The organism is Cyanobium usitatum str. Tous, assembly GCF_003011885.1.
GTDB classification, from domain to species: Bacteria; Cyanobacteriota; Cyanobacteriia; order PCC-6307; family Cyanobiaceae; genus Cyanobium_A; species Cyanobium_A usitatum.
In genome coordinates, this window is record NZ_PXXO01000018.1 from 1 (window position 1) to 41,050 (window position 41,050).

Consider the following 41,050-nt stretch of genomic DNA (forward strand, 5'->3'; position numbering starts at 1 on the left):
TCGACAGCATTCATTGATCTAAGTGATGGCCGTGGAAGCGGCTCTAATATCTATACTTTTAACTTCAATGATGATGGTCCAATAGCGATCACGCCAGCGCTAAGCGCTCTAAGCGACCAGGTTCTTGCTGGGCTGACGCTGCGTGTGGATGAAACGGCAGGAAACGATCCGGACCCGAAGGACACAGTTGCAGACCGAATTTCAAGTGTAGATCTGTCAGGATTGTTTGATTCAGATACGGTATTAGGAGGAGTACAGAGCAATTACGGAACAGACGGAGCTGGAACGAATGTGTTCAGTGTCAGTTTGTCGACAGCAGCTGGAGGGACGGCACCTGGAGGAGGGATTGGATCTGGATTGTATGCACTCAATACAGTTGATAGTGTATTTAGCCAGGGAGCGGAGATCCAGCTGTACCAGAATGGCAGCACGATCGAGGGAAGAGTCGGCGCGGTTGTATATTTTACGATTAGTACAACGAGTGTGGGTGTAGTTAATTTAACGCAAGCATCGGGCGTTAATATCTGGCATCCAAACACAGGAAGTGCTGATGAATCTGTAGCGTTGACCGGGCGTAATGGTGGCGGTGTTGATAGCTACCAGATTAAGTTTACGCAGACACTAACAGATCAAGATGGTGATACATCGACAGCATTCATTGATCTAAGTGATGGCCGTGGAAGCGGCTCTAATATCTATACTTTTAACTTCAATGATGATGGACCGAAAGCCGCCGAACCCACCAATACTGAGCTAAGCAACGACGCCTCCAGCTCAGTCACTCAGGTGCTTGATCTCAATATCTCTGATAACTTCGGTACTGATGGCGCTGGTCATGTCGCTTTTGCAGGTATTGCGTCTGGTGCTCTTGCGACAATCACAAGTAGCTCTTTGCCTGTATACTACTTCGTTTCAGCGGATGGATTGACCCTTACGGCAACGACCAGTTCGACTAATGCCCTTGTCAGTGATTATGTCTTTACGATTGTGATTGGTGGGGTGACGTCTGGCCAGGTCGACTACACAGTTACCAATTTTGCCCCAATAGATAATGGTTCGGGCATTACTTATACTTCGCTTGGCGGGATTAATGCTGGAAACCCTTCCTTCTATATTATCGGTGATAATTCGTCCGCAACCGCCCAGCCTGTCGAAATCCTGGCGACAAGTGTGTCTGCAAATGGCTCGCCAGGTACTGTAAATAATAATAGTACTGACTTGGCTGTTGATAATAACAATATCAATCCTGATGAGGTTCTGCGTCTTGACTTCGGTGAATTCTCTGTGGCAGCTGGTTCTTTTGCCGTTGATAAGCACATTGATGTTAATGCCGTGTCATTCAACTTGACGCAAGTGCCTGGTAATCCTGGTATTCCCGGCGCTTCTGGTAGCCAAAATGTGCAGATCAAGCTCACTGCTTACGATGCAGATTCTGATAATGTTCTTTCGGGTGATCCTGGCGACGTCAAGGATCCGGTTACTCTGGTTCAAGTTTACAACGGCTCAACTCTTGTCGCTTCGGCAGCTCGCGCCGGGGGCAGTGTGACAACTGGGGGGATCAGCTTCAACTTCAGTGATCCTAATTCTGTATCGATCGCTAATCTCCAAGAGACTTATTCAATACGTGTGTTCACTGATGACGGTTTTAGTCGCCTTGAGATTCAATCGTTGTCTTCTGGTGACGCATTCTCAGTTTCAACCCTTGCGATTGGTTCCTATAATGCTGGCAACCCTGTAACCCAGTCTTTTAACGTTAATGTTGTCGACGGTGATGGAGATACTGCATCCAGTGGCTTTGATGTTACCTGGAGTCCTCTTGTTGATCCGGTTTTTCTTGTTGGCTCTGCATCGGATGATCGTTCTGGATCCACAGATTCCTTCTTTACGTCTGGTGGGCCAGGCGTTATAGAAGGCACGATCAAGTCTGATGTTTTGATTGGCGACCCAGGTGGCTCAACACTAAAGGCTGGTTCAACCGCCAATGTGGTATTGGTTCTGGACGTTTCAGGAAGTATGGGTGATCAGATCAGTTTTGGTGGCAGTTTGATTTCTCGTTTGTCTGCTCTGAAGCAATCGGTGAATTCAACTTTGGACAGTCTCTACAATTCTGGTGCCAGCGATGTCCGTGTTCATATTGATATATTCAGCACTGGTGCGTCTCTCGTGGGCACATATGTTCTCACTGCGGGTGGGGTCGACAGCCCATCGCAACTTGCTGCTGCAAAAGCAGCGGTGAATGCTTTGAGTGCTGAAGGTTGGACTAATTACGAGGCTGGCCTGCAGAGCGCTCTCAATTGGATTAATTCCACTGGAACTAGTGCTCCATTGGCTAATGCTGATGTGAATCGCGTCCTCTTTGTCTCTGATGGTGATCCTAATCGTGCGATGGCAGCCAACAGCACCGATCTTAATTCGGCTTCCTCATTTGATGAGCCAAATTCTATTGCTCATATCCTTGGTACCTACAATCCGTCCGGTACCAGTAATGATGATACAGTAAGCGAAGTTGCTCTCATTGAGGCGGCCGGTGGCGCCAATAAATTTACTATTGAAGCCGTTGGTATCAACGTCACTGCTGCTAACCTTGACCGTCTAAGTCAGGTTGAAGGTAGTGGTGGCAGTGCGACCAATGTGACTTCGGCCGAGCAGCTGAATACTGTGATTGGTCAACTGACCGGTTCTCAGACAGTTCAGACATCTGCTGGTGCCGATGATCTGAGCGGTGGAGCGGGTGCTGACCTCATCTTTGGTGATGCACCCTTTACAGATGCACTGGCGCTCGCCAATGGTCTGACGACACCGACAGGTTCTGGCTGGTTGGTTTTCCAGCTTCTGGAAGGAACCCTTGGTGCTACCGCTGGCCCCGGTGGTGGTCAGTGGAGTAGGGAGGATACCCTTAACTACATCCGTACTAACCCTTCGATTGTTGCTCAGGAAAGTGCACGCACCGGTGCTGCTGATCAGATCAATGGCGGTGACGGCGATGACCGCATTTACGGACAAGAGGGCAACGACATAATCACCGGCGGTAAGGGTGTCGATCAGCTGAGTGGCGGTACTGGAGCCGACCAGTTTGTGCTGGTGAGAGGGGACGGCAGTGCCTCGGCTGCAACGGTAGAGATTGATGTGATCACCGACTTCACTGTCAATACCGACACCATCATCATCGATGGTAACGGAACCACGATCAGCAGTGTTGCTGTTTCTGCGCCTTCGGCCAACGTCTATACAATCACTGTTACTTATTTAGGTGGATCAGCTGAATACTTCAAGGTCAATCTCACAAACGGTGCTGTCTTGAATGACGCCCCGGGTGGAGTTGCCTCCACTGTCGGCATCTCGGGCGTCTCGGCCACCATCGATGGCACCATCGTTGGTGCCACTCTGTTCTTGGACATCAATCACAACAACCAGGAAGATGTCGGCGAACGCCTCGGCATCACCGATGCCAAAGGTCATTTGGAGTGGGTTGTTGACCTCTCCATCCTTGATGTGAACGGTGACGGGCAGTTCACCTTCGGCGAAGCCCGGGCAGTCCAGAGCGGCGGCCTCGACACTGATACCGGCCTGACCTACGAGATCAACCTCTATGGCCAGGTGGGTGCATCTTTTGTCACTCCTTTGACCAGTCTTTTTCAGACCCTGCTCGAAGGCGGAGCCGACTACGCGTCAGCCAATGCAACCCTTGCTTCGAGGCTGGGGCTCCCCGCTAATAGCGATCTCACCTCGCTTAACCCCATTCAAGGTTCCAGTGAGATCCTTGGCCAGAACGCCGCCGTGATGACGGCGGCCGTTCAGTTCTCCGAGCTGGCTGCACGACATCTCGTCACTGACGAGGCGCATGCATCTTGGACTGTGTTCTCCGCCATCAGCCACGTCCTTTCAGAACTGCCAGATGGTCAGGTGGCGGATTTCACCTCGGACTCATTGCTTAGTGCGATCGCCGACCAGCTGAAACTTGATCATCTCGCCAGTAGTGACATCATCGAGTTCATGGCTGCCAGTCAGCTAGCCCTTCAGCGCAGTCTCGATACTCTCCCTGCTGATGCGGATGCTCTGGCTGCCATCAGTGCTGTGCAGCATTTGGTGCAGGGCACCTACGCTCAGGTGCTCGGGTCAGTTGCGAATGGTGATCTTGCTGTGCAAGCGCTCGATGACCTCACCCACACGCTCACGGCCTTTGGCCACGGCGACCTGAGCCTCGATCAACTTGATAGCTTCGATCAGCAGCTCACCCTGGCTGGCAATGATGGGCAGATCACAGAGTCTGAGTTCGCCCAAGCAGCTTCCCGCCTGCCCGATCTGGCGGAAGATGGTGCCTTCGCCGTGGCTCCTGTTGATGCCCTGGTTGCTGATACCCCAGTTCCAGCTGTCGACATCTTCATCCAGGATCTCGCCATTACCGATGAGCAGGTGGTCGAGTCCGAAGTGGCTAGCTTGGATGACTTAGTTGAGCAGTACGTGGGTGAGAACGCTCTCACCGATGAGGCGATGGCTGAGTACCAGCAGGAGCTTGCACTCACCGAGGTGTCGGTTACGGCCGATATGGCTGCTGACCCGGCAGCGATTGAGCCCACCGCCGATGCCTTGGCCGCGCTCGAAGAGGTTCATGCGCTCCTGTCCGACGATGCCAGCGATGGCATTGCTACGGTTGCCGATGTGGTCGATGACTTCTCCTACACCGTTTGAACCATGGCTGATGCGGATGACTCATTTGTAGCCGGTGACGTGATTGCCGGCTTAACCGAAAACTTCTTTGAAGCTGTGCGATCCTCACCAGATCTTGCGGCTCAAGAGGCTCGCCCTGCTGAGCTTGTTTATGAGCTTGACCAGGTGGTTAGTTCCTACCTCGAAGAGCAGCAGCTCTCCTCTGATGCTTACCAGCTCATTCAGCAGGATGTGCTCAACCACATTGCCCATGACCTTGCCGATCAGCACCATGACCTTGCCGATCTTGACGTCAGTTTTGATGCGGCTGGTAATGCTGATCCCGCTGCCGTGATGGCCGCTATGGACCATCACTTCGAGGCCCTGTTCAGTTCGGAGTCCTTTAGTGATGATGGGTACGCCGCCTTAGGCTGACCTCCCAACGCTTCCCTGTGCCCCCAACTGCCCGTCTGCTGCTCGTTGATCCGGATAGACGCTCGTCTGATCTGCTCACCAAGCACCTTCAGGTCCATGGCTTTGCCATTAGCGCCGTAGCCAGCACAGATGCAGCCCAGCAGCAGCTGCCGGCCGCCGCACCCCAAATGCTTCTGATCAGCGACGCCTTGCCTGATAGCGCGGCGCTCGTCTTCACTCGCCAACTGCGCGCCGCAGCTAATGCCATTCCGCTGGTGTTGCTCCTATCTTTCGATCACTACAGCTCCCGTGTAGCTGCTCTTGAGGCCGGCGCTGACGACGTATTGTCTCGGCCCTTTGCAATCGAGGAGCTGATTGCTCGGCTGCGTGCCTTATTACGCCGCAGCCGCATGGGACTCAACCATGTAGATGGCACCGAGTTGCACTATCGCGACCTTACGGTCAATACCGACAGCCGTCAGGTGTCCCGCGCCGCTACCCCGGTCAAGCTCACCGTCAAGGAATACGATCTACTCCTGCACCTGCTTCAGCATAGCGAGCAGGTGCTCTCCCGAAAGGACATCCTCTTGGCCGTTTGGGGGGACTCCTGGGTTGGCGACGACAACCTGCTCGATGTCTACATCCGGTACCTGCGCAAGAAACTGGAACGCCCCGATCTTGAGCCACTCATCCACACCGTCCGGGGTGTGGGCTTCATGTTGAACTGAAGCTCAGGGTTGGGTCACACCCTCGATCCGGTCTTCAATCTCCTGATAAATCTCCTGCAGCTGGGCAATGTTCTCGTCGCTGGTTTCCCAGTAGCCGCGGCCGTTTACTTCCAGCAGCGTGCCCACGATGCGGCGGAAGCTGTGTGGATTGAGCTCCATCAGCCGCTTACGCATTTCTGGATCGTTGATGAAGGTGTCGTTTGCCTCCTCATACACGAAGTTGTCTACCGAGCCGCTGGTTGCGCTCCAGCCCAGGGTGAAATTGAGCCGTTTGGCCACTTCCCGCACGCCCTCGTAGCCGGAATTAAGCATGCCCTCGTACCACTTGGGGTTGAGCAGCTTGGTGCGCGAATCGAGGCGAATGGTTTCGCTCAAGGAGCGCACCTGGGCGTTGGCCGTGGTGGTATCGGCGATATAACTCGCTGGTGCTTTGCCGTCGTCGCGCAGGCCGGCGATCAGCTTGGTGGGATCGCTGTCGAAGTAGTGGCTCACATCGGTGAGTGAAATCTCAGCTGAATCCAGATTTTGGAAGGTCACATCAGCTGTTTTCATGGCCGACTCGAACACTTCTCGGTTCTGGTTCATCTCACCTGGGTTGTCGGCATTGAATGCAAACGTCTTGCGGGATAGATACATCTCCTGCAGCTCATTCTCCTCCTCCCAGGTGCTGTTTTCCACCGCCAGGTTTATATTGGAGCTGTAGCTGCCGCTGGCATTGGAAAACACCCGCGTCGCTGCATCCCGCAGGGACACACCTTGGGCCGCCGCCTGCTCCTGGGCATGGCGGCGCACGAAGTTCATATCAAGGGGCTCATCAGCCTCAGCTGCCATCTTCACGCCCTGGTCGATCAAGCCCATCTGGTTGATAAACAGGTCGCGGAATACGCCGCTGCAATTCACCACGACGTCGATGCGGGGCCTGCCGAGTTCCTCAAGGGAGATCAGCTCCAGCTTGTTCACCCGGCCCAGGGAATCTGCCACGGGCCGCACGCCGATAAACCAGAGGATTTGGGCCAGCGACTCGCCGTAGGTCTTGATGTTGTCGGTGCCCCAGAGCACGCAGGCGATCGTTTCGGGCCAGGCTCCCTGCTCGGCCTTTTGGCGCTCGATTAGCCGGTCCACCACCACCTTGGCGGCAGCAATGGCTGCGCGGGTGGGGATCGACTGGGGGTCAAGCGCGTGGATGTTCTTGCCGCTGGGCAGCACGCCCGGGTTGCGGATTGGGTCGCCGCCGGGGCCCGGCAGCACGTATTCGCCATCGAGGGCCTTGAGCAGGCTCTGCATCTCCATATCGGCGCAGATCTGCTCAAGGCAGAAGCGCAGGTAGCCAAACAACTTGTCGAGCTCGGCTTGATCTACCCCTGGGAAGCCAGCAACTCGGCAGGCACTCAGCCAGGGGCTGGGCAGTTGGAAGCCGAATTTCTCCAGCAGGGCAAACAACCAAGCGAAGTTCTGGCGCAGGGTTACCCGGCCATCGGCGCCGGTCACGGCCTTCACCATCGAGCCCACGGCGTCGCGACACACCTCGGTGATCGTGCGGTTGAGCTCCACATCGGCGAGCACACCGTCGTCGTTGCCTTTGTAGATGTCAGCAATCGTGCGGCCCCGGCTCTCGGCTAGCAGGCCCGGCAGGGAGCGCAGGCCATCTTCCTCGCGTTCGAGCGCCGCGATATTCACCAGGGTGGCAATTGCCTCCTCGGCAGTTGGTGGCTTGCCGATCGTGTGCAGGCCACAGGGCAGCAACCGGCTTTCGATCTCCATCAGCTGGCGGTACACCGCACCCACCACGCCATCGCGGCCGTCGAGGCCGATCTCCGAGGCATCGGCTTCGGGTAGCACCACGTCTTTGTCGAGGTTGCACTGACGCGCCGTTTCCACGATCGCGTTGACGATCTGTACACCCCGGCTGCCTTCGCGCAGCTGCTGGTAGCTGCCCACCAGTTCGCCTAGCTCCTTGAGGCCCCGATACAGGCCGGCATTTTCAGCCGGTGGTGTGAGGTAGCTGATCGTGGAGGCGTAGCCGCGCCGCTTGGCGATGGTGGCTTCGCTTGGGTTGTTGGCGGCGTAGTAATAGAGGTTTGGCAGGGCGCCGATCAGGGAATCGGGGTAGCAGGTTTCGCTCATGCCCATCTGCTTGCCAGGCATGAATTCCAGCGAGCCGTGGGTGCCGAAGTGCAGCACCGCATCGGCCTGCCACACCTTCTCCAGATAGGTGTAGTAGGCGGCGAAGCCGTGGTGGGGGCTGGCGCTGCGGGAATAGAGCAGCCGCATCGGGTCGCCCTCGTAGCCAAAGGTTGGCTGCACTCCCACAAATACGTTGCCGAAGTGGCGGCCGTAGATCAGGAGGTTGGTGCCGTCGCTGTTCAGGTTGCCGGGGGGCTTGCCCCAGTTTTCTTCCAGGCGCTCGGAATAGGGAGTAAGCCGCTCGTATTCCTCCACGCTCATGCGGTGGGCGATCGAGAGCTCCGGTGCCCCCTGAAGAGCTTCAGGGTCGTTGATCACCGCCTCCATCAGCGCCTTGGGCGTGCGCGGCATGTTCTGCACGTCATAGCCCTTGGCCTGCATCTCCTCCAGCACCCGGAAGATCGAGCCGAATACATCCAGGTAGGCCGCCGTGCCGACGTTGCCCTTATCAGGGGGGAAGCTAAATACGGTGATCGCCAGCTTCTTTTCAGCCCGGGGCTTGATCCGCAAGGAGGCCCAGCGGATTGCGCGCTCGGCGATCGCCTCAACCCGGTCTTGCAGGGTGTGGGCTTTACCGGTGGCGTCGTCGCGGCCGCTGAGCACGATTGGCTCAATGGCGCCATCGAGTTCGGGGATGGCGATCTGCAGGGCTACCTGCACAGGGTGCAGACCTAGATCGCTCTCCTCCCACTCCTGGGTGGTTTGGAACACCAATGGCAACGCCACCATGTAGGGGCGATTCAGCTTTTTAAGCACCTCAATTGCCTTGGGGTGGTCCTGCCGGGCGGGACCCCCCACCAGGGCAAAGCCCGTCAGTGACACCACCCCATCCACCAATGGGAAGTCGGGGTTGAGCGGGTCGTAGAAGAAGGCATTCACCGGCTTGGTGAAATCGAGCCCCCCGCAGAACACCGGAATCACGGTGGCGCCGCGATATTCCAGCTCCTGAATGATCGCCACGTAGTGAGCTTCATCGCCGGTAACTATGTGGCTGCGCTGCAGCACTAGGCCGATCACCGGGCCATTGCGGGCCTGCTCGCTAAGATCGCCGCGGCTGGAATTCCAATTTAGATATTCCTTGAGATCTTCAAACATTCCCGGTGCTAGCGGGTGCCAGATACCCAGGTCTGGGAATACCTGGGGCTCAGCCACAACCACGGCGGCGCGGTCTGCCGCTTCTCCGGAGCCGCCCCGGGGGAAGACGTACTTATCGGCCAGCATCAACAGAAAATTCCTGAGATTGTCTGGCGTGCCGCCCAGCCAATACTGGAAACTCAGCATGAAAGAGCGCGCATCTTGCGCCTTCTCAACCGGCAGGTACTTGAGCACCGTCGGCAAAGTATTGAGCAGCTTCAACATCGCGTCCTGGAAACCGGCGCCGCCCGCTTCCTTGCGCTTTTTCATGAAGCTGGCAATGGCGCTCTTGCTCTGGCCCAGCTGGGCCATCGAGAAGGTGCCGAGCTTGTTGAGCCGCATCACCTCCGGCATGGAGGGAAACACCACTGCTGCCTTGAGCCGGTCGCGGTGCGGAGCCACCGCTTCCACCACCTTCTGGGCCAGATCTTCAATGAAGATCAGCGAAGCGATAAATACATCCGCCGCAGCCACGTCCGCCTGGAAATCGGCGTAGTTCTGGGGGTCGCGCAATTCCTCAATCAGGTAGCCGCTCAGCTCGATCGCCAGGGGGCCGTTCTGGGCATTGAGCGAGTTGGCTGCCTGGGTAAGGGCGTTTTGGTACTGGGGTTCGAGCACCACATAGACGGCCTTCATCACGGCCCGGCCGTTCACGTCGCCGGGCGTAACGCGGCGGTTGGTGGAGCGAACCTGCGTGAACATCAGCACGAATAAGGGGTCATTGGGGAATCTACGGATGTATCCGCTCTGATGCGAGGTCTTGCCCCGTATGCACCGCATAGGCTCGCTGCAAGCGCTTTTAGACCCTCATGGCTCCTGCACCCGATCCGGCCTCTGGGGCACCCATCCCCGTGGTGGTGGCCGGTGCCCTGGGCCGCATGGGCGCCGAGGTGGTGCGGGCCGTGCTTGCGGCCCCCGATTGCACCCTGGTGGCCGCCATCGACACCACCCCTGGTAAAGAAGGTGCTGATCTGGGCCTGGAGCTCGGCCTAGGCGAATTGGAGCTGGCGATCACCGGCGATTTCGAAGGGGCCCTGTGCCAAGCCAGCCAGGCGGCACGGCAGGGCGGAGCAGCCGTGCTGGTGGATTTCACCCACCCCTCGGTTGTCTACGAGCACACCCGCGCCGCGATCGCCTATGGCGTGCACCCGGTGATCGGCACCACGGGCCTCTCGCCAAGGCAGCTGGCTGATCTGGCCGGCTTCGCCGAGAAGGCGAGTGTGGGCGGGGCCGTGATCCCCAATTTTTCGGTTGGCATGGTGCTGCTGCAGCAGGCCGCCGCCGCCGCCGCCCGCTTCTACGACTTCGCCGAGCTCACCGAGCTGCACCACAACCGCAAGGCCGATGCCCCCAGCGGCACCTGCATCAAAACCGCCGAACTGATCGAGGAGCTGGGTAAATCCTTTAACCCCCAGCAGGTGGAGGAGCACGAAACCCTGGCGGGCTGCCGTGGCGGCCAGCGCGATAGCGGCCTGCGCCTGCACTCGATCCGCTTGCCGGGGCTGGTGGCCCACCAAGAGGTGATGTTTGGTGCTCCCGGCGAGACGTACACCCTGCGCCACGACACGATCGAGCGCTCCGCCTACATGCCCGGCGTGCTGCTCACCGTGCGCAAGGTGCGCCAGCTGGCTGGCCTGGTGTATGGCCTGGAGCGGCTGATCTGATGCTGCTTCCCTTGCGCCCGGGCGAGCTGCTGCGCCTGATCCCAGCGGTGGCCACCGGCCCCCAGTTCAACGCCTGCACCGGCAATCCCCGCAAGGTGCTGCAGCGGGTGCTGATCTCGGTGATCGGCGCGGTGATTGCCCTATTAATCAGCCAAACCCTGCTGTTCTCCAGCCAGTTCGGCCCGGTATTCCTGGTGGTGGGCTTTGTGTTTGCCCTCTACCTGCTCTGGGGACCGATCCTCGAGGCGGGCCAGAAAAATTCCACCCTGCGCCGCTATCCGGCTGCAGCCCTGTTTGAAGGCCAGATAGTCGATTTATATACCCGCGAAATCGTTGAGGAGCGCCGCGAACAGGCCAACAACGACGGCCGCCTGGAGCTGGTGGAAAACCGCCGCACCTGGCTCACCCTCGAGCTTGAGGACGAAGAGGGCTATCTCGGCAAGGTGCGCTTCCCCTTTGAAAAAAAACACCAGCAGATTCGTGCCGGCATGGTGGTGCGGGTGTTGGTGCTGAGCGAGCGCAAGGATTTTTCTCAAATAGGGGCGATCAGCGACGCCTGGCTGCCCCAGCTCAAGCTTTGGGTTGGCGAATACCCCTTCCTGCTGCGACCGGCCTTTGAGGAGCTCTGCCTGAAGCGATTCCGCTGATCCAGGCGCAGCATTTTCCCGGAGCCGCAGTTACAAGCTGCAATATTGCGTTACACTTGCGGAAAGCACGCGTCAGGTTTCCATGACTCAGATCACCCCCTCGATCGAAGCGGCCACCATCCGCGGCGCGACTGTTACTACCGAAGACGGCGGCCGTCTCAATGCTTTTGCCACCGAGCCCCGCATGGAAGTGGTTTCAACCGAAAGCGGCTGGGGCTTCCACGAGCGCGCCGAGAAGCTCAATGGTCGTATGGCCATGCTCGGCTTCATCGCCCTGCTTGCCACTGAATACGCCCTGGGTGGTGAGTCCTTCACCCGCGGCCTGCTTGGTATCGGCTGATCTACCCGCTCTCGCAACTGCTTGAGCCTTTGCTACACCATTTGCCGCAGCTCTTCTGCTGCGGCTTTTTTGTGCCCGATCCCCGGGCTGATCTGCCATCGCCATGGTCGAGTCCAAACCGGTTCTGAGGGCCCTGGTGAATGGGGCGGGCCCCACCGGTGCCCTCACGGCCTTTGCCCTGGCCGACGCTGGCTGGCAGGTGCAGATCAGCGATCCCCTGCCCGCCGCTGTGCTGCTCGAGCGCAGCCGCGCCTACGCCTTCACTCATTCCAGCCAGCGCCTGCTGGAGCAGCTGGGGCTGTGGTCAGCCGTGCAGGCGTTGCTGGTTCCCTTCCGCTCTCTGGAGCTACTTGATCTGGCCACCCAGCGCCAGGTGCCTTTCTGCTTGGCGGATCTGGGCTCGCGGCGGGCGGCGGCACCGGCGGCGGCCGTGGGTTGGGTGGGACAGCACCGGCCGCTGATGACCCTGCTGCTGGAGCGCCTGGGCGCCCATCCCGCCATCACCTTGGAGTTGGGCACGCCGCCGCCGCACGCCGCCGCCAAGCAGCCGCCGCACGACCTGATCGTGGCGGCCGACGGCCCCCACTCCCCCAGCCGCGAGGCCCTCGGCATTGGGGTCTTGCAGTGGGCCTATCGCCAAAACTGCCTCACGGCCCTGGTGCAACTCCGCGGCAGCGCCGACGACCAGGCCTGGGAGCTGCTGCGGCCCGAGGGGCCTTTTGCGGTGCTGCCCCTGGGTGATGGTCTGTTCCAGCTGGTTTGGAGTGCCCCAGCCCAGCGCTGCCGCCAACTTGAAAGCCTCGGCGACTCAGCCTTCCTTGATGCCCTGGCCGGTGCCCTGCCAGACCAGCTTCAGCCCGATGCCCTGCTCGATGATCCGCGCGCCTTCCCGGTGGCCCTGCTGCTGGCCAGGCGCCTGCACCGCGGCCATACGGTGTTGGTGGGGGAGAGCGGTCACCGCTGCCATCCAGTGGGCGGCCAGGGGCTAAACCTCTGCTGGCGCGATGTGGCCACCCTGCATCGCCTGGCCCGGCGTACAGCGGCCGGGCGGCTTGCCGTGCACCGCTTGCCGGCGGCCTATGCAAGGCGGCGTTGGCCGGATTTGCTGCTCACCCTGCTGGCTACCGATCTGCTGGTGCGGTTTTTCTCGAATCGCTCGCCCCTGCTGCTGCCCCTGCGCCACCTGGCCCTGCTGCTGCTGGCCAAGCTTGCTCCCCTGCGCCAGCTCAGCCTGTCCGCCATGACCGATGGCCCTTGCCAGCTGCTGCGCCGCTGATCAGCATGGGCTATCCGGGGCCGCATGCATGGTGATCAGCACCAGTTCCCAACCGCCGCCTTCGGCGGCGCTGCTGCGTCTGCTGCGCAATCAATTCGGACTGAGCGAGAGCGCCCTGGCCCTGGGATTGCGCCAGGCCCAGCAGGAGCAAGCGCCCCTGCCGGTGGTGCTCTGGCGCTTCGGGCTGATCAGCCTGGAGCAGTTCGATGCCCTGCTGAGTTGGCAGGATCAGGAATAGATGATCAGCGACTCCACGGGCTGATCTTCAGGCAGCTTGCGGCGCCCTTCCAGGGCCGCCAGTTCGGCCACAAATCCGAAGCCACACAGTTCACCACCAGCCGCAGCCACAAGCTCTGCGCAGGCCGCCGCGGTGCCGCCGGTGGCCAGCAGATCGTCGATGATCAGCACCTTGGAGCCATCGGCCAGGGCATCGCTGTGGATTTCCAGCCGGTCGCTGCCGTATTCGAGGGCGTAATCCACACCCGTAACTTCTCCGGGCAACTTGCCGGGCTTGCGCACTGGCACAAAACCCAATCGCACGGCGGTGGCAAGGGCTGTGCCCACGATGAAGCCCCGCGACTCAATGCCCACGATCAGGTCGGGCTGCAGCCGCTCGCACACTGCGCTCAGCTGACGGATCACTTCCTGCCAGCCGTCCGGGTCGCGCATCAGCGGCGTGAGGTCGCGAAACAGGATGCCGGGCTTGGGAAAATCAGGCACATCGCGCACAAATTCCCGCAGGTCTGGGGCCATGAACGTGACGGTTGGGTGCACTTGCTGGCATCATCGCAGCCATGCCCCTGCATTCAATCGCTCCTGAATCGACCGCCCGGCTTCCCCGCCGCGGCCTCGAACGCCTCGACCTGCTGTTGCTCAGCGCCGAGGCCCTCGACCTCAACGGCGGTGAGGCAATGGTGTGGATGAGCGAGCAGATGGGCTTCACCACCCTCTTCCCAAACCGGGTGGAACTGTGGAAACGCCGCTGCACCAACCCCCTGCGCCGCACCACTCGCCGCGAAGGTCTGGAGCCAGCTGAAACCGACGCCCTGATCCGCATTCTTTGCGCCTTGGCAGACCGCCTCTACCCCCTGCTGCGCGGCCTGCTCTCCAGCGCCGAGCCGCCTGAAGTGCTCAGCGAGCGTTGGAACTTATTCCGCAGCCGCCTGGCCGATCTGGTACGCCAGCGCATGAACCTCCGTCGTGGTGGCGTGCAACTGTTGCTCGATCCCGAGTCAGGTGCCCGCGAGTCGCGGCTGCTGATCCAGGCCCTGGCCCTGGGCTCCGGGGTTGGCGGTTTTGAGCGGCTGCGCGCCAGCCTGCTGGATGCCCAGCCATGATCCAGTCCCTGAACCTGCAATGAAGCAAGTACTGCAGTTCGACCAACTCAGCTGCCGCCTCAAGGTGGAGGGTCTGCCGGATGTGTCGGTCGGCCAGAGCGGCCAGAACCTCGGCATCATCACGGGCTGGAGCTTGGCCTGGGCCGGGCGCCCCGAGCTTGAGGGCCGCAAGGAGCACCTGCTAGCCCTGATGCAGGTGGTGCTGCCCTATGCCCGCTACTTGATCAGTGGTGTGCCGCGTCGCTTTGGCGCCGAGCCCGAGCCGGTGGAGATAGGTCCGGGGCCAGAGGGCGGCCATGGCCTGCTGCTGCGCAGTAGCCAGCCGGACACGCTCCCTTTACAGCTCAATCTCGATGATGCCGAGCTGGCCGATCTGGTGCGGGTGCTGGATCAATTGCGCCTCGATTCGCGGCTGCAGTTGCCCCTGGAGCTGCCTGAGCCCATGCCCCTGAAGGGCCGCGAGCTGCTGGAACGCCGCCCCCTTGCCCAGCGCCTTGCAGCGCCGCTGGCAGGGCTCCTGGCTGTGGCCGTGGCCTCCGGGCTAGGGCTGCTAATACCAGAACCCAAGCCCGGGCTCGAGCCAACGCAGCGCCCAGCTGCCGCCCAAGCTAAGTAGCCGCTATTGACGTAGCCGGCTAGCTGGTCACACTTGGGTATCGATGAGAGAGTTTGAATTGGGTCCATGGCGGCGCTGACCTGGTCGGAATTGCGAATTCGGGTGGCTCGACTTGGGGCCTCCCTCGATGTGGTCGTGCGCAGTGATCCGGAGGTTTGCGGGCTCAGCGGCGACGACTTCCGCATCTCCCTGCATCACGGCGGCCAGGGGGATTGCACCGTGGCAGATCTCTCCTTGATCGACTGCCCCAACGAGTTGGTGCTGATGGAATTCGAGCGCTGGATGCGCGGTGCCGGTTACGTCCTCGAGGTATGACCTCCCCCCGTAGCCGCGCCCTGCAATTGCCCACCACAGGCGCGTCGACACGACGGGTATTTCGCCGCCGCCACCGCCCGGCCCGCTGGCGTCAGGCCGCTATCGCCTTCCTGCTGGGCGCTGCCGGCACCGGGCTGATGCTGGCCTTGCTGCAGTTGCCGGATCGCTTCGACACTTTTTTGCTGCTGAGCACCGCCCTAGCCAACCTGATCGGCGGGGTGCAGCAGGCGCTTTGGGGACTGGTGCAATTGCTGGCGGTGGTGCTGCTGGTGCTGGCGGCCATTGCGGCCCTGGGCTTGGTGGTTGCTGGGATCATCCGTCTGGTGCGAGCTCTATGGCCCCAGCCCAGCCGCCGCAACTAGTTCTGGAGACTCTCAGCAATGGGAAAACACAAGAAAAGCGATAAAGCCACCAACTCGAGCAAGCCCCAGCCACCCCATTTTGGGCCCCTCAGCGATCGCTACTACCCGTCCCCTTTCCTGGAAGATCTGGCCAGCAATGGGGGCCGGCTAGATCGCAAGGTTTACGAGAAAGAGCTCACCCGGCTGCAGGTGGAGCTGGTAAAAATGCAGTACTGGCTGAAGGCCTCTGGCTTTCGGCTGATCGTGCTGTTCGAGGGCCGGGATGCGGCCGGTAAGGGCGGCACGATCAAACGAATCACCGAACCGCTAAATCCCCGCGGCTGCCGGGTGGTGGCCTTGGGCACCCCCTCTGATCAACAGAAAACCCAGTGGTACTTCCAGCGCTACGTAGAACACTTCCCTTCAGCTGGGGAGATCGTCGTATTTGATCGCAGCTGGTACAACCGAGCTGGGGTGGAATCGGTAATGGGCTTCTGCACACCAGCCCAAACGGAGGAGTTTCTGCAGAGCTGCCCGGAATTTGAGCGGATGGTGGTGCGCTCTGGAATCGTGCTGCTCAAGTATTGGTTTTCAGTGAGCGATGTGGAGCAGGAAAGCCGCTTCCAGTCCCGTATCGAAGATCCCACCCGCCGCTGGAAGCTCAGTCCGATGGACTTGGAGGCCCGCAACAAGTGGGAAAGCTTTTCAGCCGCTAAAGATCATATGTTCGCTCACACCATCATCCCCGAAGCGCCCTGGTTCACCGTGGAGGCAGACGACAAACGCCGCGCCCGCCTCAATTGCATTCACCACCTGCTCAGCAAGATCCCCTACGAAGACATGACACCTCCAGCGATCAAGCTGCCGCCCCGCAAGCCACCCGAGGGCACGGCTCGTCCGCCACGTAACGAGCAGTTCTTCGTGCCCAACCAGTACCCCTAACCGTGTAGGCGCGCAAACCAGAGGCCAGCCAGCTGGTAGGAGCTCCACAGGAACGCCAATAGAAACAACCAATTCAGCCAGGGGGGACGCTGGGGACTCTCTGGGGCCATGAACAGCCAGGCTGGGTTGGTAGCCCCCAGATTCGCACCACAGGAATTTGTAGGCCATAAAAAAGCAGGGATTGCTCCCTGCCTGATCACCACTCCCTTCGTGGCGCTCATGAGCAGCCTAGAAAAGATGGGATCAAGTGAGCCAAACCCATATCTTTTGAACCGCATCACGCAACGTGACGGTCTGGGCCGTCGCATTGGCCTGGGGCGGCAGCCCCCGTAATATGCCGCAACTTCACTGATCCGATCTGGCCTGGAAATGGGCAACCCAATCAGTCGTGAACTGTTTTTGGCAAGGGCCCGATCCCGTTTTGGCGATCAATACGACTACGCAGCCATCCTCTACAGGAGCTACAAGTCCCCTATCAAGATTCGCTGCAATAGGCATCCGGTCAAAGAGATTTCGATCACCCCCGAGAAGCACCTTCAAACCACCGGCGGCTGCAAATACTGCCTAAGGGAGAAGCGCATAATCAATCTCGAAAGGGAGCTCAACCGCGCCTGCGCGGAGCCCGCCGTAGCAATGCGCCCCTTCAGCCACCTTCATGACTGATGCCAGACCAGCCCTGCAAGCACTTGCGGGGCTGGGAACTGCTGATGTCATTGGAACGGAGAGGGCGGGATTCGAACCCGCGGAAGCTTTCACTTCGCTGGTTTTCAAGACCAGAGCCATCAACCACTCGACCACCTCTCCAGAGGGTCGGTGCGGCAGTGCCACACCGAAATTTTATCTTAATTGGTCAGTTGTTGCCCGGTTTAGCCAAAGGCAGTAGGCACTTGTCTGAATCGCAGCCAGCTGGACCTGCCTCCACCAGCTCACCGCGGTCGTAGCGCTGAAGAGCTTCAAAGAAGCAGGTGGTGCTGCGCCGGGCGGCCACCTCAGCGTTGAGTCGCAGGTAGGTAGCGTGGTCGATTGGTTCAAATGGCAGCCGCGGGAAAGTAGCATTTGCATCAAAGCGGGCCAGCAGGGCTGCGGATATGTAGCCCTCGCCTTGATCGATTGCCTGATAAATGGCATCTGCCAGTGGTTCTATTTCGTTTTCGCGGAACTCCACCGTGGCTGAGGTGTTGTGGGCTGTGTAGTGCTTCTGCACCTGCATGTAAAAGTCGAATTGGGCCAGAGCTGAGAAGTTGTTGATCTCCACCGCATCGGCACCGGGGATATTTGCCCAGCTCACTTCGGTGGGGATTTCCACCAGCCACTCAGTGCAGCGGGGATCAAACGGATCATCCAGCAGGCGGCCCTGTTCGTCCTTATCGCTTTGCGAGGGCACGATTGTGTAGCCGTAGTCCATGCAGGCGAGCGCCACCGGATCGTTCTTGCGGAAGGTGATGCGACGGATGAAGCGCTGGGCCTTGGGGGGGTGCCAGCCTGGTGAGGCGCCGGTGAGCAGGCTCTTGGTGCCGGCGGGCTGCACGGTGGTGCAGCGATTGGGGCGACGCAGGCCGTGGCGATCGCAGTAGTCCCACACCGACTGGTTGACGATCTGTTTCCAGCGGCTGAGGAATTCGGCCTCCTTTGCCTTGAAGGCCAGGCCTTCGGCCGTGTTGGGCCGCCCCGCTTCCCACCAGGTGAGCCAGGGCGTGCCAAAGGCGTGTACAAAGAAGTCGAATAGGCCGGTGAAGCTCACGCCCACGATCGGATCCCAGGCGCGGCTCTGGCGGTAGCGCTCCACCTCGAAGCGATGATTTAGCAGGCAGGCCACGGCCAGGCCGGCGGCACGGAAGGCCTCCTCCTGGGACACCAGATCGGCGGGGTCGATCTGGTTGAGGTGGATTTCAGCCAGATTGCAGTGGAAGTCGGCGCCGAGGATCTCGCCGCAGGGGTTGAGGCCGTAGCGGCCCAGGCGATGCTCCAGTTCGGCGGCGCTGATCTCGGGGTGGTGGGTGGTGAGCCAGCGGCCGGCTTGCTCGCGGCCTTGGTCGCAGTAGATGCCGATGAACTCTGTGCGCAGCTCTGGGGTGCTGAGCAGGTCGGCGTTGGAGCGGGCGATGGCCTCGGGAGCGAACTGGATCGCGCCCTCACCGCTCTGGAACTGCTTAACAACAGCCTCCAGCACCGTGGCCCGGTCGGGCCGGTTGTGGAAGACCCGGGTGTGGTTGGCCATGCGCAGGGAATCCCTTTCCGGATCGATGCTCCAGTTGCCCTCGCTGTCCTGCTGCCAGAGGTTCTCCTTAGCTCCGGCGGCGGAGTTGTCGTCGGCGCAGAACTGGCGCATGCCGGCGCTGCGGCGGATGTTGCCGGCCACGATCGTGACGGCAGCCTCATCGATCAGCAGGCAGCACTCAACCGAGGTGAGCTGGCGGCCTTGGGCCTTATTGAGGATGTGGGCTACGCGGCCGTAGAGGTCCTTGAGTTTCACCGGATTGGCCATGCCACCGAAGCCCTTGAGGGTTTCGCCCACGGGCCGCACGTCGGAGAGATCGACGCTGATTTCGATGGGGCTGGTGGGGTCAAAGCGCTCGTCGCTACAGAGATTGAGCAGCAGCTGATAGCTGTCCACCCAGCCGCGGCGCGTGTCGCCCACCTTGATTGCAACCCGGTTGGCCTCGATGCCGTGGCTGGTGTGCTCCTGGCGTTGGCCAGCCGGAGTGGCACCGATATCGGTCACGGCGGCGATGCTGAGCCGGTTGCGCACCGCCGGCAGGCGCCCAATCAGGTGCGGCTCGATGATGGCGCCGGTGCCGCAGCCCATCATCGCCAGGTCCATCATCAGACCGAAGGCTTCCCAGTCCACCAGGTTGGTGGAGGTGCAGTTGTAGGCGCCAGAGAAATTTTGCTGTTGTTCGATCCATTGGGTGCCGCCGATCCACAGCCAGCGTCCGGAAGGCAGAGCCTTCTGCTGCTGCTGCATGCGGCGCATCAGCTCAACCTCCGCCTCGCTGAGGTTGCCCAGCTTGCTCAGACCGCCGAGGTTGCGCTCAGCCACCTGGTGCCAGCTTTCCCTGCCGGTCTCGGTCTTGCGGCTGTAGGTCCGGTAAAACACCGGGTTGGCAGCAGGAGCGGAAGCTGGAAAGTCCAGAGCCTCGCCCGCCGGTCTGCCGCTGGCGGCGGCAAAAGCCTTTTCAGCCGCCGCAGTTTCGGCGTTCTGACTGGCGGCTGTAGGGGGCGTGGCTGAGAGCGTCACAGGCAGTACGGCCCGAAGGTGAGCCGAACCATAACGCCACAGGTGGGGTGTGCAACACCTGGTAGACACCAGCGACAGTGCGCCGCCCAGCAAGGCTGCGCCACAATGGATCTGGAAATCTTGAATTCGATGCAGCGCATTCCGGAGCCGGAGCTGATGGACGAGGCAGGCCAGGTGCTGGCCTATGCCCAGGCCGATTTCGCCGCCTCCGATGCGGCGATGGTGGAGCGGCTAGCTCAGCTCTGCGGTGATGATCCCGGCACGGCCCTGCTTGATCTGGGTTGCGGCCCGGGCAACATCAGCTTGCTTCTGGCCGGCCGTTGGCCTGCTGCAAAGGTTTTAGGGCTCGACGGGGCGCCACGGATGCTTGCGGTGGCGCGCGAGCGCCTGGCCGGAGTGTCGCCGGATTTGGCGGCTCGGCTGCGCTTTGTGCAGGCGCTGTTGCCCCTTGCTGCCGCAGGCGAGCTTGAAGCTCACTTCTCGGCGGTGGTGAGCAACAGCCTGTTGCACCACCTGCATGATCCGGCGGCGCTTTGGCAGACGGTGGCCCAGCTCGGCGCCCCTGGGGCCTTTGTTTATGTCCAAGACCTGCGCCGGCCCGATAACGGCGAGGCAGTTGAGACCCTGGTGGCCGCCGAGATGGCGAGCGCCCCGGAGGTGTTGCGCCACGACTACCGCGCTTCCCTGCATGCGGCCTTCACCCCAGAGGAGGTACAGCAGCAGCTGGAGCAGGCCGGGCTCGCCGCCCAGCTCCAGGTGGCGCCGCGGCAGGAGCGCTACCTGGAGGTGTGGGGCCGGCTCAATTAAGCGGCCTGGCAGGCTGAGCTAATGATCAGCAGCACAAGCAGCACTCCAGAACTACAGGCCCTGGCCGAGGCCGTGGCCCGGCGGCGCAACTTCGCGATCATCTCCCACCCAGACGCGGGCAAGACCACCCTCACCGAGAAATTGCTGCTCTACGGGGGAGCGATCCAGCAGGCCGGGGCCGTGAAGGCCAAGGGGGAGCAGCGCAAGGTGACCTCCGACTGGATGGAGCTGGAGAAGCAGCGCGGCATCTCGATCACTTCAACGGTGCTGCAGTTCGACTATGCGGGCAGCACGATCAACCTGCTGGATACCCCCGGCCACCAGGACTTCTCGGAAGACACCTATCGCACCCTGGCCGCCGCCGACAACGCGGTGATGCTGGAAGACGCGGCCAAGGGCCTGGAGCCCCAGACGCGCAAATTATTTGAGGTGTGCCGCATGCGGCGCATCCCGATTTTCACCTTCATCAACAAGATGGATCGGCCGGGGCGCGAGCCCCTGGAGCTGCTCGATGAGATCGAGCAGGAGCTGGGCCTGGCCTGCTGGCCGGTGAACTGGCCGATCGGCAGCGGCGATCGTTTTCGCGGCGTGATCGATCGCCGCAGCCACGACGTGATCCTGTTTCAGCGCGCTGAGCGCGGCCGCCAGAGCGAGGAAAAGCTGCTCACGGTGCAGGAAGCCCGCGATACGGGGGCCGTGGAGCCGGAGCTCCTGGCTCAGGCCCTTGAGGAACTGGAGTTGCTGGAGGGGGCCGGTGCCGACCTCGACCTGGAGCTGGTGCACGCCGGTGAGCTCTCCCCTGTTTTCTTTGGTTCGGCGATGACCAACTTCGGCGTGCGGCCATTTCTTGATGCCTTTTTGGAGCTGGCCCAGAAGCCGGTGGGCCGCGCCAGCAATGCCGGTGAGATCGATCCGATCGGCCCCGGTTTCAGCGGCTTTGTATTCAAGCTGCAGGCCAACATGGATCCGCGCCACCGCGACCGGGTGGCCTTTGTGCGGGTGTGCAGCGGCAAGTTTGAGAAGGACATGACCGTGCAGCACGCCCGCACGGGCAAGGCCATTCGCCTATCGCGCCCCCAGAAGCTGTTCGGCCAGGACAGGGAGGTGGTAGAGGACGCCTACCCCGGCGACGTGATCGGCCTCAATAACCCGGGCATGTTCGCCATTGGCGACACCCTCTATCTGGGCCAGAAGGTGGAATACGAGGGGATTCCTTGCTTCTCGCCGGAGATATTTGCCTGGTTGCGCAACCCCAACCCATCGGCGTTCAAGAGCTTCCGCAAGGGTGTCAACGAGCTGCGCGAGGAGGGGGCGGTGCAAATCCTCTACGACACAGATGAAAGCAAGCGCGATCCGATCCTGGCGGCGGTGGGCCAGCTGCAACTGGAGGTGGTGCAATACCGGCTTGAGCACGAATACGGCGTGCAGACGCGGCTTGAACCGCTCGGTTTTGCGGTAGCTCGCTGGGTGGCCGGCGGCTGGCCAGCGCTGGAGCAGGTGGGGCGGATCTTCAATTGCAAGACGGTGCGGGATGCCTGGAACCGGCCGGTGCTGCTGTTCAAGAACAGCTGGAACCTGGGTCAGCTGGCGGAGGAGCACCCGCAACTGGAGCTGAGCGCCGTGGCGCCGGTGGTGAGCGGAGTGGAGCCGATCAATCTTTAAGCCGATCACCCTTTAATCCAATCACCCTTTGATCCGTACAGGCGCCCGAGCCCATGTCAAGCAGGGGCGATACCGGCGGCGGCCCCAAGCGCTCCATATCCTCACCCCATTCGGCAAGAGCCATGGCTTCCTTCCTGTCTCTGTGGAAGGCCTGCGGACCGGTGGCTGTGCCCCTGCTGGTTTTATCGGTGGCGGTATTCACCGTGGGATTTGATCGCTGTGCGTTTTGGTGGCGCTGGTTTGCCCGTGGTCGCCGCTCGTGGCGGCAGCTGCGTACGGCGCTGGCGCAGGCACCTTCTGCGGAGCTGCGCCTTCAGTTCCTTGACGATTGTGACCACCAGATGACTTGGGGTGAGCCCTTGCTGCAGGCAGCAGTGGTGCTGGCTCCGCTGCTGGGCCTGATCGGCACGACGGCTGGCTTAATGGCTGTGCTGAAGCAACTAGGAAGCCAGCTGCTGCTGCCGCCCGGCGCTCCCTTGGCCGGCTACGGCGACGTGTTGCTTCCCACCCTGCTTGGTCTGCAGATCACTTTTGTGGCGATGGCGTTGCTGTTGCTCAACCAGGGGCTGCGCCGCTGGCAGTTGCGTCATTGCGCCAACCCCTGATGCAGCAGCCAAGCGCCGCACAACCAGGGCTCTTAACCGCCTTGGTACCCCTGGTGGCAACCAGCATCACCGTGTTGCTGGCAGTTGCTGCCCTGCCCAGCCTGGTGCTGCAAGCCAACCTGAGAGTGCACACCGAGCCCGCCGTTAGCGGCGGTGATGTGTTGGTTGTGGCCCGCGCCGCCTCCGGCCGCTGGATTCTCAACGGTGCCCCCCAAGCGGATGAGGGCCTGCTTCGCCAACTGCAGGCTCGCCCGCCCGCGGTTGTGGCTGTGCGTTTCCAGCCCTCGGCTGGCTTGGCCAGCGCTGAGGTGGCCGCCTCTCTCGATTGGTTGCAGCACCACTCCCGCTTGCCGGTGCTGGTGGAGTGGCCGGGAGGAATGCGGTGAAGCAAGCCTGGCTGCTGCAACCCTTCTCCCATGCGCTGCTGGCAACGGCTCTATGCGCTTTTTCCCTGGGCCTGCTGCTGCTGCCCCAGGTCAGGTTGCAGCGCCCGTTGGCCCAGGGGGTAATCAGCCTGCACCTCGCTGCCGACGGTGGCCTGAGGCTCTGGAACCAGCCCATTGCCGCCGCCGAGCTGCGGCGCTTGCTTGCCGCTCCGGCCCTGCGCAGCAGGGCGAATCGCTTGCGGATCGTGCCCGATCCCGACACCCCCTGGGGTGACGTCCGCCGCCTGCTCAGCCAGCTCGATTCCTTGCCACTGCACCTTGAAATCCAACTTCCTGCACCTACACCCAAAGCTGGCTGAGTCCATGGTGCGGCGCTGGGCTCCTGCCCTGCTGGCCGCCCTTATTTGCCAGTTGCTGCTGCTGATGGCCCTGCCCCAGCCCGGAAGCGATGGCCGCCGCGCTCGCCGGGCCGTGCTGGAAGAGGACACGGCCACCTTGCTGCGCTGGAGCCGCACGGCTTCAGGCTTGGGCACGACTAGCTCCCTGGCCACGATTCCTTTGCAAGGTCTGGCAGGCCTGCCGCCGCCGCCACCCTCCAGCCTGCCCGCCGGTGCTTTCACCGGCGACTCCCAAAGCGAGCAGGGCCGCCGCCGGCCAGTTGCCGCCGCTAGCAGGCCGCCAGCTACAAGCAATCCCGGAAACCTGCCGCGCCAGCCCAGCGAGGCATTTCGCCTGGCCCGGCAAGTGGCCATGGGTGGGCGGCCTAGGGAGGCTGGCTCCGCCTTGGTGGCCCTGCAGCGGCGCCAGTGGTGGCTGCTTCCCGGCCAAGAGCGTGCCCTTCTAGCCCTATGGGATGGGGGCAAGGAGCAGGAATTACCAGCGAGCCTGGGCACCTTGCCCGAAGACATCAGCCTGCGCCTCAGCAGCCCTAGCGCCGCGGCGCCCCTGGCCCTCGCTGAGCTCCATGGCCGCTCCTTAATAGATGGAGATCGGCTTTGGCTCTTCTGGCAGCAGGGCGAGAGCCTCTGGCTGTTGCGGGGGGCTTTGCTGGGGCCACCAACCCCACCCCCACCCGCCCTAACCGGGTCTTAAACCCGGGACTACCGAGCCTTTGCTTGGCAGCGCAGCTGGCTCCATAGCGTTGTGCCAGCCCACTGGCTTGCTCCTCGATGGTGTTCACGCCCTCTCTTCAGCCGGGTCGCAGCGATAGCTTCCGCGATCTGCTTGAGACCAGCTATGAGAAGCGCAGTTTGGTGCACCTTGCGGCGGGAAGCCAGGTGCCCCTGCTTAAGCGCAGCGTTTGGCTGGTTGTGCGGGGCATGGTGAAACTCACCGCGATTTCGATCCATGGTGATGAGTTGCTGCTTGGGTTAGCCGGCCCTAACGAGCCCTTCGGCGATCCCCTCACCAATGTTGAGGCCTATGCGGCCAACACCTTGGTAGATAGCGACCTGCTCTGCGTCAGCTGCGAAGAAATTCAGCGCTCACCCAATCTGGCTATGGGCCTGCTTCAGGGCATGGCCTCTCGCTACCGCCAAAGTGAGGCCCTGCTTGCCCTGCTCGGCCTGCGCCGCATCGAAGATCGGGTGCGCGGGTTCCTTGAGTTGCTCGCTAACGACTACGGCCAGCCCTGTGAACAGGGTCTGCGCCTTCAGGTGAAGCTCACCCACCAGGAGCTGGCCAGCACCCTCAGCACCACCCGGGTCACCGTTACCCGGATTCTCGGCGCCCTGCGCGATGAGGGCTGGCTGCACATCGATAGCCAGCGGCGACTGGTGGTGAGCCATCTCCCCCAGCAGCGCAACCAGCATCGATGAATCAGCCGTCCATACGGCTGTTGCTCGTTTACTCCGACTGCACCGCAGCCACCTGCCTGCATCAAAAGCTTGGCGATGAGGGCTACGAAGTAACCGTTTGCACTGATGCAGAGCAGGCGACCTCCAAGTTGGGGCCAAGTTTCAACTGGGATTTGCTTGTGCTGGATGGCAGCCTGGGCGAAGCTGCCCGACAGCTGTGCCGCCAGGTACGCACGGCCCGCACGCCGATTCCTGTGCTGCTGCTATGCCCTGGAGTCTCCGAGACCGACCGGGTACGTGGCCTCGAAGACGGCGCCGATGACGTCCTTCCCAGTCCCTTTGGACTGGCGGAATGCCTGGCCCGCTGCCGTGCCCTGGTGCGCCGCCACCAACTCGGCTCGGAAAGCTCGCTTTCCTTGCGCTGCGGCCGGGTTTCCATGCTTGTGGAGGAACACCGGGTGTGCCGCGATGGTGCCGAGGTGAGCCTGTCGCCACGGGAATTTCGACTACTTCACTTCTTTTTGAAGCATCCCCGCCGCATCTGGAGTCGCGATGAGCTGCTGGCTCGGGTGTGGGGAGAAAGCGAGGCCGTGGAGCTCGATCCCAAGACCGTGGATGTGCATATCCGCTGGCTGCGCCTCAAGTTGGAAGAGAATCCCGCCCAACCCAGCTTGATCACCACGGTTCGCGGCCAGGGTTACCGCTGTGGTTAAAGCAACGTTCTGGGGGGTTGAGCTGGCCGGCGAGAATGGCGACATGCAGCCTTCCTTGCTCGTAGTCGAAGACGACGAAACGATTCGCGAAACGATTCGCGAAGCCCTGGAGCTGGAGGGGTTCAGCGTCCAGGCCTGTGGCAATGGCCGCGACGCCCTGCAAATGCTGCAGCAGGCGCCCGATGGCCAACAATTTTCCCTGGTGGTGCTGGATTTGATGCTGCCGGGAATGGGTGGGCTGGATGTTTGCCGGCAGCTACGACAACACAGCAACCAAACGCCGATCCTGGTGGTAAGTGCCCGTGACACCGAAACCGACCGGGTGCTGGGGCTCGAGGTGGGTGCCGACGACTACCTGGTCAAACCTTTTGGCATGCGGGAGTTGGTGGCCAGGTGCCGGGCCCTGCTGCGGCGCTCATCTAGCCAGACCAGCCGGGCCAAGGTGCTGGAGCACGCCAACCTCTGCATCTACCAGGACGAATGCCGGGTAACGCGGGACGGAGTGGAGGTAAACCTATCGCCAAAGGAATATCGATTACTGGAGCTGTTTATGCAAAATCCAAGGCAGGTCTGGAGCCGCGATCAGCTGCTGGAGCAGCTCTGGGGTATCGACTACATCGGCGACAGCAAAACCGTTGATGTGCACATCCGCTGGTTGCGGGAGAAGTTGGAGGAGAGTCCATCAGCCCCGGTGCATCTGATTACGGTCCGTGGTTTTGGTTATCGCTTTGGCTAGAGCCCTTGAGCTGCTGCTCGCGTTGAGTCTGGGGATAGGGCTAGGAGTGCTTGCCAGCCCACATATCAGCCTTGGAGTGGCCTCCTGGCGGCGTCGAGCTGGCCTGAACCGCTCCCTGCCCCCAGCCCGGCAGCTGCTGAGCTGGATGGATTCCGCCGCCATTGGCTGGATCCTCCTGGATCGCCAGGGCCTGATCGGCCATATCAACCCAAGGGCTGAGCGGATCTTGCAGCTTGATGCCGGCCGCCTGTTGCTCAGCCAGCCCTTCGGTGATGTCTGCCCAGATCCAGACCTAGCCAGCAGCATCCGCATCGCCCGCCGCCAGGATCGGCCCCAGCGGCTGGAATTGCACTCCGGCGGCCATGACCTAGACGCCATGGTGGTGCCGGGACGAGATGGCTGGTTGGTGGTGCAACTGCAGAGCCGCCGCTCCCTTGATGCCCAGCTCGAGCAGCAGGAGCGCTGGGTTAGTGATGTGGCCCATGAATTGAAAACCCCCCTCACCGCCCTGCTGCTGGTGGGCGACAGCCTCGCTGCCCAGGTAAATAGCCAGAATGCGCGACTGGTGGAGCGTCTGCAGCGGGAATTGCTGCGGCTGCAGGAGCTGGTGGGCGACCTACTTGAGCTTTCCCGTCTCGAAAATACCCTGCCCGGGACGGCCTCACGGGCCATGGTGGTGGATTTGCCCCAGCTGGTGGAGCAGGTATGGACCAGCGTGCGGCCGCTGGCAGATCAACGCCAGATAGCTCTTGAGCTTGTTGCACCAGCACAGTTGCAGCTGAGCGGCGACAATTCCCGCCTGCACCGGGCCCTGCTCAACCTTTTTGATAACGCCCTGCGCTACAGCCCCGATGGTGGGGTGGTGCGGGTCAGCCTTGATCGCCGCGGTGAGTGGTGCCAGCTGAGCGTGGCTGATCAGGGACCCGGGCTTAGCGAAGAAGACCTAGCCCATATGTTTGAACGCTTTTACCGAGGTGATCCATCTCGGGCCCGAAGTAAACGGATCGGCAGTGGCTTGGGCTTATCGATCGTGCAGCAGATCGCCGTTACCCACGGCGGACGGATCCAGGCCAGCAACCATGCTGAAGGCGGCGCCGTGCTTGAGATGATCCTGCCGGGCGTAGTCGACACCGTCAGCCCTGGCTAGATTGGTCAGGTATTAGGACAAGCGCTTGAGGCCATGCATTTTTGGGCTCCCGAGATTGATCCATCCCATCCGATGGACTGCACCCAGGCTGAGCGATATGCCCTGAAGCGACTTAGCGATGGCACATTTCTGGCCATTGCCGGCGAGGATCAGCGACTCGTCGATGTTGATAGCACTTCTGATGCCTTCCTTTTTCATACCCACGAAGCTGCCCTGCGAGCCGCCACTGAGCTGAATCGCGGCGGCCGCGGTCCGTTAGATGTGGTGAAGATTGAGTGGGAGCCAGCCTGAGCGCCTCAGGGATCATGGCGAAGGCCACCAGAAGGCCAGCTCTAGGGATATCGTTACCAGCATCTTGGCGTTCCTACTGGCCGGACGACTTAGCGCAAAGCGGCCACTCTGGAAACGGAGATTATCTTTCACGAGATGGAATGATCTCGAATGTTGAATATAATTGATCGGTTCGTGTTCGTATGAATCCTTTAGCCTTTTGTCCACTGCTCCACCACTGGCTCGTGAAGGTGGAAAGTATCAGTCATACTTGAGGCAGTTGATATTGGTTTGTGTCGCGGTTTGGTGAGCTGCTGCGGGCGGCCAACAACCTCAAACTGCTTGCCGCGATAGGTCGCAGTGGCGGCGATCTGAACTCGATAGCCGATCTGCTCGACAACATGATCGATAGCCCCCAGATGGTCGATTCGATAAGGCGCTTTAAAGCGGTGGCTGGTGGTGCAGAAATGCTCGAGCAGCGCTATCCGCCGCTGCAGCCCGACATCGAGCGGCTGATCCAGCTTCCAGTGGGGAGCTTGGGCCGCAGCTACGCCGAGCTGATCCGCAGGCTCAACTACGACCCGGAATTTTTCCGGCCGCGCCCGATTGATAGCGAGGCCCAATGGCTCACCCAACGGGTAGCCACCACCCACGACATCCACCATGTGGTGGCTGGCTTTGGCACCTCAGCAGCAGGCGAAAGCGGCGTGCTGGCGATCACCGCCGCTCAAATCGGCTTTCCCGCCTATGTGCTGCTCACCACCGCCGGCCAACTAGCAAGCTTCCGCCTTCAGCTGCAGCGCTATGAGGAACTAGCCCAGGCGGTGGCTCACGGCATGGCGATCGGCCATCAGGCCCACTGCTTGATGGCGGCCCGGTGGGAGGAGGGCTGGGAGCGGTCCATTAGCGATTGGCGCCTGGAGCTGGGAATAAATGATCCGGCTGATGGCGCGGCCTATGGATTGGCTGCCTAAAAATGAGGCTTATGGCCCCTCCAGCGGAACCACTGAGTCAGCTGCTTCTGTTTGATCCCCCTGACATCAGGCTCCATTGCCTTTGCGCTGCGCCAGTTTTGTAGAGGAGCGCTCTGAAGCAACCCCGAGCGCCCCCACTTAATATCTCCATGTCAACCGAAAAATTGGGTCTCAGGCCCATCGAGCCTGAAGCGCACCTGGACAAGGCAGATCCTTCTTCCATTTTGTACGGCGCTCCCGCTGGTGCGATGCAGCCAGATCAGGACTACCGGCTTCTTGAGCACTCTTATCGCAACTCACCTGAATACGCAGCGATGGTGGAGCGCTATCCCCTACTACGGAGCTTGATATCAGCCTGCGTTTCTTCTGAACTGGTTGGTCATCCGCTAGTAATAGCTTGCGTGGAGGAGCCTACTCTGACGCTTCAGTGGGATCGTAGCCACGGTGAATAATGTTTTGGTAATCCTCTCCATGGTCTATGCTGCACTACTCACTTAGTATCTAAGAGAATGTCTGAGATCGAGGAAATCAATAAGCTTGTCACTTTTGGACTTGTAGACGGCAAGCTTCGTATTCTCCAAGTCAATGCAAATGTCTGGGGGGACGTTACCGGTAGCATTCAGGGCAGTGTTCGCGGTGATATACATGGAGACGTTGAAGGAAGTGTAGAAGGATATGTCGGACGCGATGTTGGTGCAAATGTTGGCCGCCATGTTTTAGGTAATGTTAATGGCAATGTAGAGGGAAGCGTTTGGGGTGACATTAAGGGCGATGTATGGGGTAACGTCTTTGGAAAAGTTGAGGGAAGCGCTGAAGAGTAGCGCTGCACTCTCTTGGGTTGTGATGTCACCAGCGTATTTGGGCATCAGGAAATGATGAGTTAAATTTTTGCAGTTTGGTGGCTCACAAGATGGGCTACGGCTAGTAATATCATCTATTTTGGAATCTATTCGGCTAGCGATAACAGCAATCCTCCTCCGGCGATGAGCAGGAGTCCTGTCCAGCTAGTAGCTGAAGGGCGTTCGCCAAGAAAGGCGAATCCGATAAGAGCTACTAACAACAAGCTGAGGCGGTCAATGGGCACCACTAATGATGCATCTCCCTGTTTCAAGGCCCTAAAAAAGCAGAACGAAGACAGTCCGCTGGCTATGCCGGAAAGGGTTATGAATACCCAAGTCTGTTGTGATAGTTCAAATGGATTGCTCCATTTGCCGGTTGCAATGATTAGCAACGGCAAGAATATTGAAACGACCACTGTGCGGATAAGGGTAGCTAGGTCGGCCTCAATGTTTTCAAGTCCTACTTTGCCGAGTACGGCAGAAGCGCTAGCAAAAATTGCTGATAAAAAAGCCCATGTAAACCAAAGGGGTAGGGCTGGAAACGGGCTCATTTGAATCTATTACCCGTATCGGTCATGATGGTTTCATTCTAGCCAAGTATCTCTGTTGAACTGTGAGCAATCAAACCCGCAATGTTATGCAGCGTGCCTGCCCCGGTCTCAGGAAGGAAGTCACCTCTTTGATTCGTGCATTAGGGGGCTCTGCGGAGCCATCGTCTCCGATAGATGGCCGATTTTAACCCAGATCGTGCAACCGGATTCGCTCCATGGCCTGTGTACGCTGCCGGGCGGATTGCGCAGCCAGCTGCCAGCCGGATAGGTGCCATGTTCGTCATTGAATACGCCTGCGAGCACCAGAATCTCCTCCCCACCTGGATGGCTGTGGGTCTGAAACACCGTTCCCGCTGCCCATCTCACTAGGGCTAGGTGTTCAGAGCCAAAGGCGTGCAGCGGCAGCACATCCAACCCCATGACCAGTCCTGGAAGCCAGGCTTCTTTATTGGTGTTTATCACCAGCTGCTGCTGATCTGCCGGGTGCATCTGGTGCAGCTTGACCAGGATGGTGCAGCCCACCACGCTGAATGGAGCATGGCTGGAGCCAGCGGGGTTGCGCAGGTAGGTGCCGGCTGGGTAGTCGCCTTGTTCATCTGAGAAAGTGCCCTCCAGCACCAGGATCTCTTCGCCGCCGCCATGAAGATGGCGCTCGAAGTGGCTGCCTGGGGAATAGCGCACGATCGAGGTTGCCCTGGCTACCTCGCCGCCCTTGCGATCAAGTAGGCGCCGCTCCACCCCCGCCATAGGTGTTTGGTTCCAATTGAGAGCATTGGTGTCGAGCACCGCCCGCTGACTGAGGTCTGCATGGAGCTCCATAAGTTGGGTTCTGGCCCCTAAAGGTTGAAACTAGTCGCTAGTGGCGCAGTCTTCTAGTCCAGTCGCGCTGCTGGTGACGTGACTCCCCTGCCTGCTTATGTCCTACCATGGCCCACCTGTAGCCCGGTGATGGTGACATCGTGAGCCCTATCTGGAATCCTTCTTGACTGAAATACAACGGTTGCTGAGGCTTGCAAATCCCTTGATTTTCGAGGCGCCCACAAGGGGATCCCACTTCTACTCACTGATTCACCAAAACGGATCTTATTCTGTTTGTGCTTGCTTCTGGCCAGAGAGGCGTGACCGTTGCCAGCCGCTTCAAGCCGACGTTTGATGACGATGCGCCCATTAACTGCCAAAGTGAATCGCACCTGACTGCCATAAGGGAAAGGAAATTGCGCAGAGAGATTGTTGCCATTGCCCTGAGCTTGTTGATGCTGTTGACGGCGCCAAGCGCATATGCCAGCAGTGGCGCCGCGCAGCATTTCCTCTGTGAGGGCGACTCGCTGGATGCAATCGCCTTCAAAGGGTCTGTGGATGCTGTAGACATCCCCAATAGCAACGACGACACATTGCCTGGAGCCTTCATGGTGCTGCGCTGGCGCGAACTCAGTCTGCAATTACCACGTACCAACAATGCAGGGATTGCTAGTTACTCCGATGGGCGCTGGTGGTGGCAGGCCCTTGATCCAGATCACCCGGAATTCGCACAATTGCGCGGAAATGCTGAGCACTACAGCTGCGAACGCGAGCATTGACAACAACTGGCTAAAGGTGCCTGCCCACCAGAGCCGGGGGCTGGTTGCCTGCTCGGGAACGCTATGGCTTGAGTCTTCATTTCGTGCGCTCCACCCGAGTGGGGCGGGTGGGCACGGGCGCAGATCTTGTAAACCGCGGGGACCGCTCTAGGGAGAGCCTTCAATACCAGGGGAGGAGCGGCTTCAGAAGCACGGTGGCATCGTTTCGGCCGCCCGGTGTCAACTATGTAGGCGGGCGCGCCTATCTAATTGTCGCCATGCATGACGTGGACCCCAGAAACTGAACCAGCCCTAATCAGAGCTTCCCTACCGGCCAGAAATTGCCAGGAGAAGCGCCATGAAAGTCAAACGCCAAAGCCCCGAGCAGATCACCCGCAAGTGCGGACCGCTGAGCAGCTCTTGAACCAGTGCCAGGCCGTTGCTGACGTCTGCCGAGCCCTGGAGGTTTCTCTGGCGACTTACCACCGCTGGCAGCATCTGTACGGGGTAATGAAAGCCACCGTGGCCAAACGCCTCCATCCGTAAGGCTTCTCAGAAGTGGGCAGCCCTATGCCTGCCGTGCAGTCGACCTGGCCCCTTGCACCCGGTCATCTGCGGAAACCTAAGACAAACAGCATGTTAAGTTTTGCGACCAACTTGGCAGGTTCCGCGAAATCGAATATGATCAGGGTTATATGGTTTAAAGCAAATGACTCAGATCTTTGTTCGCCTCCTTCGGTGCGGGTTTGTGCCCGTCATCCTGGCTGGCGCAGCTTCTTCGTCTTTTGCTCAGTCGTCTGTTGGTGGGTTGGTCAATGGACAATCGGAAACGGAGCAATTGCAGCTTCAAGAGATGAGCCGCACCAATCAAGCCAATATTAAGGCGCTTCAAGCGGATTCTCAATCGTTAACAAAAAATGCTGTGGGCGTGGGTTTCGTTATGGGCACTGGATTTACGGCGCTCCCCGCAGTTCAGCCTGCCTCAAGCTTCAACAACTACATTTGGTCAGATAATCAAGGGGTTTGGAAGTTGGATAAATTTGGCAAGCAGTGCGCCGTCTCTTCATCGTCATCATCATCGTCATCTTCAGATCCTTGCTCATAGTTTACAGATCCATCTTGATTATCCCTCCTGGAGCTTTGATTAGTGGTCCTGTATTTGTCTTAATCTTTTGAAGTTTTTTCAATCCCTTAAGTCTTGGGTCGATCTTATGTGTGGCTTCTGCTTTGCTCCGATGGGCTGATTTGATCGGATGTAATGATAGTCTTCATTTGTATGGGTGGTGTCAATGACCTTGCTTAAGGCTTCGTGCAACTAGTACTAGCGTTTCTCGGCTACGGTCTGATCGCATAATGAATATTCTAGGGGTGCATCATCGAATTAACAAGATAGCCAACGCTGGCATGCTCGCCTGATTGCTATTAGTTGGAAAATATATAAGTCAGCCATGGGTGTAGCCAGGATTCTGGGAAGTACGACAATGGCTCGCAAAGATTGAGGATCAGCAGCTTGTACTCAAACACTCTCCGATCTGGTTAGTGAGAATCGTTCCGTCTGCTCCTTGGCAAAGGATATGTACGTGAGCGCAAGAGCAATACAGGGCACAAACGGATTGATTAGCTGATTCTGATCAAGATTCTCATTCTTCAGTAGCTTTTGTCCACAGCGATAAAGAGCTTGATTTCAGTTGAACAGTAGGCCCTCTTTTGAGGAGTTTGTCGGGCTTGGCGTAATGAACAGCATTCACTATGCTGTAAACTCGATTGTTCAGGGTGAGACTGCTCAAGGATGGAGTGATCGAGGACCTCTTCGAGATATTGTAGTCCCACGAATAAGCCGGGCCAAAGCTTTTAGTCAGCCTCAGCGTGAAGATCATTCAGCGGCAAACCGGAGTGACAGCTTTTTACCTGCTGAATGCTGGTTTTGACTTTAACAGGAGGCCCTAGCTAGCTAAAATCTTGAGATCTGAGAGACGATAACGACCAGGCATTCGTACTTCAGCCGGCAAGTGCTGGGGCTCGCGTGCTCAAAAGAAGCTCACATCCCCATTCGCTACTAATGCCGGACTTTTATCCTTATTAATGACAGCAAAAATACCACCCTCTCCAGAGCCGGCAAGACTTTCATTTTGGTTCCAATAGAGATAGCCGGTACTAGAATCGTAAACAATAGAAGTCTGCGTGCGTAAGGCTGTGGTCAATGCCGAGAAACCCCGAACGGAGGCAAATGTAAAGCCATTGGTCGACTCAATGCCAAGGGATTTAGCACCAATTTTAATCGTATCTTCTCCGGAAGTGAAATCAGATATGCGATCAGCCCTGGAAACCGAGAATGGGGATAGAGTAGAAAAGACAAACACGTCAGAACCGGAACCTCCGATCAAGGTATCTACGCCCCCGCCGCCATCGAGGACGTTATTGCCTATATTGCCTTGAATTAGATTGTTTAAACTATTGCCCGTGCCCGATATATTGGCGTCGCCAGCGAGAAGAAGAGTCTCAATATTGGCAGGCATTATGTAATCAGATGTGGCCCGAACTAGATCTTGGCCTTGAGCAATAAGCTCAACCACAGAATCTGAACTGCTGTCAACGACATAGTAGTCGTTACCCAGACCTCCTTCAAGAAGATCATCCCCCAGGCCGCCATCGAGATAATCGTTTCCTAAGCCACCAATAAGTCGGTCCGAACCCTCAGCCCCTGACAGGTAATCATCACCTATCAAGCCAGAAAGCGTATTATTTAGAGAATTACCACTGATACTGTTGGCAAGCTCATTTCCATTGACGGACACAGAGATACCGTCTTCAAGTATGGCGTTTTCTACATTCTTAGGCAATTTGAACAAGCCTAAGCCATTAATGCGAATATTTGCTGTATCATTTCCTTGATTGAAGCGCTCTTCAATGCTGTCTTCAAATGAATCAATGATGTATGTATCGTTGCCAATGCCGCCTACCAGGAAATCACCTCCACCACGTCCATCAAGAACATCATTGCCAGCAAGGCCGTAGAGGTAATTAACTAAATCATTTCCAGTAATTACATTGTCCATCGCATTGCCAGAACCCATAGTAGCAGAACCAACAAGCACCAGGTTCTCAACTTGATCCGGGAGTGTATAGGCAATGCCTGTGATGACAGTATCGCGACCCTCAGCCCTTAGCTCGATGACAGCATCGTCGGGGGAATCTATATAATAAATGTCGTCGCCTTTGCCCCCCAACATTATATCATTTCCAGGTCCGCCGTCAAGAGTATTGCTACCATTGTTGCCAACTAAAATATTTGCGGCAGAGTTTCCAGATACTCCAAGGTCAGCTGATCCCATGAGAACAACATTAGGCGGCGAATCCTCCGTCATCTCAACAGAAACGCTTGAGGGTACGGTCTCAGCTTCTGCAAGATTGTTTGAGATATAGTCGCGAATATTAGCCTGAGATTTTAACGTGCCTTCAAGATTGGACTTGATCACGGAGGCGGCGGGCTTTATGGGTTGCGGAATGACAGGCAGTGGTGGATCAAGCGACAGTCCCTTAAGAAATTTCTCATTAAAAATTACCAGTAGTCCCCTTGGTTGATCAGCAGTGTCTGCTCCGAAAAAGAAGGATGATGGGTTATCAGGGTCTTGATTGAAAATGCCTGACGTCTTAGCTAGGGAGCTATTATACACAAGGCTCCCAATCAGGATGTCTTGAGGACCCAGTGACCAGTCGCCATCTATATCATAGAAAACGAGTCCTAACTTGTCAATGCGAATGCGATCGTTCTTGTCAATATTTGTGCGCTTAAGAACAGCGCCATCAGCCAGATTGGTTCCATTCTTCGAATACCAGGTTCCAGAGAGAGTGGCCACCTTATTCTGTTAGGGTCTGTTTGTCTGCAATCATAGCCCCGATGGGGGTGGCACCGCAATGACGTCGACACATGCTTCGCAAATAGGCATTAAAATCCTTGGCGTCGCGCGTTGTTGCCAACGGCAGGGCGCAAGCAAGCTAGATTCTCAATGAGCCTGAATAATTCTGCTGGCCTCAGCAGCAAGTTCCAGCCAGTCCTGATCAACATTGCGCCGAAGCAACACTGTGCGCTGGTACCAGGGTGAAATTCCTCCAGATGCTCCCCAGCGCCAATTGCACAACGGGGGCAACATAACGATAGTAGGCACGCCAAGGCAGCCTGAAAGATGCGCTGGACCGCTGTCATCGGAAACCACATAATCACAGAGGCTCATGATTGCGGCTGTATGCTCAAAGCGCATCTCAGCAGTAATTTTTTGTTGTTGGTTAATAAAGCTGTCACGAAAACTGCATGTCAATAACTGTCTGGTACCAAATCCTTTTTGCAGGGACAATAAGCGGATTTTTGGCAATTCCGCTAAGGGGGCAAAGGCATCTAAGGGAATATCTGATTTATGGTATTCCGTGATTGCAGTAAGGGGAGATCCGCACCAGTTGATGCCAATAAGGCGCTCACCATGTTTGATATTAAGCAGCTGGCGCCAGTGTTCTATTAGCTCGTTATCAGCGCGTAAGTGCGGATGAGCCAGCTCGGGAAACTCTTGACAAGTACCATAAACTGCGGGAGCAGAGAGCATTGGCAACACGACCTCGTCCTGCTTTAAGTCATGCTTTAGATCTTGCATCATTTGTACTGGAATTCTGTCTCCCAGGGATATGCGTAGAAGTGCGAGGAGAGGAGGGGGCACAAACAGCCTTACGTTCATCTTTTTGAATTCTTTAAGCCATATTGCGTAACGCGAAAACAGAAGGGTGTCTCCAAGCGTGCAACCAGAAATTAGTGCAATATTTCGGGAGGGCCCATGTTTAGGAACTGTTGTAGTGGAAGGACTGGACGTAGGAGGATGCCATTGATATTCGATGAATCCCTCATGCAGGCGATTCTGCAAAAGCAGGATTTCTCCTAGTAGCCTATGAATCTCTGCGCGAAATGGCTCCGCCTTCTTCGCCACCTCGAGGCACTCTTGGGACGTCTCTAATAATCCCTGCTGGAAGAATAGCCTTGATAAAAGCCTGTTTATCAAATTCCATTGAGAGGTTGCCACGGCCCGAGAAAGGGCCCGCTGAGCAAGATCCAATGCCTTCTTTATCCTGCCTCTGCGTTGGCATTCATAAGCCTGAATAGTTAGAATAATTGGGTTGTCAGGATTCCCGGGGCTAGCCATATTGGCTATGCGAAAAGCATCATCAACAGATCCAAGTTCAAATGAACACCAACTGGCCTGGATCAGAAGCTCAGCAGTCTGCGGTTCTTGTTGAAGTCTATTGAGAAGTAACGGCATCGCATCCGCGAAACGAGTCCGCTCCAGCAAAAGTGAGCTTGCTCGGCGCAGGGCTTCCGGCTGAGTGGGCTCAAGTTCAAGAACATCTAGATATCGCTGAAGTGCAAGATCTAGCCAAGAAAATTGTTCGGCTTTAAGGGCCTGCGCCAGCCTTTCATGAGCCTGGGATGGAGTAGTGGAAAGCCATCGTTGATACCAACGCTCAGCCTCGCTATAGTCATTCCGCCGTTCGTAGATGTTGCCCAAATCTCTGAAGACTTCGGGACAAGGAGACTGAGCTTGGGCCAATAGGCGCAAAATAGGCTCAGCTTTTAGTTCTAGAGCTTTGCGAGGAAGCGGTTCAACATGTTGATTGTGAAGCTGGTATTGACCTTTACGCAGCCTCCCAGAACTGGATGATGAACCAGATATCTTCCGCCCAAAGCCCCCTGAGAAACGGTTTTGTTGGTGACCTTCTTGCTCTGTCACGACAGGAAATGTTGAGCTTTGCGGGTGGTCCCATGCTGGCGCCACCTATCCTCAAGTAGATCTTACTTCCCCATGGGGAGCCGGCGGTCAGCTGCGTCCCATATTCGCTGCGAGGATGTTGGTATTATTTTTCGCGGTCTGTTGTTAAACTTCACAAGTTCGTCGCTTCGCAGTAAGTCTGGTATTCCCGCAGTTTGGTGGACATGCGATAGGAGAAACGCCATGACCACGAGACTGAGGATTGATGACCACTTCGGTCAACCCAATCCTCGCCCGCCGGCGACTTACGGACCAGCAGAGGGAGGAGGCTGTGGGCTGGCTGCCCGCTAAATCTCATTACTGGGATTCCAACGATTCTCTGCTGATGTCTTTTCGCCAAACGGAAACAAGAAATCCTCAAACGTGAGCTGAAGATGCTTCTCCAGCGACACCCCGGCCGTGCGTCAGGTAGGTGAGGTGCTGTTGGAGCACTACACGCAATGCTAGATCAAGGAACAGCTCACACATCGGCAGCAAAGAATCAGGTAATGTCAGCGACTCCGAACCAATCCAGGCGAACGCCTTGGCAAGTCAGTCGTCTGGGTTAATCATAAAACCACGAGGCATAAATCCACCTCGCAAGTGACAGGGGGTGTCATCCGCCCCTGATCGCTCTCAGATCAGGGTAATCGTGCCTTGATTTGACACCACTTAAAGGGACGCGGGCTGTTAAAATCCAAATAGTTACACTTTTGAGCATGTTTTTGATCGACTTCCCAAAGCTTGCGTCAAGCCGATCCTTGCAGAAGAAGCGATCCATTCTTAAGCTGAGTTTCTTAGCGCGGCAGATTTTACCCTTGGTAGCGATCGCCTGCACCGTCATGATTGGGGGCGCTTACAAAGCAATCGCTGGGCCACCGTCCCCATCCATTTCCGAAATCATTAAGCAGGGACGATTAAAACTCAATCGCGGACAGCCCGAACAGGCGCTACTGGATGCACGCACGGCCATCGAGCTGAATAGCAATGTAGCCGAAGCCTACTTTCTTCTTGGACGCTCACAGCAGGATATTGGCCTGAAATCTGATGCTCTCTCATCATATAGCAAGGCTATCGAGCTTGATCCGCGTTACGTCTCTGCATATTCCAACAGGGGTCTGGTCAAGGGTAGTTTGGGTGATATGAAAGGTGCCATCAAAGATTTTGATCGTGCTATTGAAGTAGATAAAAGTTTTGCGGTAGCTTACTTAAATCGCGGCGTTGCTTTTGGAGCCATGGGAAATGCTCGGGCTGCACTAGCTGATTTCAATTCGGCAATAAGAGTAAATCCAAAGTATACAGACGCCTATCAAAACCGCGGTATCGCTAAAGAACTGATGGGCGATATCAAGGGAGCTTGTACTGATTGGAAGCTGGCGGCTGCTATGGGTTCGGTTGAATCACGATCTTGGCATGCTAAGCAGTGTATGCGCATTCTTGAGACAGCAAAATAGTGATTTTTTCTGTCAAAGCATTGCGACAAGCGGCTCGCATTTAAAGCATGGTCATTGAATTTTCTTGGTACTAATTGTCGCACGCTCTGCGTATTAATTTGTCATCTTCAAAGCATTTAGAATTGCTTGTATCCTAATTTGCTCAACGAGAGCATTGTGCTCCAGCCCATGCAAAAGCATCAGCATCTCCGAGGGTTGCAGCTTTGCGCCAATCGCGACAGGCTGATGGGATATTGCCCACTGCTTCAAGCGCTATTCCCCGGTTTGCGTAAGCCGATGCATAGCTAGGATTGAGCTCAATAGCCTTTGAGTAAGACGCAATTGCGCCAGTAAGATCCTTGGCTTTGTATCTAGCTGCACCAAGGTTGTTGTGCGCAGCTGAATAGGTTGGGCTGAGTTCTACTGCTTTTTCAAAGTCCCTTATGGCTGACTGGAGATCGTTGAGGGCTGATTTGGCTAGGCCGCGATTATTGTAGACATTTGACTGTGATGAATTGATCGCTAGTGATGCATCGTAATCGGAAATGGCGCCTTTGGGGTCGCCTTGATCATCCCTGAGCCTGGCACGCCTGTAGTAAGCTGCTGCGTGTCTTGGTAGCACTTGAATAATTCTTGAAAGGTCTGCAACTGCTTCCGCTTTGTAACCTGACTCCTCTTTCAGCACCGCTCGCACGTAGAGAGCCTCGGTGTTGGCAGGATTATATGCAATGACCTGCCCGTAGTCCTTAACGGCACTCTCCTTGTCGCCGAGCTCAGCACGCAGCGCCCCTCTCTTCAGAAGCGCTGCTTCAAACTTAGGATTCAATTCGATAGCACGGTCCAGGTCCAACAGAGCCATTTGCTTATCGCCCAGTAAATCCTTAACTTGGGATCTTGCCAAAAAATTGCCGGGATCGGAAGGATTCAACTGGATTGCCCGATCCAGATCATCGCCGGCTCCCTTAACATCGCCACCCATGAGCCGAGACTTGGCACGACCAGTAAAGAGAAGAGAATCCTCAGGCCTAGTAGCCATGGCGAGCGTAAACTCCTTTGCAGCTTGCCTAAATTCTCCCTTGAGGAGAAATAGGTTTGCTGTGCTACTTGAGGAATTATTGTTTGATGCTTCCAGGTCAGGGCTCGAGGTTGCAGGAGCGATTAAACGATCAAGCGAGACATCTGAGGCATTGTCAAGAGGAAGTCTTCCAAGCGCAAGCTTTCTGACGCCTGTCATTCCTGGGATGGCAATGACTGGGGACGATGAATTTCTTTTACCCCCACGGGTCTCAGCCGGTAAAGATATTTTTGGCTGATTTCCAGTCAGGGAAGCAGTGGAGGCTTTTTGTAAGGCCGACCTGATCTGAGTTTTCACATCTTCAATCTTAGCTGCAATTGATAGTTTCTGCTGCTCAGCTAGCTGCTGTAATTGTGCCAGGTCATTCTGTCTTTTCGATGCAACGAGAAGTTGTTGCTCGAGGGCGACACGCTCGGCCTCGGCTAGACGCTGCTGCTCCAGCCGTTGGTTTTCAGCCTGGCGCTCTGTTGCGATGCGCTCCTGCTCGAGCTGCTGCTTGGCCTGCTGCTCTAGAGCGACACGCTTGGCCTCGGCTAGACGCTGCTGCTCGAGCCGCGCTGCGGCCAGCCGCTGCGCGGCAGCCTTGCGTTCTGTGGCGATGCGCTCCTGCTTGGCCTGCTGCTCGAGGGCGACACGCTTGGCCTCGGCTAGACGCTGCTGCTCGAGCCGCGCTGCGGCCAGCCGCTGGGTTTCAGCCTGGCGCTCAGTGGCGATGCGCTCCTGCTCGAGCTGCTGCTCGAGGGCGACACGCTTGGCCTCGGTTAGACGCTGCTGCTCGAGCCGCGCTGCGGCCAGCCGCTGGGTTTCAGCCTTGCGTTCTGTGGCGATGCGCTCCTGCTCGAGCTGCTGCTTGGGGTGCTCACCGACGGCGTCGGGTTGAGCCTCGTGCGC

At 58.2% G+C, this 41,050-nt stretch carries 39 protein-coding genes and 1 tRNA gene; 31 read left to right on the forward strand and 9 right to left on the reverse strand.

Going from position 1 to position 41,050, the window contains the following annotated elements; translation table 11 throughout:
- Positions 1-144: 144 nt before the first annotated feature.
- The 3 genes from C7K55_RS12155 to C7K55_RS12165 are packed head-to-tail and all read left to right on the forward strand — an operon-like array spanning position 145 to position 5,789.
- Positions 145-4,689 carry a beta strand repeat-containing protein gene (locus C7K55_RS12155; protein ID WP_206603516.1) on the forward strand — a complete coding sequence of 1,515 codons (4,545 nt, stop codon included), beginning with the start codon at positions 145-147 and terminating at the stop codon, positions 4,687-4,689.
- A 3-nt stretch (positions 4,690-4,692) separates the two neighbouring features.
- Positions 4,693-5,082: a hypothetical protein gene (locus C7K55_RS12160; RefSeq protein ID WP_106632995.1), complete on the forward strand. Its 390-nt coding sequence runs from the start codon at positions 4,693-4,695 to the stop codon at positions 5,080-5,082.
- A gap of 17 nt (positions 5,083-5,099) precedes the next feature.
- The gene (locus C7K55_RS12165; RefSeq protein WP_106632996.1) at positions 5,100-5,789 is read left to right on the forward strand and encodes a response regulator transcription factor; all 690 of its coding nucleotides are present in this window, start codon (positions 5,100-5,102) and stop codon (positions 5,787-5,789) included.
- Between the two features lie 3 nt (positions 5,790-5,792).
- Here C7K55_RS12165 and C7K55_RS12170 read toward each other — a convergent pair whose 3' ends face one another.
- Positions 5,793-9,809 (reverse strand): magnesium chelatase subunit H, encoded by a 4,017-nt coding sequence (locus tag C7K55_RS12170; RefSeq protein ID WP_106633023.1) that lies wholly within the window; start codon positions 9,807-9,809, stop codon positions 5,793-5,795.
- Positions 9,810-9,916: 107 nt separating this feature from the next.
- Here C7K55_RS12170 and dapB point away from each other — a divergent pair, with 107 nt between their 5' ends.
- From dapB to C7K55_RS12195, 5 genes are all read left to right on the forward strand, one after another.
- Positions 9,917-10,771 (forward strand): 4-hydroxy-tetrahydrodipicolinate reductase, encoded by an 855-nt coding sequence (gene dapB, locus C7K55_RS12175; protein ID WP_106632997.1) that lies wholly within the window; start codon positions 9,917-9,919, stop codon positions 10,769-10,771.
- Positions 10,771-11,418 carry a hypothetical protein gene (locus C7K55_RS12180; RefSeq protein ID WP_106632998.1) on the forward strand — a complete coding sequence of 216 codons (648 nt, stop codon included), beginning with the start codon at positions 10,771-10,773 and terminating at the stop codon, positions 11,416-11,418. Before dapB ends, C7K55_RS12180 begins: the two co-directional genes overlap by 1 nt.
- An 82-nt stretch (positions 11,419-11,500) precedes the next feature.
- Positions 11,501-11,758, forward strand: a complete 258-nt coding sequence (locus C7K55_RS12185; protein WP_106632999.1) for a high light inducible protein — start codon at positions 11,501-11,503, stop codon at positions 11,756-11,758.
- Positions 11,759-11,861: 103 nt separating this feature from the next.
- Positions 11,862-13,034 carry an FAD-dependent monooxygenase gene (locus tag C7K55_RS12190; protein WP_106633000.1) on the forward strand — a complete coding sequence of 391 codons (1,173 nt, stop codon included), beginning with the start codon at positions 11,862-11,864 and terminating at the stop codon, positions 13,032-13,034.
- A 28-nt stretch (positions 13,035-13,062) separates the two neighbouring features.
- Positions 13,063-13,272 carry a DUF2949 domain-containing protein gene (locus C7K55_RS12195; RefSeq protein ID WP_106633024.1) on the forward strand — a complete coding sequence of 70 codons (210 nt, stop codon included), beginning with the start codon at positions 13,063-13,065 and terminating at the stop codon, positions 13,270-13,272.
- Here the strand turns inward: C7K55_RS12195 and C7K55_RS12200 are convergent.
- Positions 13,263-13,787 carry an adenine phosphoribosyltransferase gene (locus tag C7K55_RS12200; RefSeq protein WP_106633001.1) on the reverse strand — a complete coding sequence of 175 codons (525 nt, stop codon included), beginning with the start codon at positions 13,785-13,787 and terminating at the stop codon, positions 13,263-13,265. The genes C7K55_RS12195 and C7K55_RS12200 overlap by 10 nt on opposite strands.
- Before the next feature lie 41 nt (positions 13,788-13,828).
- Between C7K55_RS12200 and C7K55_RS12205 the strand changes: the two genes are divergently transcribed.
- The 6 genes from C7K55_RS12205 to C7K55_RS12235 all read left to right on the forward strand — a co-directional run bounded on the left by C7K55_RS12205 (position 13,829) and on the right by C7K55_RS12235 (position 17,248).
- Positions 13,829-14,371, forward strand: coding sequence for a DUF3038 domain-containing protein (locus C7K55_RS12205; RefSeq protein WP_106633025.1), 543 nt, complete (start codon positions 13,829-13,831; stop codon positions 14,369-14,371).
- 19 nt (positions 14,372-14,390) lie between these two features.
- Positions 14,391-14,987: a DUF4335 domain-containing protein gene (locus tag C7K55_RS12210; RefSeq protein WP_106633002.1), complete on the forward strand. Its 597-nt coding sequence runs from the start codon at positions 14,391-14,393 to the stop codon at positions 14,985-14,987.
- 66 nt (positions 14,988-15,053) lie between these two features.
- Positions 15,054-15,302, forward strand: coding sequence for a hypothetical protein (locus C7K55_RS12215; protein ID WP_106633003.1), 249 nt, complete (start codon positions 15,054-15,056; stop codon positions 15,300-15,302).
- Positions 15,299-15,664 carry a hypothetical protein gene (locus C7K55_RS12220; RefSeq protein WP_106633004.1) on the forward strand — a complete coding sequence of 122 codons (366 nt, stop codon included), beginning with the start codon at positions 15,299-15,301 and terminating at the stop codon, positions 15,662-15,664. Before C7K55_RS12215 ends, C7K55_RS12220 begins: the two co-directional genes overlap by 4 nt.
- Before the next feature lie 18 nt (positions 15,665-15,682).
- Positions 15,683-16,585 (forward strand): polyphosphate kinase 2, encoded by a 903-nt coding sequence (gene ppk2 / locus C7K55_RS12225; RefSeq protein WP_106633005.1) that lies wholly within the window; start codon positions 15,683-15,685, stop codon positions 16,583-16,585.
- A gap of 369 nt (positions 16,586-16,954) precedes the next feature.
- Complete coding sequence (locus C7K55_RS12235; protein ID WP_106633007.1) at positions 16,955-17,248, forward strand: hypothetical protein; 294 nt, start codon at positions 16,955-16,957, stop codon at positions 17,246-17,248.
- A gap of 56 nt (positions 17,249-17,304) precedes the next feature.
- Here C7K55_RS12235 and C7K55_RS12240 read toward each other — a convergent pair.
- Positions 17,305-17,389: transfer RNA gene (locus C7K55_RS12240), tRNA-Ser, on the reverse strand.
- A gap of 46 nt (positions 17,390-17,435) precedes the next feature.
- Positions 17,436-19,718 (reverse strand): ribonucleoside-triphosphate reductase, adenosylcobalamin-dependent, encoded by a 2,283-nt coding sequence (gene nrdJ / locus C7K55_RS12245; protein ID WP_241518358.1) that lies wholly within the window; start codon positions 19,716-19,718, stop codon positions 17,436-17,438.
- A 234-nt stretch (positions 19,719-19,952) separates the two neighbouring features.
- Here nrdJ and C7K55_RS12250 point away from each other — a divergent pair, with 234 nt between their 5' ends.
- From C7K55_RS12250 to C7K55_RS13340, 13 genes are all read left to right on the forward strand, one after another.
- Entirely contained in the window at positions 19,953-20,630 is a 678-nt protein-coding gene (locus C7K55_RS12250; RefSeq protein ID WP_106633027.1) for a class I SAM-dependent methyltransferase, read from the forward strand.
- 21 nt (positions 20,631-20,651) lie between these two features.
- Positions 20,652-22,292, forward strand: a complete 1,641-nt coding sequence (locus tag C7K55_RS12255) for a peptide chain release factor 3 (protein WP_106633008.1) — start codon at positions 20,652-20,654, stop codon at positions 22,290-22,292.
- 122 nt (positions 22,293-22,414) lie between these two features.
- Positions 22,415-22,897 carry a MotA/TolQ/ExbB proton channel family protein gene (locus C7K55_RS12260; RefSeq protein ID WP_161956169.1) on the forward strand — a complete coding sequence of 161 codons (483 nt, stop codon included), beginning with the start codon at positions 22,415-22,417 and terminating at the stop codon, positions 22,895-22,897.
- Positions 22,898-22,950: 53 nt separating this feature from the next.
- Positions 22,951-23,283, forward strand: coding sequence for a hypothetical protein (locus tag C7K55_RS12265; RefSeq protein ID WP_127432034.1), 333 nt, complete (start codon positions 22,951-22,953; stop codon positions 23,281-23,283).
- Complete coding sequence (locus C7K55_RS12270) at positions 23,280-23,642, forward strand: ExbD/TolR family protein (protein WP_106633011.1); 363 nt, start codon at positions 23,280-23,282, stop codon at positions 23,640-23,642. The genes C7K55_RS12265 and C7K55_RS12270 overlap by 4 nt, the downstream gene beginning before the upstream one ends.
- Before the next feature lie 4 nt (positions 23,643-23,646).
- Positions 23,647-24,375, forward strand: a complete 729-nt coding sequence (locus C7K55_RS12275; RefSeq protein WP_106633012.1) for a hypothetical protein — start codon at positions 23,647-23,649, stop codon at positions 24,373-24,375.
- A 77-nt stretch (positions 24,376-24,452) separates the two neighbouring features.
- Positions 24,453-25,100 (forward strand): Crp/Fnr family transcriptional regulator PtrA, encoded by a 648-nt coding sequence (gene ptrA, locus C7K55_RS12280; RefSeq protein WP_106633013.1) that lies wholly within the window; start codon positions 24,453-24,455, stop codon positions 25,098-25,100.
- Positions 25,097-25,792, forward strand: coding sequence for a winged helix-turn-helix domain-containing protein (locus C7K55_RS12285; RefSeq protein ID WP_106633014.1), 696 nt, complete (start codon positions 25,097-25,099; stop codon positions 25,790-25,792). The genes ptrA and C7K55_RS12285 overlap by 4 nt, the downstream gene beginning before the upstream one ends.
- A gap of 43 nt (positions 25,793-25,835) precedes the next feature.
- The gene (locus tag C7K55_RS12290) at positions 25,836-26,528 is read left to right on the forward strand and encodes a response regulator transcription factor (protein ID WP_106633028.1); all 693 of its coding nucleotides are present in this window, start codon (positions 25,836-25,838) and stop codon (positions 26,526-26,528) included.
- Positions 26,529-26,574: 46 nt separating this feature from the next.
- Complete coding sequence (locus C7K55_RS12295) at positions 26,575-27,675, forward strand: sensor histidine kinase (RefSeq protein WP_241518356.1); 1,101 nt, start codon at positions 26,575-26,577, stop codon at positions 27,673-27,675.
- Positions 27,676-27,708: 33 nt separating this feature from the next.
- The gene (locus tag C7K55_RS12300) at positions 27,709-27,966 is read left to right on the forward strand and encodes a hypothetical protein (RefSeq protein ID WP_106633015.1); all 258 of its coding nucleotides are present in this window, start codon (positions 27,709-27,711) and stop codon (positions 27,964-27,966) included.
- A 272-nt stretch (positions 27,967-28,238) separates the two neighbouring features.
- Positions 28,239-28,919 (forward strand): Coq4 family protein, encoded by a 681-nt coding sequence (locus tag C7K55_RS12305; RefSeq protein ID WP_193486327.1) that lies wholly within the window; start codon positions 28,239-28,241, stop codon positions 28,917-28,919.
- A gap of 509 nt (positions 28,920-29,428) precedes the next feature.
- Positions 29,429-29,740: a hypothetical protein gene (locus C7K55_RS13340; RefSeq protein WP_127432035.1), complete on the forward strand. Its 312-nt coding sequence runs from the start codon at positions 29,429-29,431 to the stop codon at positions 29,738-29,740.
- A 125-nt stretch (positions 29,741-29,865) separates the two neighbouring features.
- On the opposite strand, the gene C7K55_RS12320 is transcribed toward C7K55_RS13340, so the two are convergent.
- Positions 29,866-30,309, reverse strand: a complete 444-nt coding sequence (locus C7K55_RS12320; RefSeq protein ID WP_106633018.1) for an EamA family transporter — start codon at positions 30,307-30,309, stop codon at positions 29,866-29,868.
- 120 nt (positions 30,310-30,429) lie between these two features.
- Positions 30,430-31,128 (reverse strand): cupin domain-containing protein, encoded by a 699-nt coding sequence (locus tag C7K55_RS12325; RefSeq protein ID WP_106633019.1) that lies wholly within the window; start codon positions 31,126-31,128, stop codon positions 30,430-30,432.
- Between the two features lie 299 nt (positions 31,129-31,427).
- On the opposite strand from C7K55_RS12325, the gene C7K55_RS12330 reads away from it, so the two are divergent.
- The 3 genes from C7K55_RS12330 to C7K55_RS13345 all read left to right on the forward strand — a co-directional run bounded on the left by C7K55_RS12330 (position 31,428) and on the right by C7K55_RS13345 (position 32,970).
- Complete coding sequence (locus C7K55_RS12330) at positions 31,428-31,886, forward strand: hypothetical protein (RefSeq protein ID WP_241518357.1); 459 nt, start codon at positions 31,428-31,430, stop codon at positions 31,884-31,886.
- 261 nt (positions 31,887-32,147) lie between these two features.
- Positions 32,148-32,411 carry a transposase gene (locus C7K55_RS14250; protein WP_390623287.1) on the forward strand — a complete coding sequence of 88 codons (264 nt, stop codon included), beginning with the start codon at positions 32,148-32,150 and terminating at the stop codon, positions 32,409-32,411.
- A 202-nt stretch (positions 32,412-32,613) separates the two neighbouring features.
- Positions 32,614-32,970 carry a hypothetical protein gene (locus C7K55_RS13345; RefSeq protein ID WP_153062464.1) on the forward strand — a complete coding sequence of 119 codons (357 nt, stop codon included), beginning with the start codon at positions 32,614-32,616 and terminating at the stop codon, positions 32,968-32,970.
- Between the two features lie 922 nt (positions 32,971-33,892).
- Here C7K55_RS13345 and C7K55_RS13180 read toward each other — a convergent pair.
- On the reverse strand, positions 33,893-35,722 hold the full coding sequence (locus tag C7K55_RS13180; RefSeq protein WP_127432037.1) for a calcium-binding protein: 1,830 nt from the start codon (positions 35,720-35,722) through the stop codon (positions 33,893-33,895).
- Positions 35,723-35,869: 147 nt separating this feature from the next.
- Positions 35,870-37,633: a tetratricopeptide repeat protein gene (locus tag C7K55_RS13185; protein WP_161956170.1), complete on the reverse strand. Its 1,764-nt coding sequence runs from the start codon at positions 37,631-37,633 to the stop codon at positions 35,870-35,872.
- Between the two features lie 737 nt (positions 37,634-38,370).
- Between C7K55_RS13185 and C7K55_RS12340 the strand changes: the two genes are divergently transcribed.
- A complete protein-coding gene (locus tag C7K55_RS12340; RefSeq protein WP_106633021.1) occupies positions 38,371-39,105 on the forward strand; it encodes a tetratricopeptide repeat protein in 735 nt (244 codons plus the stop codon).
- A gap of 142 nt (positions 39,106-39,247) precedes the next feature.
- Here C7K55_RS12340 and C7K55_RS12345 read toward each other — a convergent pair.
- Positions 39,248-41,050 (reverse strand): tetratricopeptide repeat protein (locus C7K55_RS12345; protein ID WP_106633022.1); only part of this gene is annotated, 1,803 nt, incomplete at its 5' end.

Bases quoted from the DNA above. Each gene is read 5' to 3' on its own strand.
- C7K55_RS12320 (WP_106633018.1), bottom strand. From the start codon at position 30,309: ATGAGCCCGTTTCCAGCCCTACCCCTTTGGTTTACATGGGCTTTTTTA.
- C7K55_RS12325 (WP_106633019.1), bottom strand. From the start codon at position 31,128: ATGGAGCTCCATGCAGACCTCAGTCAGCGGGCGGTGCTCGACACCAAT.
- dapB (WP_106632997.1), top strand. From the start codon at position 9,917: ATGGCTCCTGCACCCGATCCGGCCTCTGGGGCACCCATCCCCGTGGTG.
- C7K55_RS12235 (WP_106633007.1), top strand. From the start codon at position 16,955: ATGGGCAACCCAATCAGTCGTGAACTGTTTTTGGCAAGGGCCCGATCC.
- C7K55_RS12340 (WP_106633021.1), top strand. From the start codon at position 38,371: ATGTTTTTGATCGACTTCCCAAAGCTTGCGTCAAGCCGATCCTTGCAG.
- C7K55_RS12285 (WP_106633014.1), top strand. From the start codon at position 25,097: ATGAATCAGCCGTCCATACGGCTGTTGCTCGTTTACTCCGACTGCACC.
- C7K55_RS12170 (WP_106633023.1), bottom strand. From the start codon at position 9,809: ATGTTCACGCAGGTTCGCTCCACCAACCGCCGCGTTACGCCCGGCGAC.
- C7K55_RS12190 (WP_106633000.1), top strand. From the start codon at position 11,862: ATGGTCGAGTCCAAACCGGTTCTGAGGGCCCTGGTGAATGGGGCGGGC.
- C7K55_RS12195 (WP_106633024.1), top strand. From the start codon at position 13,063: ATGGTGATCAGCACCAGTTCCCAACCGCCGCCTTCGGCGGCGCTGCTG.
- C7K55_RS13340 (WP_127432035.1), top strand. From the start codon at position 29,429: ATGTCTGAGATCGAGGAAATCAATAAGCTTGTCACTTTTGGACTTGTA.
- C7K55_RS12180 (WP_106632998.1), top strand. From the start codon at position 10,771: ATGCTGCTTCCCTTGCGCCCGGGCGAGCTGCTGCGCCTGATCCCAGCG.
- C7K55_RS14250 (WP_390623287.1), top strand. From the start codon at position 32,148: ATGACGTGGACCCCAGAAACTGAACCAGCCCTAATCAGAGCTTCCCTA.
- C7K55_RS12300 (WP_106633015.1), top strand. From the start codon at position 27,709: ATGCATTTTTGGGCTCCCGAGATTGATCCATCCCATCCGATGGACTGC.
- ptrA (WP_106633013.1), top strand. From the start codon at position 24,453: ATGGTGTTCACGCCCTCTCTTCAGCCGGGTCGCAGCGATAGCTTCCGC.
- C7K55_RS12215 (WP_106633003.1), top strand. From the start codon at position 15,054: ATGGCGGCGCTGACCTGGTCGGAATTGCGAATTCGGGTGGCTCGACTT.
- C7K55_RS12185 (WP_106632999.1), top strand. From the start codon at position 11,501: ATGACTCAGATCACCCCCTCGATCGAAGCGGCCACCATCCGCGGCGCG.
- C7K55_RS12210 (WP_106633002.1), top strand. From the start codon at position 14,391: ATGAAGCAAGTACTGCAGTTCGACCAACTCAGCTGCCGCCTCAAGGTG.
- C7K55_RS12260 (WP_161956169.1), top strand. From the start codon at position 22,415: ATGGCTTCCTTCCTGTCTCTGTGGAAGGCCTGCGGACCGGTGGCTGTG.
- C7K55_RS12200 (WP_106633001.1), bottom strand. From the start codon at position 13,787: ATGGCCCCAGACCTGCGGGAATTTGTGCGCGATGTGCCTGATTTTCCC.
- C7K55_RS12255 (WP_106633008.1), top strand. From the start codon at position 20,652: ATGATCAGCAGCACAAGCAGCACTCCAGAACTACAGGCCCTGGCCGAG.
- C7K55_RS12250 (WP_106633027.1), top strand. From the start codon at position 19,953: ATGCAGCGCATTCCGGAGCCGGAGCTGATGGACGAGGCAGGCCAGGTG.
- C7K55_RS12220 (WP_106633004.1), top strand. From the start codon at position 15,299: ATGACCTCCCCCCGTAGCCGCGCCCTGCAATTGCCCACCACAGGCGCG.
- ppk2 (WP_106633005.1), top strand. From the start codon at position 15,683: ATGGGAAAACACAAGAAAAGCGATAAAGCCACCAACTCGAGCAAGCCC.
- C7K55_RS12275 (WP_106633012.1), top strand. From the start codon at position 23,647: ATGGTGCGGCGCTGGGCTCCTGCCCTGCTGGCCGCCCTTATTTGCCAG.
- C7K55_RS12205 (WP_106633025.1), top strand. From the start codon at position 13,829: ATGCCCCTGCATTCAATCGCTCCTGAATCGACCGCCCGGCTTCCCCGC.
- C7K55_RS12160 (WP_106632995.1), top strand. From the start codon at position 4,693: ATGGCTGATGCGGATGACTCATTTGTAGCCGGTGACGTGATTGCCGGC.
- C7K55_RS12290 (WP_106633028.1), top strand. From the start codon at position 25,836: ATGCAGCCTTCCTTGCTCGTAGTCGAAGACGACGAAACGATTCGCGAA.